Origin of the sequence: Streptomyces sp. NPDC090798 (genome assembly GCF_044768965.1) — a bacterium.
Taxonomy (GTDB): domain Bacteria; phylum Actinomycetota; class Actinomycetes; order Streptomycetales; family Streptomycetaceae; genus Streptomyces.
This window is the reverse complement of the sequence record NZ_JBIVXA010000022.1, coordinates 1-57,671: the sequence shown is the minus strand read 5'-3', so window position 1 is coordinate 57,671 and position 57,671 is coordinate 1. Positions and strand designations below refer to the sequence as shown.

General features: G+C 71.0%; 47 protein-coding genes and 1 riboswitch (1 of these 48 running past the window's edge). Of the genes, 28 read left to right on the top strand and 19 right to left on the bottom strand.

Translation table 11 applies throughout. The annotated features are described in order from the left end of the window. Positions 1-265: the final stretch of a hypothetical protein gene (locus ACIQTP_RS35905; RefSeq protein ID WP_403407867.1), read on the top strand. It extends 689 nt beyond the left edge of the window; only the last 265 of its 954 coding nucleotides appear in the window; the start codon falls outside the window, past its left edge; its stop codon occupies positions 263-265. 17 nt (positions 266-282) lie between these two features. After that, positions 283-369: riboswitch (ZMP/ZTP riboswitch) on the top strand. Positions 370-392: 23 nt separating this feature from the next. Continuing rightward, positions 393-1,244 (top strand): bifunctional 5,10-methylenetetrahydrofolate dehydrogenase/5,10-methenyltetrahydrofolate cyclohydrolase, encoded by an 852-nt coding sequence (locus ACIQTP_RS35900; RefSeq protein WP_403407864.1) that lies wholly within the window; start codon positions 393-395, stop codon positions 1,242-1,244. Positions 1,245-1,280: 36 nt separating this feature from the next. Here the strand turns inward: ACIQTP_RS35900 and ACIQTP_RS35895 are convergent, their stop codons facing one another. Further along, positions 1,281-2,267: a CU044_5270 family protein gene (locus ACIQTP_RS35895; protein ID WP_403407862.1), complete on the bottom strand. Its 987-nt coding sequence runs from the start codon at positions 2,265-2,267 to the stop codon at positions 1,281-1,283. Then, positions 2,260-2,823: an RNA polymerase sigma factor gene (locus ACIQTP_RS35890; RefSeq protein WP_402032991.1), complete on the bottom strand. Its 564-nt coding sequence runs from the start codon at positions 2,821-2,823 to the stop codon at positions 2,260-2,262. Before ACIQTP_RS35890 ends, ACIQTP_RS35895 begins: the two co-directional genes overlap by 8 nt. Before the next feature lie 105 nt (positions 2,824-2,928). Here ACIQTP_RS35890 and ctaD point away from each other — a divergent pair, with 105 nt between their 5' ends. Beyond that, positions 2,929-4,614 carry a cytochrome c oxidase subunit I gene (gene ctaD, locus ACIQTP_RS35885; RefSeq protein ID WP_403407860.1) on the top strand — a complete coding sequence of 562 codons (1,686 nt, stop codon included), beginning with the start codon at positions 2,929-2,931 and terminating at the stop codon, positions 4,612-4,614. Further along, positions 4,611-4,958 carry a hypothetical protein gene (locus ACIQTP_RS35880; protein ID WP_403407858.1) on the top strand — a complete coding sequence of 116 codons (348 nt, stop codon included), beginning with the start codon at positions 4,611-4,613 and terminating at the stop codon, positions 4,956-4,958. Before ctaD ends, ACIQTP_RS35880 begins: the two co-directional genes overlap by 4 nt. A gap of 234 nt (positions 4,959-5,192) precedes the next feature. Here ACIQTP_RS35880 and ACIQTP_RS35875 read toward each other — a convergent pair whose 3' ends face one another. Continuing rightward, positions 5,193-5,864, bottom strand: a complete 672-nt coding sequence (locus ACIQTP_RS35875) for a TetR/AcrR family transcriptional regulator (protein WP_403407856.1) — start codon at positions 5,862-5,864, stop codon at positions 5,193-5,195. A gap of 173 nt (positions 5,865-6,037) precedes the next feature. On the opposite strand from ACIQTP_RS35875, the gene ACIQTP_RS35870 reads away from it, so the two are divergent. Next, positions 6,038-7,306, top strand: coding sequence for a YncE family protein (locus tag ACIQTP_RS35870; RefSeq protein WP_403407854.1), 1,269 nt, complete (start codon positions 6,038-6,040; stop codon positions 7,304-7,306). Here ACIQTP_RS35870 and ACIQTP_RS35865 read toward each other — a convergent pair. Beyond that, positions 7,299-9,167: a cellulase family glycosylhydrolase gene (locus ACIQTP_RS35865; protein WP_403407852.1), complete on the bottom strand. Its 1,869-nt coding sequence runs from the start codon at positions 9,165-9,167 to the stop codon at positions 7,299-7,301. The two genes, ACIQTP_RS35870 and ACIQTP_RS35865, sit on opposite strands and share 8 nt — an antisense overlap. Positions 9,168-9,272: 105 nt before the next feature. Continuing rightward, complete coding sequence (locus ACIQTP_RS35860) at positions 9,273-11,258, bottom strand: GTP-binding protein (RefSeq protein ID WP_403407850.1); 1,986 nt, start codon at positions 11,256-11,258, stop codon at positions 9,273-9,275. 247 nt (positions 11,259-11,505) lie between these two features. Here ACIQTP_RS35860 and ACIQTP_RS35855 point away from each other — a divergent pair, with 247 nt between their 5' ends. Genes ACIQTP_RS35855 through ACIQTP_RS35825 form a run of 7 tightly spaced genes read left to right on the top strand, consistent with a single transcriptional unit; the run spans position 11,506 to position 19,155 of the window. After that, positions 11,506-11,976 (top strand): (2Fe-2S)-binding protein, encoded by a 471-nt coding sequence (locus ACIQTP_RS35855; RefSeq protein ID WP_403407848.1) that lies wholly within the window; start codon positions 11,506-11,508, stop codon positions 11,974-11,976. Continuing rightward, positions 11,973-14,375 carry a xanthine dehydrogenase family protein molybdopterin-binding subunit gene (locus ACIQTP_RS35850; protein WP_403407846.1) on the top strand — a complete coding sequence of 801 codons (2,403 nt, stop codon included), beginning with the start codon at positions 11,973-11,975 and terminating at the stop codon, positions 14,373-14,375. Before ACIQTP_RS35855 ends, ACIQTP_RS35850 begins: the two co-directional genes overlap by 4 nt. Beyond that, positions 14,372-15,223, top strand: a complete 852-nt coding sequence (locus ACIQTP_RS35845; protein ID WP_403407844.1) for an FAD binding domain-containing protein — start codon at positions 14,372-14,374, stop codon at positions 15,221-15,223. The genes ACIQTP_RS35850 and ACIQTP_RS35845 overlap by 4 nt, the downstream gene beginning before the upstream one ends. A gap of 5 nt (positions 15,224-15,228) precedes the next feature. Next, a complete protein-coding gene (locus ACIQTP_RS35840) occupies positions 15,229-16,113 on the top strand; it encodes an AAA family ATPase (protein WP_403407842.1) in 885 nt (294 codons plus the stop codon). A gap of 50 nt (positions 16,114-16,163) precedes the next feature. Next, positions 16,164-17,297 (top strand): VWA domain-containing protein, encoded by a 1,134-nt coding sequence (locus ACIQTP_RS35835; RefSeq protein ID WP_403408054.1) that lies wholly within the window; start codon positions 16,164-16,166, stop codon positions 17,295-17,297. A 33-nt stretch (positions 17,298-17,330) separates the two neighbouring features. After that, complete coding sequence (locus tag ACIQTP_RS35830; RefSeq protein WP_403407840.1) at positions 17,331-18,491, top strand: XdhC family protein; 1,161 nt, start codon at positions 17,331-17,333, stop codon at positions 18,489-18,491. Further along, positions 18,475-19,155, top strand: a complete 681-nt coding sequence (locus ACIQTP_RS35825) for an SRPBCC family protein (protein ID WP_403407838.1) — start codon at positions 18,475-18,477, stop codon at positions 19,153-19,155. Before ACIQTP_RS35830 ends, ACIQTP_RS35825 begins: the two co-directional genes overlap by 17 nt. Before the next feature lie 5 nt (positions 19,156-19,160). On the opposite strand, the gene ACIQTP_RS35820 is transcribed toward ACIQTP_RS35825, so the two are convergent. The 4 genes from ACIQTP_RS35820 to ACIQTP_RS35805 form a co-directional block, all read right to left on the bottom strand. Next, on the bottom strand, positions 19,161-19,661 hold the full coding sequence (locus tag ACIQTP_RS35820; RefSeq protein ID WP_403407836.1) for a metallophosphoesterase family protein: 501 nt from the start codon (positions 19,659-19,661) through the stop codon (positions 19,161-19,163). A gap of 27 nt (positions 19,662-19,688) precedes the next feature. Further along, positions 19,689-20,855 carry an acyltransferase family protein gene (locus ACIQTP_RS35815; RefSeq protein WP_403407834.1) on the bottom strand — a complete coding sequence of 389 codons (1,167 nt, stop codon included), beginning with the start codon at positions 20,853-20,855 and terminating at the stop codon, positions 19,689-19,691. Positions 20,856-20,959: 104 nt separating this feature from the next. Then, on the bottom strand, positions 20,960-22,480 hold the full coding sequence (locus ACIQTP_RS35810) for a HEAT repeat domain-containing protein (RefSeq protein WP_403407832.1): 1,521 nt from the start codon (positions 22,478-22,480) through the stop codon (positions 20,960-20,962). Between the two features lie 67 nt (positions 22,481-22,547). Beyond that, a complete protein-coding gene (locus ACIQTP_RS35805; RefSeq protein ID WP_403407830.1) occupies positions 22,548-24,983 on the bottom strand; it encodes a SpoIIE family protein phosphatase in 2,436 nt (811 codons plus the stop codon). Positions 24,984-25,163: 180 nt separating this feature from the next. Here ACIQTP_RS35805 and ACIQTP_RS35800 point away from each other — a divergent pair, with 180 nt between their 5' ends. Next, positions 25,164-27,323: a SpoIIE family protein phosphatase gene (locus ACIQTP_RS35800; RefSeq protein WP_403407828.1), complete on the top strand. Its 2,160-nt coding sequence runs from the start codon at positions 25,164-25,166 to the stop codon at positions 27,321-27,323. Between the two features lie 149 nt (positions 27,324-27,472). Here ACIQTP_RS35800 and ACIQTP_RS35795 read toward each other — a convergent pair whose 3' ends face one another. Further along, positions 27,473-28,897: a S1 family peptidase gene (locus ACIQTP_RS35795; protein ID WP_403407826.1), complete on the bottom strand. Its 1,425-nt coding sequence runs from the start codon at positions 28,895-28,897 to the stop codon at positions 27,473-27,475. 730 nt (positions 28,898-29,627) lie between these two features. Between ACIQTP_RS35795 and ACIQTP_RS35790 the strand changes: the two genes are divergently transcribed. The 4 genes from ACIQTP_RS35790 to ACIQTP_RS35775 all read left to right on the top strand — a co-directional run bounded on the left by ACIQTP_RS35790 (position 29,628) and on the right by ACIQTP_RS35775 (position 35,794). Then, positions 29,628-29,843 carry a hypothetical protein gene (locus ACIQTP_RS35790; RefSeq protein WP_054236564.1) on the top strand — a complete coding sequence of 72 codons (216 nt, stop codon included), beginning with the start codon at positions 29,628-29,630 and terminating at the stop codon, positions 29,841-29,843. A 92-nt stretch (positions 29,844-29,935) separates the two neighbouring features. Beyond that, positions 29,936-30,748: an HlyD family efflux transporter periplasmic adaptor subunit gene (locus ACIQTP_RS35785; protein WP_403407824.1), complete on the top strand. Its 813-nt coding sequence runs from the start codon at positions 29,936-29,938 to the stop codon at positions 30,746-30,748. Beyond that, positions 30,745-32,967: an NHLP family bacteriocin export ABC transporter peptidase/permease/ATPase subunit gene (locus ACIQTP_RS35780; protein ID WP_402033034.1), complete on the top strand. Its 2,223-nt coding sequence runs from the start codon at positions 30,745-30,747 to the stop codon at positions 32,965-32,967. The genes ACIQTP_RS35785 and ACIQTP_RS35780 overlap by 4 nt, the downstream gene beginning before the upstream one ends. Position 32,968: 1 nt before the next feature. Next, entirely contained in the window at positions 32,969-35,794 is a 2,826-nt protein-coding gene (locus ACIQTP_RS35775; RefSeq protein WP_403407822.1) for an NHLP bacteriocin export ABC transporter permease/ATPase subunit, read from the top strand. Between the two features lie 22 nt (positions 35,795-35,816). On the opposite strand, the gene ACIQTP_RS35770 is transcribed toward ACIQTP_RS35775, so the two are convergent. Both ACIQTP_RS35770 and ACIQTP_RS35765 read right to left on the bottom strand, forming a co-directional pair. Then, positions 35,817-36,353 (bottom strand): SRPBCC family protein, encoded by a 537-nt coding sequence (locus ACIQTP_RS35770; protein ID WP_403407820.1) that lies wholly within the window; start codon positions 36,351-36,353, stop codon positions 35,817-35,819. 5 nt (positions 36,354-36,358) lie between these two features. After that, complete coding sequence (locus ACIQTP_RS35765; protein ID WP_403407818.1) at positions 36,359-36,712, bottom strand: ArsR/SmtB family transcription factor; 354 nt, start codon at positions 36,710-36,712, stop codon at positions 36,359-36,361. 209 nt (positions 36,713-36,921) lie between these two features. Between ACIQTP_RS35765 and ACIQTP_RS35760 the strand changes: the two genes are divergently transcribed. After that, positions 36,922-38,421, top strand: a complete 1,500-nt coding sequence (locus tag ACIQTP_RS35760) for an MFS transporter (protein WP_403407816.1) — start codon at positions 36,922-36,924, stop codon at positions 38,419-38,421. Between the two features lie 11 nt (positions 38,422-38,432). Here ACIQTP_RS35760 and ACIQTP_RS35755 read toward each other — a convergent pair whose 3' ends face one another. Continuing rightward, entirely contained in the window at positions 38,433-40,028 is a 1,596-nt protein-coding gene (locus ACIQTP_RS35755) for a bifunctional phosphatase PAP2/diacylglycerol kinase family protein (protein WP_403407814.1), read from the bottom strand. A 572-nt stretch (positions 40,029-40,600) separates the two neighbouring features. Here ACIQTP_RS35755 and ACIQTP_RS35750 point away from each other — a divergent pair. Next, the gene (locus ACIQTP_RS35750; RefSeq protein WP_235613812.1) at positions 40,601-40,693 is read left to right on the top strand and encodes a DUF3761 domain-containing protein; all 93 of its coding nucleotides are present in this window, start codon (positions 40,601-40,603) and stop codon (positions 40,691-40,693) included. Between the two features lie 97 nt (positions 40,694-40,790). Here ACIQTP_RS35750 and ACIQTP_RS35745 read toward each other — a convergent pair whose 3' ends face one another. The 3 genes from ACIQTP_RS35745 to ACIQTP_RS35735 all read right to left on the bottom strand — a co-directional run bounded on the left by ACIQTP_RS35745 (position 40,791) and on the right by ACIQTP_RS35735 (position 47,016). Beyond that, positions 40,791-44,057, bottom strand: a complete 3,267-nt coding sequence (locus tag ACIQTP_RS35745; RefSeq protein ID WP_403407812.1) for a TIM-barrel domain-containing protein — start codon at positions 44,055-44,057, stop codon at positions 40,791-40,793. Positions 44,058-44,990: 933 nt separating this feature from the next. After that, positions 44,991-45,254 (bottom strand): hypothetical protein, encoded by a 264-nt coding sequence (locus ACIQTP_RS35740; RefSeq protein WP_403407810.1) that lies wholly within the window; start codon positions 45,252-45,254, stop codon positions 44,991-44,993. Between the two features lie 379 nt (positions 45,255-45,633). Further along, a complete protein-coding gene (locus ACIQTP_RS35735) occupies positions 45,634-47,016 on the bottom strand; it encodes an MFS transporter (RefSeq protein WP_403408052.1) in 1,383 nt (460 codons plus the stop codon). A 245-nt stretch (positions 47,017-47,261) separates the two neighbouring features. Here ACIQTP_RS35735 and ACIQTP_RS35730 point away from each other — a divergent pair, with 245 nt between their 5' ends. After that, on the top strand, positions 47,262-47,591 hold the full coding sequence (locus tag ACIQTP_RS35730) for a hypothetical protein (RefSeq protein WP_403407808.1): 330 nt from the start codon (positions 47,262-47,264) through the stop codon (positions 47,589-47,591). Between the two features lie 251 nt (positions 47,592-47,842). Next, complete coding sequence (locus tag ACIQTP_RS35725) at positions 47,843-47,989, top strand: hypothetical protein (protein ID WP_403407806.1); 147 nt, start codon at positions 47,843-47,845, stop codon at positions 47,987-47,989. Between the two features lie 126 nt (positions 47,990-48,115). Here ACIQTP_RS35725 and ACIQTP_RS35720 read toward each other — a convergent pair whose 3' ends face one another. Together ACIQTP_RS35720 and ACIQTP_RS35715 are read right to left on the bottom strand one after the other, a co-directional pair. Then, positions 48,116-48,358 (bottom strand): hypothetical protein, encoded by a 243-nt coding sequence (locus ACIQTP_RS35720; RefSeq protein WP_403407804.1) that lies wholly within the window; start codon positions 48,356-48,358, stop codon positions 48,116-48,118. A 167-nt stretch (positions 48,359-48,525) separates the two neighbouring features. Beyond that, a complete protein-coding gene (locus ACIQTP_RS35715; RefSeq protein WP_403407802.1) occupies positions 48,526-49,035 on the bottom strand; it encodes a subtilase-type protease inhibitor in 510 nt (169 codons plus the stop codon). 309 nt (positions 49,036-49,344) lie between these two features. Between ACIQTP_RS35715 and ACIQTP_RS35710 the strand changes: the two genes are divergently transcribed. The 5 genes from ACIQTP_RS35710 to ACIQTP_RS35690 all read left to right on the top strand — a co-directional run bounded on the left by ACIQTP_RS35710 (position 49,345) and on the right by ACIQTP_RS35690 (position 53,837). Further along, positions 49,345-49,896, top strand: coding sequence for a hypothetical protein (locus ACIQTP_RS35710; RefSeq protein ID WP_403407800.1), 552 nt, complete (start codon positions 49,345-49,347; stop codon positions 49,894-49,896). A 49-nt stretch (positions 49,897-49,945) separates the two neighbouring features. Further along, positions 49,946-50,773: an LLM class F420-dependent oxidoreductase gene (locus ACIQTP_RS35705; RefSeq protein ID WP_403407798.1), complete on the top strand. Its 828-nt coding sequence runs from the start codon at positions 49,946-49,948 to the stop codon at positions 50,771-50,773. 65 nt (positions 50,774-50,838) lie between these two features. Then, the gene (locus ACIQTP_RS35700) at positions 50,839-51,285 is read left to right on the top strand and encodes a TIGR03668 family PPOX class F420-dependent oxidoreductase (RefSeq protein WP_403407796.1); all 447 of its coding nucleotides are present in this window, start codon (positions 50,839-50,841) and stop codon (positions 51,283-51,285) included. Between the two features lie 258 nt (positions 51,286-51,543). Continuing rightward, positions 51,544-53,127, top strand: a complete 1,584-nt coding sequence (locus ACIQTP_RS35695; RefSeq protein WP_402033113.1) for a purine-cytosine permease family protein — start codon at positions 51,544-51,546, stop codon at positions 53,125-53,127. Between the two features lie 41 nt (positions 53,128-53,168). After that, entirely contained in the window at positions 53,169-53,837 is a 669-nt protein-coding gene (locus ACIQTP_RS35690) for a cyclase family protein (RefSeq protein ID WP_403407794.1), read from the top strand. 239 nt (positions 53,838-54,076) lie between these two features. Here ACIQTP_RS35690 and ACIQTP_RS35685 read toward each other — a convergent pair whose 3' ends face one another. After that, positions 54,077-55,255 carry a helix-turn-helix domain-containing protein gene (locus tag ACIQTP_RS35685; RefSeq protein WP_403407792.1) on the bottom strand — a complete coding sequence of 393 codons (1,179 nt, stop codon included), beginning with the start codon at positions 55,253-55,255 and terminating at the stop codon, positions 54,077-54,079. Positions 55,256-55,368: 113 nt separating this feature from the next. Here ACIQTP_RS35685 and ACIQTP_RS35680 point away from each other — a divergent pair, with 113 nt between their 5' ends. Beyond that, entirely contained in the window at positions 55,369-56,538 is a 1,170-nt protein-coding gene (locus tag ACIQTP_RS35680; protein WP_403407790.1) for a lactate 2-monooxygenase, read from the top strand. Continuing rightward, positions 56,535-57,581: a 2-hydroxyacid dehydrogenase gene (locus ACIQTP_RS35675; protein WP_403407788.1), complete on the top strand. Its 1,047-nt coding sequence runs from the start codon at positions 56,535-56,537 to the stop codon at positions 57,579-57,581. The genes ACIQTP_RS35680 and ACIQTP_RS35675 overlap by 4 nt, the downstream gene beginning before the upstream one ends. The last annotated feature ends 90 nt before the right edge of the window (positions 57,582-57,671 follow it).

Sequence of the window (57,671 nt, the reverse complement as noted above, 5' to 3'; positions counted from 1 at the left end):
CCACGCACGGGCGCGGGAGCGCTGGAGCAGGGCGGCCGAGCTCGGCGCCCGGTCCGGAACCGTCCCCGGCACCCTCTCGCAGCAGCTGCTCCTGGCGGTGCTGGCACGCGACGCGGGCGACGAGGCCGGGGCCGTCGCGCTGGTCCGCGAGGTCGCCCGCTGGGCCGGGGCCATCGGCGCCGTGACCACCGAGGCTCAGGCCAGGGGGTTCCTGGCCGGGGTCGACCCGACGGCGCCGCCCGCTGCCGCCGAGTCGGACAGCTGATCGTACGAGCTACCCTGGTCGCGGGCCGTGACTGGCGCTGAGGTGGAGTACCACCGGGGAGCGGCCTGACGAACGGGTCTTTGCCGCGCGCCTGGGCGATTGTGTCAGCGACGCTCAGGAGTAGCTCATGTCCCAGGCCCAGCTCATGGACGGCGCGGGTCTCGCGCGCCGCGTCGTCGAGGAGACCGCGAAGCGCGCGGCCGAACTCACCCGGCGCACGGGGGTGGCGCCGTGTCTCGCGACGGTGCTGGTCGGCGAGGATCCCGCCTCGGTCACCTACGTCCGGATGAAGCAGAACCGCAGCCGCAAGGCCGGCATCGAGTCCCGGCACGTCGCCCTGCCCGTCGACACCACCACGGCCGAACTGGTCGACACGCTGAAGGCGCTGTCGGACGACCCGACCGTGCACGGCATCCTGCTCCAGCACCCCGTCGGGCCGCACATCGACGAGCGGGCAGCGTTCGAGGCCATCGCGCCGGAAAAGGACGTCGACGGGGTGACGCTCAGCTCGTACTCGGCGATGAGCTTCGGGCTGCCGGGCTTCGTGTCCTGCACCCCGGGCGGCATCATGCGGCTCCTCGACGAGTACGACGTCGACCCGGCGGGCCGGCGTGCCGTCGTGGTGGGGCGCAGCGCGATCCTCGGCAAGCCGGTCGGGATGCTGCTGCTCGGTCGCGACGCGACGGTGACCTACTGCCACTCGCGGACGACCGGTCTCTCCTCGGTCGTACGCGAGGCGGACATCGTGGTGGCCGCCGTGGGCCGGCCCCGGCTGATCCGCGGTGAGGACATCAAGCCGGGAGCCGTCGTGATCGACGCGGGCTACAACCCCGGGAACGTCGGCGATGTCGACTTCGACACCGCCCGCGAGCGGGCCCGGCTGATCACGCCGGTGCCGGGCGGTGTCGGCCCGATGACGATCGCGGTCCTGCTGGAGCAGACCGTGACCGGGGCCGAGCGCCAACTCGGCCTCCGGTAAAGCGATTCGGCTTCGCTGACAGAGCTTCGGGTCCGCTCAGCGCATCCACGCGCTGTACGACATCACGTCCCCGGCCTTGACGCCGTACTCGGGATCGTCCTTGGTGACGGTGTCCTCGATCCCGAGTACGGCGCCGCTCCTCGGGTCGAGGACCAGCATCCGGCGCGCGGAGTACGTGGTGTCGTCGTACACGTACGCCTGTCCCTGCCTGCCCAGCCGGTCGGTGACCACTCCGGCCGGGCGCAGCCCCTTCGCGCCGGCGAGGACGCGGACGAGCGCGGCGTCCTCGCGGGCGCCGAGCGTCCAGTTGCCCAGCAACTCGGCGACGGCGTCCAGAAGTTGGGATGTGCCCATCGCCTCAGTGCGGTCGATCTCCTCGAGATAGGCGCGCAGCCGCTCGGCGTCGTGCGGCGGCCGGGCCATCGGCGGGGCGTCGCTCCAGCTCGGCGGGTAGGTCTGCCGACTGAGGACATGCCCGTCCTCGACCGTGCGGGGGACGGGGTCGGCGTCGGTCACGACCGGCCTGCCCGGATGGCGGGGGTCGGTCGCCACCACGAGTTCCGTGTGGCTGCCGTCGGCCTTCCAGCGGACCACGCGTTCCTCGGGGAGGGTGATCGGCGGCCGGGCCCCCGGCCCGGAGGTCAGGCTCATGCTCCAGGTCTGTACGTGGGTGCCCTGGACGAGCCGCTGCGACCCGGCGGACGCGGCCACTCGGTCGGCGAGCCGGTCCAGGGGTAGGGGGGTGGAGCCCGCCTCGACGATCAGCGGGCGGGGCGCGGCCACGGCCGGGGTGGTGGTCGATCCCGACAGCGTGAGCGTCAGGACGACGACACCGACGGCGGCCGCGGTGCCGACGCTCCAGACCCAGCGGCGCAGCGGGCGGGGGTGCGTGCCGCGCCGTTCGCCGTGCAGGAGTTGGTTGAGGCGACGCTCCGCGTGCTGGTCGAGGGGGCGGTCGTGGAAGCGGGGGTCGGTGGACGGCACCGGGTTGGCGCGGCGCAGGATGTCGAGTTCGTCAGCCATGGCCGTGCTCCTTCGGGGTGTCGCGGCGGGGCGGGGCAGTGCCCCCGGCCACGGTGACGTGCATACGGTCGATCTCGGCTCTGAGCCGGCGGCGGGCGCGGTGCAGGCGCATGGCCGCGGCGCGACTGCCGCAGCCGAGGGCGACGGCGACCTCGTCGACGCCGAGTTCCTCCCAGGCGGTGAGACGCAGTACCTCCTGGTCGGCCGGGGAGAGCCGGGCCAGCGCCTCGTGCACCCAGTCGCCCGGCGACGCGGAGTCGGGGCTGTCGACGACCTGTCTGCCGTGCGCGCTCTCGTCGTTGCCGATCCGGTCGAGGAGCCTGCGGCGGCGCCCGTAGCCGCGTACGGCGTTGGCCAGGCAGTGGCGTGCCACCCCGTACAGCCAGGGAAGCGGGGACGGCGGGAGGTCGGACCGGCGCCGCCAGGCGACGGTGAAGACCTCCGCCACCACCTCCTCGACATCACTGCTCCGGCCGTCCAGTCGCCTCGCCACGTAGCGGCTGACCGCCCAGTAGTGCTCGCGATAGGCAGCGGCGAAGGTCTCGTCGTTGCTCATGATCCGTAGGTGTCCGGCAGGTGCGCGATCGTCACAGCCGCGGGTGTGACGCTCGTCGCTTCACTCCAGTGTGACGGTGGGCCCGGCGCCGGACACAGGCGGGGCATGGAAAGCACCACAGTGACGACGCCGCCCGCAGCCCTTCCCGCGCGTGGGAGGCGTCCTGGACTCGCCGCGGTGAAGTGGCTGACCACCACGGATCACAAGACGATCGGCACGCTGTATCTGGTCACGGCGTTCGGCTTCTTCTGCGTCGGCGGGGTGATGGCGCTGCTGATGCGCGCCGAACTCGCCCGGCCGGGGCTTCAGATCATGTCGAACGAGCAGTTCAACCAGGCGTTCACGATGCACGGCACGATCATGCTGCTGATGTTCGCGACGCCGCTGTTCGCCGGTTTCGCGAACTGGATCATGCCGCTGCAGATCGGCGCGCCCGACGTGGCGTTCCCGCGGCTCAACATGCTGGCGTACTGGCTCTATCTCCTCGGCTCGCTGATCGCCGTGGGCGGGTTCCTGACGCCTCAGGGAGCGGCCGACTTCGGCTGGTTCGCGTACGCGCCGCTGTCGGACGCGGTCCGCTCGCCCGGTGCCGGCGCCGACATGTGGATCATGGGTCTGGCGCTCTCCGGCTTCGGCACGATCCTCGGCTCGGTCAACTTCATCACGACCATCGTCTGCATGCGCGCCCCCGGCATGACGATGTTCCGCATGCCGATCTTCGTGTGGAACGTGCTGCTCACGGGTGTTCTGGTGCTGCTGGCCTTCCCCGTACTGGCCGCCGCGCTGTTCGCGCTGGAGGCGGACCGCAAGTTCGGTGCCCACGTCTTCGACGCGGCGAACGGCGGTGCCCTGCTCTGGCAGCACCTCTTCTGGTTCTTCGGCCATCCGGAGGTGTACATCATCGCCCTGCCGTTCTTCGGAATCATCTCCGAGGTCATCCCGGTGTTCTCCCGCAAGCCGATGTTCGGCTACATGGGCCTGATCGCCGCGACGATCTCGATCGCCGGTCTGTCCGTGACCGTGTGGGCGCACCACATGTACGTCACCGGTGGCGTACTGCTCCCGTTCTTCTCCTTCATGACGTTCCTCATCGCGGTGCCGACGGGCGTGAAGTTCTTCAACTGGATAGGAACGATGTGGAAGGGGTCGCTGAGTTTCGAGACCCCTATGCTGTGGGCGACCGGCTTTCTGATCACCTTCGTCTTCGGCGGTCTGACCGGTGTGATGCTCGCCTCGCCGCCGATGGACTTTCCGGTCTCGGACTCGTACTTCGTGGTGGCGCACTTCCACTACGTGATCTTCGGTACGGTCGTGTTCGCGATGTTCTCCGGATTCCATTTCTGGTGGCCGAAGTTCACCGGCAAGATGCTCGACGAGCGCCTCGGAAAGATCACCTTCTGGACGCTGTTCGTGGGCTTCCACGGCACGTTCCTGGTGCAGCACTGGCTGGGTGCGAACGGAATGCAGCGCCGTATCCCCGACTATCTGGCGGTGGAGGGCCTGACCACCCTCAACACCGTCTCGACCATCTTCTCCTTCCTTCTCGGCAGTTCCCTCCTGCCGTTCTTCTACAACATCTGGAAGACCGCCAAGTACGGCGAGAAGGTCGAGGTCGACGACCCATGGGGCTACGGCCGCTCACTGGAGTGGGCCACGTCCTGCCCGCCGCCGCGCCACAACTTCCTCACGCTGCCGCGGATCCGTTCCGAATCGCCGGCCTTCGACCTGCACCACCCGGAGATCACGGCCACTGCCGCACATCTGGAGACGCCCCAGAAGGAACTGCGATGACGACCATGGACGACCGTCCGCCGTCCCCGCGGGCACTCATCAACGAACTGGAGGGCCATCTGCTCATCGAGGCCGCCAAGGCCGAGGGACGGACGGAAGCGGCTCGTTTCACCCATTCCCTGGCCTGGCTGACGGACACTCAACGCGAAGAGGTGGAAGAACGCTTCGCAGCCGCCTACCTGACGCTCACCCGCCGCTCCTGGCGACGGACGGCACGGCGCGGCCGGGAACTGCGCGCCGAGTACGAGGCGAGGTACCGCGCACTGCGTCGGCGCCTTTGCGCCGTGTTCCTTCTCGGTGCCGCTTTCGCTCTGGTGACCGTCGTCTCGGTCAGCCGACGGTGACCTCGCGAGCGAGGTCGGCACGCAGAAGGTCCTCGTTGCGACCGGACAGCATGTCTTCCTGGTCGTTGAACAGCTGCCACCGGATGCCGAACACATCGCCGAAATCGCGCCCGAACCCGTGGGGACGGGGAGCGGCGCGCGGGTCCCGAACCCGGCGGTGATCTCCGGGGATTCACCACCGGGTTCGAGGACACCTCGACCGGTGGCCCGCACGGCGCCCACGGTGGGGTCACGTCATGGGGTTTTGGGCCCGTGCGGGTTCCACCCCGCCGGCCGCAGGATCCCCAGCAGTTGACGGACCAGTTCCTCGACCACCTCGTCGAGCGTGGCGTCCACCCAGCCCGCGCGCCAGTCGTGCAGAAGGCCGTTGACGCTGCCGATGAAGGCGGTGGCGGCGATCCGGTAGTCGCGCGGCACCGCCTCGCCGCGGTCGGCCGCCGCGGTCGCCTCGGCACAGATGAAGTCGACCCAGCGCGCCCGGCGGGCGAGCCGCTGCTCCTCCAGGCGCGGGCTGACGCCGATGATCTCGACGAAGGTGATGCGGATGCGGCGCGGATCCGCCGTCACGTTCGCGGCGTAGGCGCGGAAGATCGCGGTGGCGCGCTCGGCGAGCGGCAGGTCCCCGGCGTCGGCGAGAGCGGCCAGAGCCGCCTCCTCGGCCCAGTCGTTGACCTGGAGATGGAGGGCGGCCAGCACGTCCTCGAGGGTGTGGAACTCCTCGTAGAACTGACGCGTCGACAGTCCCGCCGCCTCGCTCAGCGCCGCGATGGTCGTGGATCTGAACCCCGGGCTGTCACCGAAGAGTTGGAGCGCGGCGGTAAGGAAGCGTGAGCGTCGCTCGGCCTGCCGTTCCGCGGCGGTCCTGCCTCCGTAACGGCCGGTCGGCTGTTTGATCCTGCCCGCCACGCGTTCCTCCCTCGCCGGAGGGACGAACCGGTTCGTCCCTCCGATGATTTTGTCGTGCACGGACCCTTGTGGAGAGTGCCGCCCCTTCCTTACTTTCCAGTAAGTCCACTCTGAACGCAGTGGTGTTCAGACTTTCGGTACCCGCACCCCCCGCCTACGACAAGGGGCCCACCATGTCTGCCCTCAGACCCAGACACCTCTGTACGCTCGCCGCCGCCGTCGCCCTCACCTTCACCCTCGGCGGTGCGGCGCCCGCGGCCTCCGCGCGGACCGCCGCCCAGACCGTCGCGGCCGACCTGCGCGAAGTGATGTTCGTGGGCAACAACTGGGACGGCACCGCGGACGTCATCAAGTCCACCGGTGACTTCGCGAAGGTCGGCCGGATCAACGTCGTCCCGGACAAGGACGCGCGGATGGCGGAGATCAACGCCGATCCGATCAAGTGGATCTACTTCCAGGCCATCCGCAACGGCGTCGGGGAGGGCCACGACCAGTTCGTCGACGACATGTACTCCACGCCCGACGGCAGGTCAGTGGTCGTTTCCCGCCCGAGCTTCGCCGACGTCGTCTCGATCGACCTGGCGACGGGGAACATCAACTGGCGCTTCCCCGTGGCTGGTTACCGATCCGACCACATGGCCGTCTCCCCCGACGGCACCCGCGTCGCGGTCTCCGCGTCGACCGCGAACACCGTGCACGTGCTCGACATCAACACGGGTAAGCAGCTGGGCTCCTTCGCCACCGGCGACAAGCCGCACGAGAACATCTTCACGCGGGACGGCAAGTACATCTGGAACATGGCCATCGGCGATGTGAACACCTCGCTCGACGACCCGTGGCTGGACTGGACGAAGGGCGACCGGCACATCACCGTCGTCGACGCGACCACCTACAAGCAGGTCAAGGTGATCGACATGCGGCAGCGGCTGGACGCGATCGGTCTCACGGACTTCTCCGACGCGGTCCGGCCCGCCGTCTTCAGCCCCGACGAGTCCAAGCTGTACTTCCAGGTGTCGTTCTTCAACGGCTTCCTGGAGTACGACGTGGCCTCCGACCGGATCACCCGGGTGAAGACCCTGCCGATGAACCCCGCGACCAGCACCGACCGCACCACCTGGGTCAACGACTCGCGCCACCACGGCATTTCGATGAACCCGTCCGGCACCAAACTGTGCGTCGCCGGAACGATGGACGACTACGCGACCGTCGTCGACCGGGCCACCCTCCAGGAGGGCCCGCTCGTCACCGCCTCGAAGCCGTACTGGGCGACCGTCAGCGGTGACGGCAAGGACTGCATCGTCTCCGAGAGCGGCGCCGACCAGGTCACCGCCATCGACTTCGCCACGGGGCAGAAGACGGTGTCGGTGCCGGTCGGCGACCACCCCCAGCGTGTTCGCCTCGGCCATGTGGAGGCGAACTGGACGGGTCCTGCGACTAGTTGACCGCCGACGCGGCCCATGAGCTCAGTTCGGAACGGGCCGCGCTCAGCAGATCGGCGGACGGTGCCGTCGCCCCGTTCGTGACCAGCGCGTAGTGCAGGGTTCCCGAGTCCGGTGCGGTGAGCAGCAGTCGGCGACTGCCGGCGCCGCCCGGCTCGGGGGCCACGGCGATCGGGGTGGTCGTGGTGTAGGCGGGCGGGGAGATCGTCGCCCCGAGATCGGAGACCACCGTCGTGGAGACGGTCGGGAAGGACGCCGGGAGATGGAGTTCGGTGGGAGCGCTGCCGCCGCCCGAGCGCCACAGGAGCAGCCCGTACTGGCCCGATCCCACCAGCTGGGAGACGTGCGGCAGGGACGACGGAACCGGGTTCCAGGTCAGGGTGGTGGAGCCGTCCCGGGAGCGGTCCTCGTAGGTGAAGGCGACCGTGCTGCCCGAGGTCGCGCTCGGATAGAGCCGGTCGAGCAGGCGGGCGTCCTGACGGAGCACAGCCGTGCCGGAGTCGTCGAGGCCCACGGCCGAGAGGTCCTCGTCGTTCCAGGCGTCGCCGGAGGTGAGGACCTTGCTCGCGTTGCCGTTCATCAGCTCGTGATGGCGGCCGCTGTAGATGTCCCACTGCCACTGGGTGCCGGAGAGCACCGGCCCGGAGGACGCCGGTTTCGTCCACCAAGTGGCGCCCGGCAGGCGGGAGTCGAGGGCCTGATACATGGCCTTGTCGACGGTCGGGGCCTTGCCGGAGACCGTTCCCGACAACGGATGGCCGAACTCGCTGACGATCGCCGTCGTCCCCGCGCTCGAGGCGCGGTCGCGGACCGTCCCGAAGTCGGTGGCGTACTGGCCGTCCGCGGCATTGCCCCACATGAGGATGCCCGAGATGGCCTTCTGGTCGTAGAAGTGGGTGTTGAAGACATAGCGCGGGCCGAGGGTGCCCGCGTCGAGCAGGCCGCCCTCCTGCTTCTGGGAGTCGATGTTGGAGTTCCAGAAGAGGTTGGCCTCGACGAAGGCGGGCTTGTCCTGCCAGCCGGCCGCGTCCATCCGGGAGCGGAACTTCACATAGAACGGCCAGAGCAGGTCCCGCTCCCAGGTACGGCTGGTCTGCCCGGAGTCGTAGGTGCCCGCGTACGGCTCGTTGAACGGGTCGAAGCCGACGAGGCCGGCGAACTGGGCCGTGGTGAGGTGCTGTCTGACATAGGTCATGGTGGCCTGGGCCGTGGTGAGGAAGGCGTCCTGGACGCCGTACGCGTTGTGCCAGAAGTCGTACTGCGCCTGCTTCACGGCACCGTTCTGGGTGATGTTCTGGCCCCAGAAGATGCAGATCCCGCAGGACTCGCCCGGGTAGTTCCCGGCGTCCACGGCCCACTTGGGGGCTCCGTCGCCGGTGTACCAGCTGCCCGAATTGAAGAGGTAGCGGGAGTAGAGATCCTGATGGAAGTCGGGATACACGCGGATTCCGGCGTCGAGGAAGGCGCGTATCTGGTCGGTGACGGCGGCGAGATAGGCGGAGTCGACCTGGCCGCGTACGGGTTCGGCATGGGCCCAGGAGAGCAGGAAGCGCACGGAGTTGCCGCCGCCGAGGGCCCGCAGGGCCGTCGCGGACTTCTTGGCGTCGGCGACCGAGGCGAAGGGCAGACCGCTGTTCTCTTCGAGTTTCGTCTCGCCGGAGACGTTGTAGCCGCGCAGGACGACCTCACGGCCGAGTCCGTCGAGGAAGCGGCCCTTGTCGACCGTGAGGGTGGCCGCCGACGGCGCGTCGAACCACAGGGAGTCGGGGAGTCCGTCCGCGGCGGCGGGCTGGGCGCCCGCCGCCGAGAGGAAGCCGGTGAGGAGTACGAGGACGCCGAGCAGACGCGCACGTAACTTCGACATGTCCACAACAGTCACCGTTACGCAAGACGGCGTCAATACTTCTGACTCCGGAGTAAGTTTCAGCTTCTGGAGATCTTTTTGGGAGGCGTGTCGCCGTGTGCGGGCTCAGGCGCCGACCCTCCGCGTCACGTTCAGCAGGTACTCCTTGCGGTCCAGCGGGTTGAGGTCGGTGCGCGGGCGGTCGGGGACCGTGCCGCGCAGGACCGGTGCGTAGTGGTCGAAGACGCATTCCAGCTCGCCCTCGCCGCGGGTCAGCCCCGGGAGCTGCCGCTCCAGCCCATGGACCCGGGCGACCGGGATCCGGCCCTCCAGCACGTACGAAGCGCCCCGCAGCTCGGTGCTCCCCACGACGGCTCCCTGTTTCGCCAGCACCGGCAGCACCGCGCCGAGCGTGTCCGCCGGGGCCTCCAGCCTGAAGCGGTGCATCGGCTCGTACACCTGGGTGCCCGCCGCCCGCAGCGCGTCCATCACCACCAGTGGGGTCAGGCCCCGGAAGTCGGCGCCCGTGCTGGACATGCTCTTGTCGAAGCCCTGGTGGGCGTGGCTCTGCCGGGGTGAATAGCCGGAGTGGGTCATGGCGACCGTGCAGTCCGTCACCTGCCAGCCGTGGATTCCCTGCGCGAGCGTCTCCTTCACGGTGTCCTCGACCGCCTTGAAGAACGCGTACGGCATCGCTCCGAGCTCGACCTCCAGCCGGAACTCCACCCCGGAGCCGACCGGGGCCGGATCGATACGCAGGCCGACGGTCGCGAGAAAGGGATTGGGGTCCTTCTTGTTGAACTCGACCGCCGCGCCGCTGCCGAGGGGCCGCTCGATGCACAGGGGTGTCGTCTCGCGGAACAGGACGTCGATGCCGAACTCATCGGCCAGAGTCGCCTGGATGACCTCTTTCTGCACCTCTCCGTAGAGCGACACGGAGATCTCCTTGCGCGTCTCGTCCTGGCGCAGATCGATCAGAGGGTCCTGCTCGGCCAATTGGGTGAGGGCGCCGTGCAGCGCGCCCTTGTCGGCCGGACGGCAGGGTTCGACGACGGTTTCGAGGGTCGGGGGCGCGAAGTGGTGCTCGCCGGCCGACGACTTCCGCGGTACGCCGATGGTGTCGCCGATACGGATGTCCGCGAGGCCCCAGAGCTTGCCGATCCGCCCCGCGGCCACGGACCGCTCGCGCGCCGCCGCACCCCGGTCGAAGACACTGATCGCGGTGACCCTGCCCTCCTGGCCATCACCCAGAGGCAGCCGGTCGCGCGTCCGCAGCGTCCCGGAGAACATCCGGGCGTACGCGATCTTCTCCCCGGCTGGCCCACGCTCGACCTTGAAGACGCTGCCCGACACCGGGCCGTCGACATCGGCCTCGGCGCGCGGCAGCAACTCCTTGATCCCCGTGATCAGTTCGTCGACCCCGGCGCCCGTCACGGCCGAGCCGAAGAACACGGGATGGACCAGGGCCTGTCCGGTCTGCCGCACCAGAGCGGCGCGGATCAGGTCGTACGACACCCGGCCCTCGACGTACGCGGCGAGCAGCGCGTCGTCGTGCCCGGAGAGCAGGTCGAGCAGCGGCGCGCCCTGCCGTGCCTCGTCGAACAGCCCGAAGCGGGCGTCCCGCGTGCCCTGCGCCCGGACCTCGCCCATGGGGACGATCGCCGGTGTGAGCCGCGCCGCGACGGCGTCGAGCACGCGCTCGCAGCTCGCCCCGCCGCGGTCGATCTTGTTGACGAAGACGAGCGTGGGAATGCGCAGCCGCCGGAGCGTCCGCATCAGCACACGGGTCTGCGCCTGCACGCCCTCCACGGCGGAGATCACCAGCACGGCGCCGTCGAGCACGCTCAGCACGCGCTCCACCTCGGCGATGAAGTCCGGGTGTCCCGGCGTGTCGATCAGATTGACGGTCACGTCGCCGACCGTGAACGAGACCACGGCGGACTTGATCGTGATACCGCGCTGCCGCTCCAGCGCGAGGGAATCGGTCTGGGTGTTCCCGTCGTCGACACTGCCGATCTCGTCGATGACTCCGACCGAGTGCAGCAGCCGCTCGGTCAGGCTTGTCTTACCGGCGTCTACGTGCGCCAGGATTCCCAGGTTGAGCATATGCACCGGGTGTCATGTCCTTTGAAGTGGGAGTGATTCCTTCCTGGGTGGACATGAACGGTGTGCGCATTGCTGCTCCCTGATCTTGGTGGACGCGTCCCCGCCAGTGCAGCAGGCGGCCTCGGCCCTCAGCAACGGATTAACGCTCAACAAATCCCCGCCGCAGCACTCGCCGCCCTCCCCGCCCGGCCCTAGAGTGACGCACACCACGTAAAATGGCTGAAACCCCTCACCTGGCTCCCCGGGAGGGCACATGACCCGCATTTCGGTGAAGGTGGACGGCACCACGTACGAGGACGAGGTCGAACCCCGCCTTCTCCTGGTCCACTATCTGCGCGACCACCTTGGCCTGACCGGCACCCCGATCGGCTGCGACACGTCGAACTGCGGGGCCTGCACGGTCGACCTGGACGGGGAGAGCGTCAAGAGCTGCTCGGTCCTCGCCGTCCAGGCGGACGGGAGCGAAGTGACCACCATCCAGGGGCTGGCGCACGACGGTGAGTGGCACGCGCTCCAGAAGGCGTTCCACGAACGGCACGCGCTCCAGTGCGGCTACTGCACCCCCGGGATGATCATGGCGGCCCGCGATCTGCTGCGCGAGAACCCGGCCCCGGGCCCGCAGGAGGTACGGGAGGCCCTGGAGGGCAACCTCTGCCGGTGCACCGGTTACCAGAACATCGTCCGCGCGGTCCTCGCCGCCTCCGGACAGGAGGTCTCGCCGTGACGGACCAGATCGTCGAACGCGAGGTCGGCCGCTCCCGGCCGCGCAAGGAGGACGCCCGTCTGGTCACCGGGCAGACCAACTGGACCGACAACATCAACGTCAACGGACTGCTCCATCTGGCCATCCTGCGCAGCCCCATGGCACACGCCCGGATCGACCGGATCGACGCCGCACCCGCCCGGGAGCGCCCCGGCGTGATCGCCGCGTTCACCGGCCGGGACCTCGCCGAGGGCCTCGGCTCCCTTCCCTGCGCCTGGCCGGTCACCGAGGACATCGTGCTGCCCGACCACCCGCCGATCGCGGTCGACGAGGTCCGGTACGCGGGAGACCCGGTGGCCGTCGTCGTGGCCCGCGACCGGTACGCGGCGGCCGACGCCCTGGAGGCCGTCGAGGTCGACTACACACCCCTCCCACCGGTGCTCGACCTGGAGGCCGCCCTCGCCGAGGACGCCCCGCTGGTCCACTCGGACAAGGGCACCAACCGCTGCTACGTCTGGCCGCTGGCCACCGGCGAGAACTACGCAGCCGTGCGGGAGCGCGCGGACGTCGTCCTCAAGCGCCGCTACCTCCAGCAGCGCCTGATCCCCAACGCGATGGAGCCGCGCGCCGTCGTGGTCACCCCGCTCGCCGCCTCCGGCGAGTACACCGTCTACTCGGCCACGCAGATCCCGCACATCCTGCGGATCATGCTCGCCGTCGTCACCGGCATCCCCGAGCAGAAGCTGCGCGTGATCGCACCCGATGTCGGCGGCGGCTTCGGCTCCAAGCTCCAGGTGTACGGCGAGGAGGCCCTCGCCCTCGCCGTCGCCCGGCGGCTCGGACGGCCCGTGAAGTGGACCGAGTCGCGCTCCGAGGGCTATCTCGCGACCCACCACGGCCGCGGCATGATCCAGGACGTCGAGATCGCCGCCACGAGCGAGGGCAGGCTGCTCGGCCTCAAGGTCGACCTCCTCGCCGACATGGGCGCCTATCTGATGCTCGTCACCCCGGGCATCCCGATCCTGGGCGCCTTCATGTACCCGGCGATCTACAAGATGGACGCGTACGACTTCACGTGCACCGGCGTCTTCACGACCAGGACGCCGACCGATGCCTACCGCGGCGCGGGGCGCCCCGAGGCGACGTACGCCATCGAACGGATCATGGACGAGCTGGCTGTCGAACTCGGCCTGGATCCGGTCGAGTTGAGGCGGCGCAACTGGATCGCGCACGAGGAGTTCCCGTACACGTCCATCGCCGGTCTGACCTACGACAGCGGCAACTACGAGGCCGCCACGGACAAGGCGCTCGCCCTCTTCGGGTACGACAAGCTGCGCGCCGAGCAGGCGGACCGCAACCAGCGCGGCGACTTGGTACGCCTGGGCATCGGCGTGTCCACGTACACCGAGATGTGCGGGCTCGCGCCCAGCCGGGTGCTGCGTGACCTGCGGTACGCGGCCGGGGGCTGGGAGGCGGCGAGCATCCGCATGCTGCCCACCGGCAAGGTCGAGGTGGTCACCGGCACCAGCCCGCACGGGCAGGGCCATGTGACCTGCTGGAGCCAGATCGCCGCCGATGTGCTCGGGGTGCCCTTCGAGGACATCGAGGTGGTGCACGGAGACACCAGGGCGGCGCCCCAGGGCATGGACACCTACGGCTCGCGCTCGCTCGTCGTGGGCGGGGCCGCGGTGCACCACGCGGCGCAGAAGGTGGTGGAGAAGGCCCGGAAGGTGGCCGCGCATCTGCTGGAGGCGAGCGAGCACGACCTGGAGTTCACACACGGCGTGTTCTGCGTGAAGGGCTCCCCCGAGGCGCGCAGGACCATCCAGGAGGTCGCGTTCGAGACGTTCTCCTCGCACGACCTGCCCGACGGCATGGAGCCCACCATCAACGCCGAGCACCTGCTCGACCCGGACAACTTCTCCTACCCGCACGGCACCCACCTGTGCGCGGTCGAGGTCGACACCGAGACCGGACGCACCACCATCCGCTCGTACGTGTGCGTCGACGACGTCGGCAGCGTCATCAACCCGATGATCGTCGAGGGGCAGGTGCACGGCGGGGTCGCGCAGGGCATCGCGCAGGCGCTGTACGAGGAGGCCGTGTACGACGACGAGGGCAACCTCGTCTCGGGCACGATGGCCGACTACCTCGTGCCCACGGCGGCCGACCTGCCCGAGTTCGTGACGGACCGGACGGAGACACCGGCGACATCGAATCCCCTGGGTTCCAAGGGAGTCGGGGAGTCGGGGACCATCGCCTCCACGCCCGCCGTCGTCAACGCGATCGTGGACGCGCTGCGCCCGCTCGGAGTGACCGAGGTGAGGATGCCCTGCACGCCACAACGGGTCTGGGAAGCCCTGCGGTCCGCTCGGGCGGCCGACGGGTCCGCCCGCTCCGGAGGGGAGGCGTCGGCATGATTCCCCCCGCATTCGACTACACGCGGCCCGCTAGCGTCGACGAGGCCGTGCGCACCCTCGCGGACGCGGGCGAGGACGCGAAGGTGCTGGCCGGCGGGCAGAGCCTGCTGCCCCTGCTCCGGCTGCGGCTCGCCTTCCCCGAACTGGTCGTCGACGTCGGCCGGATCCCGGAGCTGCGCGGGATCCGCGAGGACGCCGGCACTCTGGTCATCGGCGCGATGACCTCGCACCACGACGTCATCCGCGACCCGCTGGTGCGCCGGCACGCCGGACTGCTGGCGGCGGCCACCGCCACGGTCGCCGATCCCGCCGTACGCCATCGCGGCACCCTCGGCGGTTCGCTCGCGCACGCCGATCCGGCCGGTGACCTGCCCGCCGTGGTCCTCGCGCTCGACGCGACCCTGATCGCGGTGGGACCGGACGGGCGGCGCGCGATCCCGGCCCGCGAGTTCTTCCTCGACTATCTGCAGACCGCGCTGCGCCCGGACGAACTGCTGGTGCAGGTGGAGATCCCGTCGACCGAGGACTGGGGCTTCCACTACGAGAAGTTCCAGCGGGCCGCGCAGGCCTGGGCGGTGGTCGGCGTGGCGGCGCTCGTCCGGCGGGACGACGGACACCTCGCCGAGTCCCGGATCGGGCTGACCAACATGGGCTCCACGCCCCTGCGGGCCACGTCGACCGAGGCGGCGCTCACCGGCGCCGACGCCGAACCGGGCGCGGTGGCACGGGCCGCCGAGGCGGCGGCGGAGGGCACGCACCCCTCGTCCGATCCCTCGGGCTCACCCGAGTACCGCGCGCACCTGGCCCGGGTGCTCACGCGACGCGCGGTGCTGGCCGCCCTGGAGTAGCGCCCATGCACGAGGTGAGCGGTCCGGCGGAGGTGCGGGCCCGCCTGGAGAAGACGGGGTATCTCGTCGACGACGGGCTGGCCGTGGCCTGCTTCCTGGCGCTGCGGCTGCACCGGCCGCTGTTCTGTGAGGGTGACGCGGGCGTGGGCAAGACCGCGCTCGCGTCCGCCCTGGCCGAAGCCATGGACGCCCCGCTGATCCGGCTCCAGTGCTACGAGGGCATCGACGCCTCCCAGGCCCTGTACGACTGGGACTTCCCGCGTCAGTTGCTGCACCTGCGGGCGGCCGAGGCGGCGGGCGTGACGGATGCCGACCGGCTCGAAGGGGAGCTGTACGACCGGCGGTTCCTGGTCACGCGTCCGCTGCTGCGGGCGCTGGAGACCCAGCCGTCGGTACTGCTGGTCGACGAGATCGACCGCGCGGACGACGAGTTCGAGGCGTTCCTGCTGGAGTTGCTGTCCGAGTACACGATCACCATTCCGGAACTGGGCACCCTGCGGGCGCAGTTGCCGCCCGTCGTGGTGCTCACCTCGAACCGGACGCGGGAAGTGCACGACGCGCTGAAGCGCAGGTGCCTCTACCACTGGTTCGACCATCCCGGGTTCACCCGGGAACTCGCCATCGTTCGGAGGCGGTTGCCGCAGGTCACGGAGCGGCTGGCCGAGCAGGTGACGGCACTCGCGCAGGCCCTGCGCGCCGAGGACCTGGTCAAGCCGCCCGGGGTCGCGGAGACCATCGACTGGGCGGAGGCCCTGGACGCGCTGGGGGCGAGCGAGGTGGACGCGGAGCTGGCGGTGGCGACCCTGGGGTCGGTGCTGAAGTACCGGGAGGACGCCGAACGGGCGCGGGGCCTGGATCTGTCGGCGATCCTCGCGGCGCGGGAGACGTGAACAGCGTGAACGGCAGGGACAGCAGGGACGGCAGGAGCCGCGGGGACGAGGTGGGACAACGGCGCGCCCTCGACGCGTCCGCCGTGGTCGTCGGGTTCGCCCGGGCGTTGCGCGCCGCGGGCGTCGACGCCGCGCCCGACCGCGTGCAGGCCTTCCTGGGCGCGCTCGGCGTGCTCGATCCCGGTGCGCGCTCGGACGTGTACTGGGCGGGCCGTCTCACCCTGTGCGGGAGCCAGGACGACCTGGAGCGCTACGAGCGGGTCTTCGCGGCGTACTTCGGCGGCCGGCCCGGCGGTGCCCCGGCCCGGTCCGCTCCCCCACCGCGGGCCCGGACGGTGCCGCGCGGCGCCGGTACGGTCCCCCGCCCGCCGGCGCGGACCGAGGACGCCGTACCCGTGGCCGTGCTGGCCGACTCCACCGACGTACTGCGCCACCGGGACTTCGCCGAACTGACCGCCGCCGAGCGCGACCAACTGCGGCGGCTGCGGGCCGCGTTCACCCTGCGCGGCGAGGCCCGGCGCACCGCGCGGCGGCATCCGGCCCGGCGGGGCACCGTTGATCCACGGCGCACCGTACGGGAGTTGCTGCGCGGCGGCGGGGAGCCGGCGCGGCTGCGGCACCGGGCGCGAGCGGACCGGCCGCGCCGGGTGGTGCTGCTCGTGGACGTGAGCGGCTCGATGGGGCCGTACGCGGACGCGCTGCTGCGTTTCGCGCACGCGGCCCTCCACGGCCCCCGCACGCGGGGCACCCGCACGGAGGTCTTCACGATCGGTACTCGGCTGACCCGGGTGACCCGTGAACTGGCGCACCGCGATCCCGACACGGCCATGGCCGCGCTCGCGGTGGCGGTTCCGGACTGGCGTGGCGGCACCCGGCTGGGTGAGATGCTGCGCGGCTTCCTGGACCGGTGGGGGCGGCGGGGCATGGCGCGCGGCGCGGTGGTCGTCCTGCTGTCCGACGGGTGGGAGCGTGGCGATCCGTCCCTGCTCGCGGAGCAGATGCGCCGCCTGCACCGGCTCGCGCACCGGGTGATCTGGGCGAACCCGCGCAAGGCCCGCCCCGGATACGCGCCCCTGGCCGGCGGGATGGCCGCGGCGCTGCCGAGCGTGGACGCGTTCGTCGAGGGACACAGTCCGGCCGCGCTGGAGCGGCTGGCGGCGGTGGTGAGAGGAGCGGACTCTTGAGTGGGACGCACCCTGTGGTGAGCGGAGCGAGTGATGCGTGAGATCCTCCCGGCGCTGGAGCGGTGGTACGCGGCGGGCTCCCCCTTCGGGCTCGCCACGGTGGTCGCGGTCAGCCGCAGCGCGCCCCGGGACCCGGGCGCCGCCATGGCCGTGGGGCCCGGCGACGAGGTCGTGGGCAGTGTGTCCGGCGGCTGTGTCGAGGGGGCGGTCTTCGAGTTGGCCCAGGAGGTGGTGGCGTCCGGCGAGACCCGCCTGGAGACCTTCGGGTACAGCGACGAGGACGCGTTCGCCGTGGGGCTCACCTGCGGCGGCGAGATCACCCTGCTCATCCGCCGGGTGACGCCCGCCGAGGACCCCTCCTTCGCCGCGGTGGCCGACTCGGTGGCCGCCGGCCGGCCCGTGACGGTGGCGACGGTGATCGAGGGGCCGGCGCCGCTCGGGGCCACGCTCGCGGTGTGGCCGGACGAGGTGGCCGGTTCGCTGGGCTCCACCGGTCTGGACGTGGCCGTCACCGCCGACGCCCGCGGTGAACTGGCCCAGGGCGCCACGATCCGGCGGCACTACGGAGCGCACGGCGAGCGCCGCGAGGACGCCGTGACCGTCTTCCTCCATTCCTTCGCCCCGCCCCCGCGCATGCTGGTCTTCGGCGCGATCGACTACGCGGCGGCGGTGGCCCGCATCGGGGACTTCCTCGGCTACCGGGTCACGGTGTGCGACGCCCGCCCGGTCTTCGCCACCGCGAAACGGTTCCCGGCGGGAGTGGAGGTCGTCGTGGACTGGCCGCACCGCTATCTGCGGGGTACGACGACCGACGCGCGCACGGTGATCTGCGTCCTGACCCACGACCCGAAGTTCGACGTGCCCCTGCTGGAGGAGGCGCTGCGCCGCCCGGCCGCGTACATCGGGGCGATGGGCAGCCGTCGCACCCACGACGACCGCAGGAAGCGGCTCATCGACGCCGGTCTGTCGGAGGGCGAGCTGTCCCGGCTGCGCTCGCCGGTCGGGCTCGACCTCGGAGCCCGTACGCCGGAGGAGGTGGCCGTGTCCGTCGCCGCGGAGATCGTCGCACTGCGGTGGGGCGGCAGCGGGGCTCCGCTGACGGCGACGGGCGGGGCGATCCATCCCGTACCGGTCGATATGCCTGCCGGACCCGTCGATGTGCCTGGAGGAGAGCAGCATGGAATTGCATCATGAGTTCACCGTCCCCGTTGCCGTCGACGACGCCTGGCGGGCGCTCCTCGACGTCGAACGGATCGCCCCGTGCATGCCGGGCGCGACGGTGGACGACTACGACGGCAAGACCGTGACCGGTTCGGTGAAGGTCAAGGTGGGGCCCATCACGGTGACGTACCGGGGCACCGCCGTCTTCGAGGAACAGGACGAGTCCGCGCACCGGATGGTACTGATCGCGAGCGGCAAGGAGACCCGCGGCCAGGGCACCGCACGGGCCACGGTCACGGGCACGCTCGCCGAACGCGACGGCGGCACGGCGGTGTCGGTGCGGACCGATCTGACCGTCACGGGGCGTCCGGCGCAGTTCGGTCGCGGCGTCATGGCGGAGGTGGGCGACAAGCTGGTCGGACAGTTCGCGGAGTGTCTGGCGCGGCGCCTCGAAGAACCGGCCGAACGGACCGAGCCACCCGAGCCGGTCGAACCACTCCAACCGGTCCAACATGCCCAACCAGGCCAGCCGGACCCGGTCCAACCGGTCCAGCCGGTCCAACCGGTCCAACCAGTCGAACCGATCGACCTGTTGCGGACCGCCGGACCTCCGGTCGCCAAGCGCGTGGCGGTCGCGGTGGCCACCGCCGTCCTGGCACTGGTCTTCGTGCGCATACGACGCCACCGGCACGCCTGAGTGCCTCAGCCGGGGTCGACGCGGTGCAGGGTCACCTCGGTCAGCTGTCCTTCGGTCACGGTCGCGGTCATGTACGTGTGGTGCGGCTGGCGGCGGCGGTCGGTCGGGGAGCCCGGGTTGAGCAGGCGCAGGCCCGTCTCGGTGGTGGTGTCCCAGGGGATGTGGCTGTGTCCGAAGACCAGGACGTCGAGGTCGGGGTAGCGCTCGGCGCAGCGCCGCTCGCGGCCCTGGGCGGTACCGGTCTCGTGCACGACACCGAGACGCAGACCGTCCAGGTCGACGCGGGCGACCTCGGGGAGGCGGGCGCGCAGGGCCGGGCCGTCGTTGTTGCCGTACACCCCGACGAGCCTGTGCGCCCGCTCCTCCAGCAGATCGAGGGTGGCGGTGTCCACCCAGTCGCCGGCGTGGACGACGACGTCGGCGTGCGGGAGTTCGGCCATCAGCTGCGGCGGCAGTGCCTTGGCGCGCTTGGGCAGGTGGGTGTCGGACATCAGAAGCAGACGCACGGCACTCACCCTAGGAGCGCGGTCGTGTCACCGCGAGGAGTCCGGTCGTGTCACGGCGCGCCCGGCCGAGAACATGGACTTCCATGATCGGTTCCGCTTGAACGGCAGCTCGAACAGCTTGGCGAACAGCCACGCTCCCAGGACCGAGGCGGGCAGCGCCAGTGTCAGCGTGAACCAGAACGCTGGCAGACCCGGCGATACGAAACGTGGGGCCACCTTCCGGCAGACGATCATGACGATCGGCAGGTGAACCAGGTAGAGGCTGTAGGAGAAGTCGCCGAGGCCGCGCATGGGGCGCGTGGCCAGGAGCCGCATGAGGACGGCGGGCCTGCCGGTGGCAACCGCCACGATGATCATCGTCATGGCGGGCGCGACGGCGAGATCGACCCAGAAATAGTGGTCCACCGTCCACGCCGACCCCTTGATGACGACAAGGGCCACAACCGGCAAGGCGGCCAGGGCGGCGAGCCAATGCCACGGCAGGCGCCGGACCTTCTCCGTCGCGACCACGATTCCCGCCCCCACCAGACCCGCGACGAACACGGGGGCGAGGTTCGGGGTCAGCCAGTTCACGCCTTCCACCGGGGACGCGTTCGGCGCCAGCAGGCCGCGTACGACGACCAGGAGTGTCACGCCCGCGACCAGGACGACCGCGCCCAGCCGCCGTCGGACGAGGAGGAGGAGCGGAAAGACGAGATAGAGCTCCGCCTCCACGCCGATCGACCAGAAGGCCCCGTTCGGTGTGGGAGCCGTGAATATGTCCTGGACCAGGAAGCCGTACACCAGGATCGATGAGCCGGTCGGCGGTCCGAAGTGCGAGGCGGGCACCACGAACCGGGCGACCGCCAGGCTCAACGCGAGTGCCGCCCAGTAGGGAGGCAGGATGCGCCACGCGCGCCGCCGCAGGAACCGGGAAACGCCGCCCAGCTGCCAACCGTTGCGCGCCGGCGAGATGGCCAGGGAGAAACCGGACAGCACCAGGAAGAAGACCACGGCGAGACGCCCGTACATCAGCCAGCCCAGCCAGGCGGGACCCGAGTTCTCGGGAAAGCCCGGCATGGTCAGAAGCCAGCAGTGGAAGAACACGACGTACAGCGCGGCCAGACCGCGGAGCCCGTCAAGGCCCAGCACCTGGTGGCGGCCACGCGTTTCGGGCCGCTCCAGCGGTGGAGAGACGGTGAGTGGGGTTCCCATACTCTCTCTCACGTGTCGTCCCCGGCCGATGTTCAACTACCGTCCGATCATCGGCCCGTACGCCTCGGAGTCGATGAACTGGAACAGCCGACCGGGCCGGACGTTCACATCAGCGTATCCACGGAGGAGCCGGCCGGGTCCCCGAGCGTCCGCGCCAGCCGCCGTATCTCCGCCACGTCCAACGCGGGGTTCGCGGCGGCCGGATGAGCCAGCTCCTCGTCGTCGAGGAGTTCCGTCAGCCGGGGCCGCGGGAGGTTCGGGTGGCGCGCCGCCGCGGCCCGTACGGCGGGGTCCGGGTCCCTGGTGAGGCGTTCCACGACGGCCGGCGCTGTCTCGGGGTCGCGCACGGCCAGGGCTCTGACCTCGGGGTCCTCGTGGTCGGCGAAGGCGGCCAGTCGGGTGGCCGGGAAGTTCGGCCGGGTGGCGAGGTGTGAGCGGTCGCGACCGGTGTACTCGAGGAAACTGCGCAGCAGCAGGGCCGCGGGGGCGTCGGGATGGTTCTGGGCGAGCGTGACGCGTACACCGAGGTCCTCGTCGTCGGCCAGGCGTGCCACGAGGTCCGGCGGGAGCGAGTGGACTCCGGCCGCCTTCCTGCGCAGCATCGGATGGGCCGAGAGGGCGTCCCGGCGGACGTCCTCGGGGGCTCGTGGCACCCATGGTGCGGGCCAGTGAGAGAAACCGCAGTCCATGGGCACCTCGTAGTCGATCGCGGCCCGCTCCTCCTCGCTCAGCGCTGGGTGCAGGGACAGCGCGAGCCGCACCTCGGGGTCGGGGTCCACGGCGAGCACACGGCGTTCGGCGGGGCCGAGGTCCGCGCGGTACGCGATGCCCTCCCGCACCTCCGGATCCGGATCGGCGGCCAGCAGGACCACCACATCGGCGGGGAGGCTGGGGTTGCGGGCGATCATCGCCCGCTCGTCGTCACTGGCCGGAGCGGTCAGGACAAGGTCCACGACGGCTCTGGTGAGGGGCAGGTTGCACAGCATGCCCGTGCGTGCGTGACAGGGCTTGGCGGGCAGCGCGCTCTCCAGCCAGGCCGCATCCTCGTTGTGGGTGTGCAACAGCGCCCTGTCCCGCACGCCCTCGTCGGGGTCCGCCAGCAGCGCGGCCCGCGCGTCGGCGGACAGCCACTCCCACGCGCCGACCCCCCAGCGGCGGACCTTCGCGTCCGGGTGTGTGTGCATCGTCCGCAGCAGCTCGGTGGAGATCTGCTGGTAGAAGACACCGGCGAGTTCGTCGTTCCCGTACGTCCTGATCATGTGGACGAGGGCCTCGTCGGCCAGTGGCTCGGGCCGGAGCTGGAAGGGCATCCGGGGCCCATCGGCGAGGTGCGCGCGGACGAACCACTCCGGATCGTCGATCAGTCGTACCCGCTGGGCCGGATCGACGTGGGGATTGCGGGCGAAGAAGCTGCGGGTGTACGTGTCGGGGTGCTCGATCACCGCGTCCACGACGGCGTCGGGCAGCACCCGGTCCCGGCACAGCACCATCCGTACCGCCGCCGGACCGTCGGCGAGCAGCCGCAGCAGGACGTCCTGCGGGGTGGAGGGGTTGAGCGCCAGCCCGGCCAGCCGCCGTGCGGCCAGGTCGGCTTCCTCCCATATCCGCTCAGGTGTCTTCACCATGCTCGATGCCCCCGTGTGCAGACCGGCCCCCGCCCCCAGGGGCACCTGGTGCCCGACCCTATCCCCTTCAGTCCAGCGGGATTTCGCTCCACACCTGCTTGCCGCCGCTGACCGGCACGGTGCCCCAGGTCGCCGACATGGCCTCGACGAGGAGGACGCCGCGGCCGCCGGTGGCCTCCCAGCCGATGCTGGTGGGCTTGACGGGCGTACGGGGTGAGGTGTCGGCGACGGAGATCCGCAGGCGGTGGTTGATGAGGGTGATGTCGAGCCTGACCTGGCCGTCGGTGTGTACGAGGGCGTTGGTGACGAGTTCGGAGACGACGAGGAGCGCGCCGTCCATGCTGTCGTCGGGCACTCCCCAGGAGCGCAGGGTGCGCCGGGTGAAGCGGCGGGCGTGCCGGACCGCCTCCGGGACGCGCCACACCGTCCAGCTCTCCCGCAGCGGGCGGGTCGCCAGACCGTCGTAGCGCATCAGGAGGAGGGCCACGTCGTCGCTGCGGTTGGCGCCCGTGAGCAGTCCGTCGGCCACCACGCCGAGGTGGGCGGGGTCGGACGCGGTCAGTTCGCCGGCCAGCCGGTTCAGTCCGTCCTCGATGTCGACCTCGGCGGACTCGACGAGACCGTCCGTGGTCAGGGCGAGGACCGTGCCGAGCTGGAGTCGCAGCGGGCTCATCGGGAAGTCGGCCTGGGTGACGACGCCCAGTGGTGGTCCGCCCTCGGACATGGTGACCTCCGTTGTGCCGTCCGGGTGGCGCAGCACGGGCGGGTGGTGCCCGGCGCGTACGCACCAGGCGGTGCCCTCCTCCAGGTCCACGTCGACGTAGCAGCACGTGACGAAGAGGTCGGTCTCCAGGTCCATGAGGAGTCGGTTGGCGTGCTGCACGACGACGTCCGGGGGGTGGCCCTCGATGGCGTACGCGCGCAGGGCCGTGCGCATCTGGCCCATCAGGGTGGCCGCCTGGGCGTTGTGGCCCTGGACGTCGCCGATGACGAGGGCGACGTGGTTGTCGGGCAGCGGGATCACGTCGTACCAGTCGCCGCCGACCTCCAGGCCCGCCGTGGTGGGCAGATAGCGGGCGACGGCGACCGCGCCGGGGAGCCGGGGCAGGCGCCGCGGCAGCAGGGAGCGCTGGAGCATGCCGACCAGCTCGTGTTCGGCGTCGAAGGCGCGGGCGCGTGTCAGGGCCTGGCCCGCGAGGCCCGCGGACGCGGTGAGCAGCGCGCGCTCGTCGGTGCCGAACTCGTGCGGGTCGTCCCAGCCGATCAGACAGGCGCCCGCCATCCGGCCGCCGGCGGGCAGCGGCAGGATGGCGAGACCGCCGGGACCGACGTCGGCGAGCGCCGGTTCCAGGGGTGCTCCGGCGGCCCAGACGACGGGGCGTCCCTCGATGAGGGCCGCCTCCAGCGTGGGCATGGCGCGTACGGGCGCGTCGGGCCACTCCGAACGCCACTCGGAGCGCCACAGCTCTGGCCAGGCGTCCGGTTCGGGCGGGTCCAGGAGGGTGACGACGAGACGGTCGCCCTCCAGTTCGGCGAGGGCGATCCGGTCGGCCCGCAGGGGGCGCCGCAGCGCCGCCACCACGGCCCGGCCGACGTCACGGACGGTGCCCGCGGTGGCGAGGGCCGCGGCGAGCCGCTGGACGCGGGCCACGTCGCTGACACCGGAGCGCAGCTTGGAGGCGTCGGCCACCGTGCCCACGAGGTGCGCGGGACGCCCCTCTCCGCCGGGCACGAAACGGGCGCGCAGCCGTAGCCACTTCGGCTCTCCGGAGGGCTGGAGGATGCGGAACTCCAGCTCGCGGTCGCCGATGGACATGTGGTCCGCCTCCACCACGGACATCAGCGTGGGCAGGTCCTCGGGGACGGTCAACGACAGCAGGCTCTCGACCTTGCCGTCGAACTCGGCCGGGTCGAGGCCGAACAGTTCCAGCGTCTCGCCGTCGACCTCGAGGCGTCCGGTGTCCATGGCGAGGTCGAACGAGCTGGTGGGCCGGGCGGCGGTGTCGCGAGGCGAGCCGGGCGCGGGGCAGAAGGCGGCCTCGGCGATCAGACCGAGGCACTCCCGGTCCTCCTCGTCGAAGCCGCCCGCGCGCTCGCCGGCCGCCACGAGGCAGCCGCCGTCCGGCAGGGGCAGGACGGCCAGCCAGAAGTCCTGGGACGGCAGCCTGCGGGCGTCGGCGCAGCGGGCGATCTCCGGCGGACCGAGCCACAGCGGTCGGCCCGAGCGGTACGCCTCCACCGCCGGGGAGCCGCCGGTCAGGACATAGCTGTCGCGCAGGCCGTAGAACGTCCTGGGGACGCCTGCCGACTCCGACAGGTACAGCTTGTCGCCGCGCTCGGTGGGCGAGTACACCGCGACGACGGCCGCGCCCGCGAAGACGAGTGCCAGTTCGAGGACACGGCGCAGTCGCTCGCGCGGGTCCAGGTCAGGGGTGGGCGTCTTGAGGGCAAGTTCGGCACGCAGCGTCCTCTTTCCGCGTTCCGCCGCGCCCTCACTGACCACGTCCGCAATTACAGCGCTTCCGGGGCGCTCGCGCAGCCCCTGTGACCGTTCCGGGGTCGTCGGGCCTGCGGCGGAGCCCGGACGCGGCACCCTGTGCCGCGGGTGGCGCTCGCCGTGCGGGAAGGGCCGTCGCGAGGGAGCCTTGATCCCTGAAGTCCCGTAGCGCGGCCCTGCGAGGAGGTGGTCGGCGTGTCCGACTGGCAGGGGTCCGAGCAGGCGCCGGCGGGTCGGCCGATGCCGGTCGGACGGCCGCTGCTGTCGCTGACGCTGGCCTCGCTGCTGGAGGAGGTCCACGCCCACTCCGGGGCGGTGTACCTGCTGACGCCGGATGAGCCCGTGCTGGAGATGGCGGTCATGGCGGGCATGCCCAGGTCGTTCGCGGCACCGTGGGAGCGGGTGGGGCTCAACGCGCCGATCCCGGTCGCCGTGGCGGTGCGGGAGCGGCGGCTGGTCTGGGTCGGCGGCGAGGAGGAGATGGCCCGCCGCTTCCCGCGGATCGCCATGGTCCTGCCGTACCCCTTCGCGCTGGCCGCCCTCCCGGTGGCGACCGCGGGCACCGTGTACGGCGCCGTCTTCGTGACCTGGCCAGGCTCGCATCCGCTGGACCTCTCCGACCGGGAACGCGACCATCTCACCGCGTCCTGCGCCCGGCTCGCGCTGCGTCTGGAGCGGGCGGCGGCGGAGCGGCGTCCGGTCCACCCCGAGCCGGATCTGCTGGCGTCGTCCGCGGCGCCGGCCACCGGCGTGCTCGGCACGGTGGAGGCGGCGCGGATGGTGGCGCGGTTGCCGTACGGGCTGTGCGCGCTGGATCTGAACGGCCGGATCAGCTTCGCCAACTCCGCGACGGCCGACATGCTCGGCGTCCCGGCCAGCGGGCTGCCGGGCACCCAGCTGTGGGCGTCGGTGCCCTGGCTCAACGACCCCGTCTACGAGGATCGTTACCGGGCCGCGCTGATCAGCCAGCACGTGACGTCGTTCGTGGCGCTGCGGCCCCCCGGCGACTGGCTGTCGTTCCGGCTCTATCCGAGTAGGACCGGGCTGAGCGTGCGCATCTCCCGGGCCCGGTCGGTGGCCGAGATGGGGCGCGTCGAATCACGGCACGGGCAGGACGACACCACCCGGCGTCTGGTGACCATCTCCCAGGTGCTGAGCCTGGCCGGCGCGCTCACCCAGGCGGCCGGCGTCGAAGACGTGGTGCAGCTGGTGGCGGACGAGATCGCGCCGGCCGTCGGCAGCAAGGCCCTGGTCATCCTCGGCTCGCGCTCCGGCCGCCTGCACGTGCTCGGCCACCGGGGGTACGCGGACGCGCACATCGTGGAGCGCTGGCACGGGGTGCCGCTGAGCGCGCAGACCCCGGGCACCCAGGCACTGAAGACCGGGCTGCCGGCGTTCTTCGACTCCCGCCAGCAGCTGGAGCGCCTCTACCCGGACCGCAGCGCGACACCCGACGGCATGGCGGCGTGGGCGTATCTGCCGCTGATCGCGTCCGGGCGTCCGGTGGGCACCTGCGTCCTCGGGTACGCGGAGGCGCACACCTTCCCGGCGGACGAGCGTGCCGTGCTGACCAGCCTCTGCGGTCTGATCGCGCAGGCTCTGGAGCGGGCCCTGCTCTACGACACCAAGCTCCAGCTGGCGCACGGTCTGCAGGCCGCGCTGTTGCCGCACTCGTTGCCTTCGCTGCCCTCGATCGAGGCGGCCGCACGCTATCTCCCGGCCAATCAGGGGATGGAGATCGGCGGGGACTTCTACGACCTGATGCCCTCGCACGGTCTGGCCGCGGCGGTCATCGGTGACGTGCAGGGGCACAACGTGACGGCGGCGGGCCTGATGGGGCAGATCCGCACGGCCGTACGGGCGTACACGACCGTCGGCCAGCCGCCGGAGGGGGTCATGCGCAGCACCAACCGGCTGCTGATCGACCTGGGGGCCGAGCTGTTCGCGAGCTGTCTCTACATGCGTCTCGACCCGGCGCGCGAGGTGGCCGTCATGTCGCGCGCGGGTCATCCGCCCCCGCTGCTGTTGCGGCCGGACGGGCGGGTGCGGGTGCTCGACCTGGCCGGTGGGCCACTGCTGGGTATCGACGCGTCCGCCACGTATCCGACGACCGAGGTGCCGCTCGTCCCCGGTTCGGTCCTCGCCCTTTACACCGACGGTCTGATCGAGTCGCCCGGCGTGGACATCGAGGACGCCCTGGCCGACCTCGGCCGGAAACTCACCGAGGGCGGTGACCTGCCGTTGAACGCGCTGGCCGACAGTCTCGTCGAGCAGAGCGGGGCGGTGACGCAGGAGCGGCCCGACGACGTGGCGCTGCTTCTGCTGCGGGCGCGTCCGCACGACTGAGCGGTACAGGAACGCGGTGGGGTCCGGCCCTCTCGTGAACGGCGGCGGAACGCGGTGAGGTCCGGCCCTCCCGCCGGAGGGCCGGACCCTTTCCACTGCCGACCGGGCCGTGCCGGCACGGCCGGGTCAGTGGTTCGTGGTCACCCGTGTCACGGGGTGCTGGTCACCAGGCCGGAGCCGGCGTCCATACCGGTGCTGGACTGGTCGCTACCCGTCCCGGACTGGTCGCCCGCGGCCGGGTCGGTGGCCGCCGGGTCCGTGGCTGCCGGGTCGGTCGCCGCCGGGTCCGTCGCGGCCGGGTCCGTCGCGGCCGGGTCCGTCGCCGCCGGGTCCGTCGCCGCCGGGTCGGTCGCCGCCGGGTCGGTCGCGGCGGGGTCCGTGGCCGCCGGGTCGGTCGCCGCGGCGCTCGCGTCGCCGGCACCCGCGGCGCCACCCGCGCCGAGCGTCGCGCCGGTCGCCTGGAGGGCGGCGGTCACGGGCTGGAAGAAGGTCTCGCCGCCGACGGTGCAGTCACCGCTGCCGCCGGAGGTCAGGCCGATCGCGCTGCCGTCCTGGGTGAACAGGGAGCCGCCGCTGTCGCCCGCCTCGGCGCAGACGTCGGTCTGTATGAGACCGGTGACGGTGTCGACGCCGTTGGGGTCGGTCTCACTCTGGAAGTTGACCGTGGCGTCGAGACCGGTGACCGAGCCGTCGTGCAGACCGGTGGTGCTTCCCATCCGGAGAACCTGCTGACCGACCGTGGCGTCCGCCGCCTGGGTGATCTGGACGGTCTTCCCGTTGCCGACGTTCACCTCGCTCGCCGTCTGGGTGTTGGGGTCGTCGTACTTCACGAGGGAGAAGTCACCGGCACCGGGGAAGGTGGCCTGGTCGACGGTCGCGATCGGCTGGCCGTTCTGCGAGTCCGACCACTGCTTGGCCGCGACACCGCAGTGCCCGGCGGTCAGGAAGGCGGGGGCGCCGTCGCTCGCTGTGACGTTGAAGCCGAGGGAACAGCGGACGCCACCGGCGTCCGTCTGGGCGAAGATGGCGTCACCGCCCGACACGAACGTCTTGAACGAACCGGCGGACTTCTTGACCGTGGCCACGCCGGAGCCGAGCGAGTCGACGGTCGACGTCAGCTTGGCCCACTTCGCACCCGTGACGGTGCTGTCGGCGGTGACCTGGACCTGGTTCGTCTTGGGGTCGATCGCCCAGGCGGTGCCGGGGATGGTCGCGTCGGACTTCAGTGTCTTGGCAGCCGTCTTGAGCGTGGACAGGCTGTTGTTGACGCTGCGGGGAACAGCGCCGGCCTTCTCGACCGTGTTGACGACCTTGCTGTTGTTGCCGACGACATTGATGATGACCTGCTGCTTCGCGGCGTCCCAGTACGCGCCGCCGAAGGCGTCACCGACCTGGGAGGCGACGAGCGAGGCCAGGTCCGAGGCGTCCGCGGACTTCAGCGTCTTGGGAGTGGCGCCCTTCGCGTCGGTCTGCGAGGCGTTGGCGTGGGGCAGCAGCAGGGCCGCCGCTCCGAGCGCCGCGACGCTTCCGACAGCGATGGCGGCCTTGCGCTTGGGAATCCTTTTGTGACTCAACTCTTTGACCTCCTGGGGACGGGGTCGAGGCCACCGTCCGGCGGCTGACTAGGGGGCGCCTGGATGCCTGTTGATACGCGTGAGCCGCGCGGGCTGTTCAACTGTGTTTAAGAAAGAGAAGAGTTGGCTCGACCAAAGGCATGAAATACGAGCCAATCGGGCCTTACACCGAGTGAGCGAAGAGCGGTGCCACGCAAGTACCGTCCGGGCACCGCCGGGCCGAGCACGTGGTGCGGGCCGAACGGAGTCGACACGGTCCGCTACCGGCCAGTAACGGTCCGTCTTCCGACAGGAACGGAATCCCGGCTTCAGGGAATCTGCACATCGAATACGCAGGCGCGTCACGGCGGACAGCAGATCTGCACACTCGCGCGCCCCCCTCCGCGTCATTGCGGCGGGACTGTCCCTTTCGGGCGCGGGGCGACAAGCGCGGGGACGGAACAATGCCGTGCAGCATGTGAAGAACTGGCCTCCGAGACGTGCGCACGCCTGCACGGTTGGACCCCGGCCGTGCTCAAGTTCGCAGGTGAGAGCCCCGGTTGATTGGATGCGTGCGCCGCGAGCGTGCTTTGATCCGTTGCACCGCGGAGGTCGCAGCCAGGCATCCGGGAACGGGCGCCGCACAGCGCCCGGAATCGGGTGCCGCACCCCCGCGGTGGCGGCCGTCATCTGTCCCCAGAGGGGGGCCGCTCTCCCCCTTATGAATATCCATACGAAGGGAAGTTCCCTCATGAACTCCACCCCCCAGGTTGCCACCGCCGAGATCTCGGACGCCGACCTCGACAACGTCTCCGGCGGTCTGTCGCTGAACGCCGTTGGCACCGTGACCGGCCTGGTCGACGGTGTTGCCCCGGTCTCCGGCCTGGTCAACACGGTTGTCGGCACCGTCGAGGGTGTCACCGGCCTCAACACCGCCCCGGTCACGGGCCTGGTCGCCGGTCTCTGATCGCGTTTCAGTGCCGTTGAGTCCCGGAACCACTCCCCGGTTCCGGGACTTCTCGGATGCCGTAAACCTCTCGAACAGGTGAGGGAAGTCCCGTGCAGTTCCGCCAACAGGCCCTCGCCAAGCTGCAGTCGCCCGAAGAGCTCGACCTTCCGGTGCGCTTCGCCCGCCCCCAGGGCTGGCTCGCCCTGTCCGTGACGGTGGTCGTCATGGCGGCGGCGTCCGTCTGGGCCGTGACGGGCACGGTGGCGTCCACCGTGAGCGCGCCCGCCGTCCTCACCCACGGCGAGGGCAGTTACATCCTGCAGAGCCCCGTCGCGGGGCAGGTCACCGAGGTCGTCGCCCAAGAGGGCGAACGGCTGCCCGCGAACGCGCCCGTACTCAAGGTCCGTACGGCACAGGGCGGTACGACCGCCGTCGTCCGCACGGTCGCCGCCGGCCGCGTCACCGCGCTCGCCGCCACCATCGGGGCGATCATCTCGACCGGTGCGAACGTCGCCGCCGTGGAGAAGGTCGCCCACGCCGACGATCCGCTCTACGCGACGGTGTACGTCCCCGCCGAGAGCGCCGCCACCATCCCCGCGAACGCCGCGGTCGATCTCACCGTCCAGTCGGTGCCGACCCAGCAGTACGGGGTGCTGCGCGGCCATGTGAAGGCGGTCGGCCGGAGCGTGCAGACCCCCCAGCAGATCTCCTCCTTCCTCGGTGACAGCCAACTCGGCGAACAGTTCACCAAGAAGGGCAGGCCGGTGGCCGTCCTGGTCCGCCTCGACCGCTCCGCCGCGACGAAGAGTGGCCTGAAGTGGTCCTCGGCCGACGGGCCGCCGTTCGCGCTCGCCTCCATGACCCTGGCCACGGGTTCGATCCGCCTGGCCGATCAGCGTCCCGTCGATTGGCTTCTGCCGTGACCACCGCACCAGACACCCGGAGCAGACGCCGCCCCGCACCGCCCAAGCGCACGGTCCCCAAGGCGAAGGGGAAGACGGTCCGCACCCCCACCGTCCTCCAGATGGAGGCCGTGGAGTGCGGCGCCGCCTCCCTCGCCATGGTGCTCGGCCACTACGGCCGGCACATCCCCCTCGAAGAGCTGCGCATCGCGTGCGGTGTCTCCCGGGACGGCTCCCGCGCCAGCAACCTGCTGAAGGCGGCGCGCAGTTACGGCCTCACGGCCAAGGGCATGCAGATGGACACGGCCGCGCTCGCCGAGGTGAAGGCGCCCGCGATCCTGTTCTGGGAGTTCAATCACTACGTCGTCTACGACGGCATGGGCCGCCGCTTCGGACGGCGCGGCGTGCACATCAACGACCCCGGCAAGGGCCGCCGTTTCGTGCCGATGGAGGACTTCGACACCAGCTTCACGGGTGTGGTGCTGGTCATGGAGCCGGGGCCCGACTTCCGCAGGGGCGGCCGCAAGCCTGGCGTCCTGGGTGCCATGCCGGCCCGGCTGCGCGGCACCTCGGGCACGATGCCCGCGGCCGTGCTGGCGAGCCTGCTGCTGGTCGCGGTCGGGGCGGCGGTGCCCGCGCTGAGCCGGACCTACATCGACACGTATCTGATCGGCGGCCGGACCTCGCTGCTGGGCGTGCTGTTCGCGTCGATGGGCGCCTGCGTGGCGCTGACCGTCGTGCTGACCTGGCTGCAGCAGGCGAACCTGCTGCACGGCCGGATCATCTCCTCCACCCTCTCCAGCGCACGCTTCCTGCGCCATCTGCTGCGGCTGCCCGTCACCTTCTTCTCCCAGCGCAGCCCGGCCGACCTGGTCCAGCGGCTCCAGTCGAACGACGCGGTGGCCGAGACCCTGGCCCGCGACCTCGCGGCGGCCGGCGTGGACGCGATCGTGGTCGTCCTGTACGCGGTGCTCCTCTACACCTACGACCCACAGCTCACGGCCGTGGGCATCGGGGTCGCGCTGCTCAACGTGGTCGCGATGCGCGTGGTGATCCGGCTGCGCGCGACCCGTACGGCGAAGCTGCGCGCCGACAGCGCGCGCCTCACCAACACCGCCTACACGGGCCTCCAGTTGATCGAGACGATGAAGGCGACCGGCGGGGAGGACGGTTACTTCCGCAAGTGGGCGGGCCAGCACGCGACCACCCTGGAGGAGGAGCAGCGCCTCGGGGTGCCGAGCGCCTGGCTGGGCGTGGTCGCACCGACCCTCGCGACGCTCAACTCCGCGCTGATTCTCTGGATCGGCGGTCTGCGGGCGGTCGAGGGGCACATCTCCGTCGGTCTGCTCGTCGCCTTCCAGGCCCTGGTCACCCGCTTCACCGCGCCCCTCACCCGGCTGAACGGCGTCGCGGGCCGCATCCAGGACTTCGCCGCCGACGTGGCCCGGCTCAAGGACGTCGAGAACTTCCAGACCGACCCGCTCTACGCCCGCTCCGGCGGCGGCGAGTCCACCCGCCGGCTCCAGGGCCATGTCGAGCTGGAGAACATCACGTTCGGCTACAGCCCGCTCGACAAACCCCTGCTCACCGGCTTCTCGCTGACGGTCGGCCCCGGCCAGCAGGTGGCCCTGGTCGGCGGCTCGGGCAGCGGCAAGTCCACGGTCTCCAGGCTTATTTCGGGCCTGTACGCCCCGTGGGAGGGTGCGATCCGCATCGACGGACAGCGACTGGAGGACATCCCGCGCGGTGCGCTCGCCGCCTCCGTCTCCTTCGTCGACCAGGACGTGTTCCTCTTCGAGGGGACGGTCCGCGACAACGTGGCCCTGTGGGATCCGTCCATCCCCGACGAGGCCGTGGTCGCGGCGCTGGAGGACGCGGCGCTGTACGACGTCGTCACGCGCCGCCCCGGTGGCATCCACAGCCGGGTCGAACAGGACGGCCGCAACTTCTCCGGTGGCCAGCGTCAGCGCCTGGAGATCGCACGGGCGTTGGTGCGCCGGCCCAGCATCCTGGTCCTCGACGAGGTGACCAGCGCGCTGGACGCCGAGACCGAGCAGACCGTCATCGACAACCTGCGCAAGCGCGGCTGCGCCTGTGTGGTGATCGCGCACCGGCTCAGCACCGTGCGCGACAGCGACGAGATCGTCGTGCTGCAGCACGGCACGATCGTGGAACGCGGGCGGCACGACGCCCTGGTGGCAGCCGGCGGTCCGTACGCCGAGCTGGTCAAGGAGCGATGAGATGACCACGGTTCACGAGGGCGCGCGCGAGGAAGACCTCGTCCTCGGCGCGCTCGGCGGTATGGGTACGCCGGTCGACTGCTCCGGCCTCGGCCGACTCGATCTGGAAGGACCGCAGGTCCTCTGGCTGGTGGCGGCGGGCGCCATGGACCTGTTCGCGGTCGACGCCGTCCAGCAGGGCCACTGGCACCACCTCGGCCGCCTCGAAGCGGGCTCCCTGCTGCTCGGCCCCGTCGCGGGACCCCAACACACCCTCGTGGGGCGGCCGTTGCGGGACTGCGTGGTGCGCCGGATCGTGCTGCGCGAGCTGTACCAGCCTGTGGACACCCAGACCTGGTCCTACGACGCGTACGGCAACCCCCAGTACGTACCGCCGACGTCGAGCCCGCTGGAGTACGCCCTCGCCCTCGGCGTCGGCCGCAGCCTCTCCATACTCTTCCAGGCGCCGATGGCCACGGAGAACGCCGCCGCGCTCACCGACGACGACGTCTTCTGGATGCAGGTGCCGCCCGGGAGTGTCCAGTACGGCTCCCTGTACGGCGCCGAGGCGGCGGCCGATCTGCTGATGGACTCCGGTGTCTGGCAGGGCATGGTCAGCCAGCAGCACCGGCTGCTGTCCACCCTCGACCGCTGGATCGAGCAGTTGGAGGCCAGCCACGAGGACCGTACGGCGGCGGGCATCAAGGCGGGCGAGGCCGTCCGTGCCCAGGCCGACCGGACTCTGCTGGCGTCGATCGGCAAGTCGTCCAAGCGCCCGACGGCGGCCGACGCGGACGCCACGTACGCGGCCTGCAAGCTGGTCGCCCGCGCGTCCGGGATCACCCTCGCCGAGCCCGCGCAGAGCGGCACGGAGAGCGACCGGCTCGACCCGGTGGAGCGGATCGCGCTCGCCTCGCGCGTCCGTACCCGTGCCGTACGCCTCGACGGGCGCTGGTGGCGCGACAACATCGGCCCGCTGGTGGGCCACCGTGCCGTGTCGGGCTCCCCGGTCGCGCTGCTGTGGCGGCGCGGCGGATACGTGGCCGTACAGCCGTCGTCGGGCCGGGAGACCCCGGTCGAGAAGGCCAACGCGCCGGAGTTCGAGCCGCGGGCCGTGATGTTCTACCGTCCGCTGCCCGAGCGGAAGCTGAGCCCGCTGCGGCTGCTGCGCTTCTGCCTGCGGGGCACGGGTGGCGATCTGCGCAACCTCGCGATCAGCGGTCTCGTCACCGTCGCGATCGGCGCGCTGGTGCCGATCGCCACCGGCAAGGTGCTCGGCGAGTACGTACCCAAGGCCCAGCACAGCCTGATCGTGCAGGTCTGTCTGGCCATCATGGTCACCAGCATCGTGTCGGCGGCGTTCATGCTGCTGCAGAACCTCACGCTGCTGCGGATGGAGGGGCGGATCGAGGCCACGCTCCAACCGGCCGTGTGGGACCGGCTGCTGAGGCTGCCCACGAAGTTCTTCACGTCCCGCTCGACGGGTGAGCTGGCCAGCGCCGCCATGGGCATCAGCGCGATCCGCCGCCTGCTCGCGGGCGTCGGACCGACGCTCGCGCAGGCGGGCACGGTCGGCGCGATGAACCTGGGGCTGCTCCTTTGGTACAGCGTGCCGATGGCGCTCGCCGCGATCGGCATGCTCGTCGTCATCGCGGCCGCGTTCCTCGGGCTCGGCCTGTGGCAGGTGCGCTGGCAGCGCCGGCTGGTCGTGCTCAGCAACAAGCTGAACAACCAGGCGTTCCAGACCCTGCGCGGCCTGCCCAAGCTGCGGGTCGCGGCGGCCGAGAACTACGCGTACGCCGCCTGGGCGGGCGAGTTCGCGCGCAGCCGTGAGCTCCAGCAGAAGGTCGGCCGCATCAAGAACCTCACCACGGTGATGGGCGCGGTCTACCTGCCGCTGTGCTCGCTGCTGATGTTCATGCTGCTCGCGGGTCCGGCGCGCGGCTCGCTGTCGGCCGCCGACTTCCTGACCTTCAGCACGTCGATGACGATGCTGCTGACCTCGGTCACCCAGGTGACCGGCGCGTTCGTGTCCGCGGCTGCCGCACTGCCGATGTTCGAGGAGATCAAGCCGGTGCTCGACGCCACGCCCGAGGTGCGGGTCGCGAGCACCCGCCCCGGGGTGCTGTCCGGCGCGATCGAGGCCCGGCGGCTGTCCTTCCGGTACGCCGACGACGGCCCGCTGGTCCTGGACGACGTGTCGTTCGACATCAAGCCCGGCGAGTTCGTGGCGATCGTCGGCCCCAGCGGCTGCGGAAAGTCCACGCTGCTGCGGCTGCTGATCGGCTTCGACAAGCCGGTCTCGGGCAGTGTGCTCTATGACGGGCAGGACCTGGGGGCACTCGACCAGTCCGCCGTACGCCGTCAGTGCGGTGTGGTGCTCCAGCACGCGCAGCCGTTCACCGGCTCGGTCCTGGACTGCATCTGCGGCACCGAGCCGTACACGCCCGAGGAGGCGATGGCGGCGGCCGAGATGGCCGGCCTGGCCGAGGACATCAAGCGGATGCCGATGGGGCTGCACACCATCGTCTCCGGCAGCGGCGCGGTCTCGGGCGGCCAGCGCCAGCGCCTGATGATCGCCCAGGCGCTGATCCGCCGGCCCCGCATCCTCTTCTTCGACGAGGCGACCAGCGCACTCGACAACGAGACCCAGCGCACGGTCATCGAGAGCACCCGGGCGCTCAACGCCACCCGGATCGTGATCGCGCACCGGCTGTCCACGGTGATGGACGCCGACCGAGTCATCGTGATGGAGGACGGCCGGGTCGCCCAGCAGGGCCCGCCCGCGCACCTCCTCGCGGACACCGGCGGGCGGCTGCACGAACTGGTGCGACGGCAGCTGGCCTGAAGGCCGCCCACTGGGGGCGTCGTCAGTCCATTCCCGGCACCGGGGCACCGGAGGGAACCCCGGCCTCGACATAGCGGGCGTAGATCTCCTTCCATGGTGCGGTGGCCCCGGCGTGCGGGCCCTCGACGCGCTCGCCGCGGGCCTTCGCGTCCAGGGCGGCGAGGCACACCTCCCAGCCCGCGCCGTTGCGGGCGGCGGTGTTCTCGGCCGCGAGGACGTGGGTGAGGGTGAAGTGGGTGCGCTTCTCGTCCAGGGCGTCGAGGTCGAAGCGGAGCTCGTCTGCGCCCCACTCGAAGGAGAGGTGCCGGGGCGGGTCGACGGCGAGGACCCGGCCCGTGGACTCGGGCATGTTCGGGTCGCCGCTGAACCTGATCGTGCCTCCGGCGCGCAGCTCGATCTCCGCCCGGGACGGGAACCACTCGACCAGTTCGTCCGGGTCGGTCACGAACCGCCAGACGCGGTCGACGGGGTGGTCGTAGGTGCGGCTGAAGCGGACGGCGGGGCGGCCGTCGTCGAGAGTGAGGTAGATGCCGGTGAGCGCGGTGGGTTCGGCGGACATGTGGCTCAGTCCTTAGGAGTGGGGTCTTCCGGGGTGTCCGACGGCTCCCCCGCCGTCCCGTCCAGGCGGCGGCCGAGGGCGTCCAGGCTCGCGTTCCACAGCTTCCGGTACGGGGTCAGCCAGGAGTCGAGTGCGGCGATCGGGGCCGGGTCGAGGGCGTAGACACGGCGTTGCGCGTCCTGTCGTACGCGCACCAGGCCCGCGTCCCGGAGCACCCGCAGATGCTTCGACGTGCTCGGCTGACTCAGACCGCACGCCTCCACGATCTCTCCGACCGGCCGCGGGCGCTCCAGGAGCAGCGCGACGATCGCACGACGGTGGGGGTCGGCGAGAGCGGTCCAGAGGGTGGCGTCGGACATGGCTCCAATATGCCGTGACGGTTATATTCCCGTCAAGGCATGCATGCCGCGAAGCCGGCCCGCATCAGCCATCACCGTGACGCCCACCTCACCCGCCACACCCAGCGAAACGTTGCCGTTTCGCTGACAGTGCTCTAATCTCGAGGTGTACGAAACAGTTTCGTTTATGTTCCCGTAACCCTGAGCGACTTCCCTGGAGTGGTTCTCCCATGTCCCAGACCCTGACCGAAGATGCCCGCAAGGGCACCGCGGACGGTTCGTCCACTCCATCGCCGAAGCGGTGGTGGATCCTCGCGATCATCGGCATCGCGCAGCTGATGGTGGTTCTCGACGCCACCATCGTGAACATCGCCCTCCCCTCCGCCCAGGCGGACCTCGGCTTCTCCGACGGCAACCGGCAGTGGATCGTCACGGCGTACTCGCTGGCCTTCGCCTCCCTGCTGCTGCTCGGCGGACGCATCGCCGACCTCTTCGGACGCAAGCCCGCCTTCCTCATCGGTATCGCCGGATTCGCCGGAGCCTCGGTGCTCGGCGGCGCCTCCACCAGCTTCGGGATGCTGGTCACCGCGCGCGCCCTGCAGGGTGTCTTCGGCGCGCTGCTCGCGCCCGCCGCGCTCTCGCTGCTGAACACGACGTTCACCGACGCCAAGGAACGCGCCAAGGCGTTCAGCGTCTACGGAGCGATCGCCGGCGCCGGTGGTGCGGTGGGCCTCCTGCTCGGCGGTGTGCTGACCGACGCGCTCGACTGGCGCTGGACGCTGTTCGTCAACCTCGTCTTCGCGGTCGTCGCCTTCGCCGGTGGCTGGGTACTGCTGAGCAATCACCGTGACGCGGCGAACTCCAAGCTCGACCTGCCGGGCACGCTGCTGGTCTCCTCCGGTCTCTTCGCCCTTGTCTACGGCTTCTCCAACGCCGAGACGCACGACTGGAGTTCACCCCAGACCTGGGGCTTCCTCATCGCCGGTGGCCTCCTGCTGAGCGCGTTCGGCTGGTGGCAGACGCGCGCCGAGCACCCGCTGCTGCCGATGCGTGTGCTGCTCGACCGCAACCGTGCCGCGTCCTTCGTCACCGTTCTGATCACCGGCGCGGGCATGTTCGGCGTCTTCCTCTTCCTCACCTACTACCTGCAGCTGAACCTGGGCTTCAGCCCCACCAAGACAGGTGTGGCGTTCCTGCCGATGATGGCGGCCCTGATGGTCATGGCCCAGGTCTCCACCACCATCCTGGTGCCGCGGATCGGTCCGAAGGTCGTCATCCCGGCGGGCTTCGCGATCGCGGTGGGCGGCATGGCCTGGCTGACCGGCATCGCAGTCGCCTCCGACTTCTCGACCGCCGTTCTGCCGCAGCTGCTGCTGATCGGCGCGGGCCTCGGCATCGTGATGCCGCCCGCCATGTCGCTGGCCACCAGCGGGATCGCGGCGGAGGACGCGGGTGTCGCCTCCGCGACGGTCAACACCATGCAGCAGGTGGGCGGTTCGATCGGTACGGCGCTGCTGAACACGCTGGCCGCGAGCGCCGCGACGAGCTATCTCGCCGGCAAGCACGCGACCAGCAAGCTGGTCCGGGCGCAAGCCACGATCGAGAGCTACACCACCGCCTTCTGGTGGTCGGCGGGCTTCTTCGCCGCGGGCGCGGTGATCGCCTTCCTGCTCTACCGCCGCGGAACCCTGGACGCGGACCCGGACGCCGTGCGGGCCGTCCACATGTAAGTCCCGTGTGATCACCCCCAGGCCGAGGGGCCGCCGTCTGCAGGGAGACGGCGGCCCCTCCCACGTCTGCGGCGGCGGGCGGCCACGGCGGCCGGCCGGCCCTGCTGGACCAGCTCGTTCCGTGCTACGGAGGGCCGGTACACGACGAGCGCCCGCCGCTCCTTCTCCAGCCTCAACCCGGGTGGCGCGGGCGTGACTTCACCGTCGTACGCGAGAGTGTCCGTACCTCCGAGCTCCGCCAGCTCGACCCATGGAACCGCCTCCGCTCCATAGACCCGGGACCGGCCGAGCGTGCCGGCGAGCGCGGAGACGATCACCCGGGTGCGGGCGAGCCGGTGTTCGCCGTCGATCAGGCGCAGATCGATCAGCCCGTCGTCCAGGCGGGGCCGGTAGGCGGGAGCGAAGCCCTGGGGTTCGTAGCGACTGTTGCCCGCGAAGAGCAGCCACAGACGCCGGTGATGTCCGTTGACGCTCATTTCCACGGGGGTCGCGGTGCGCAGCACCCGGACGAGGGCGACGGCCGCCGCCGGCCACGTGCCCCAGCGCTGCTCCAAGTGCTCCCGCATCCGCACGAGTTCGGGGTACAGGCCGATGCTGAAGGTGTTGAGGAACCGCACCTCGTGAGCCGCCTCCGACCGCGCCACGCCGAAGTCCACGGCCACCGCCTCTCCCCGCGCGACCGCGGCGGCGGTGTCCTCGACATCCCGTACGCCGACGTCCTGGGCGAAGTGGTTGAGGGTGCCGCCCGGGAACACCGCGAGTGCGAGCCCCCGCCCGGCCGCCGCGCGGGCCGCCGCGTTGACGCTGCCGTCGCCCCCGCACACACCGAGCACACCGCCCGCCGCCCCGGCCCGCTCGACCGCCCTGTCCACCGCCCGCTCCAGCAGCGTGGCGAAGTCGTCGTCCGGGCCACGCTCGACCAGCTCGGCCCGCGGCAACAGGTCGCGCAGCCGCTGGGCGGGCGGCAACGGTGTGCCGGGCGCACCCGTCCCGGCTGGGGTGTTGACGAAGACGACGAGTCCTTCGCCATCGGGCAGCGCGGGGGCGTACACCGAGGGCCGTTCGCGCGCCGGGAGCGCGGGGCGCGGCGGCCACCAGCGGCAGGTGAGCGCGGCGGCCGCGACACCGATCGCCATACCGGCCAGCACGTCTCCGGGGTAGTGCACCCCGACGTACACCCGCGAGAAGGCGACGGCGGCCGCGAACGGCGCGACCAGGGCGCCGCATCCGGCCGACTCCAGGGCCACTCCGGTGGCGAACGCCGCGGCCGAGGCGGAGTGGCCGGAGGGGAAGGAGGTGGTGTGGGGCTGGCGCTTCAGATGCCGGATCGACGGCACGTGCTCCAGCAGCGGACGGGGCCGCCGGGTGCTCCACTTCACGACGGTGTTGACGCTCAGCGAGGCGAGCGCGAGCGAGCCCACGCCCCGCAGGGCCGCGCGGCGGGGCGCCCGGCCCCCGACGAGCGCGAGGCCGGCCGCCGTGCCGAGCCACAGCCGTCCGTGATCGGCGGAGCGGCTGAGCCGTCGCAGCGCCGGATCCGCGCCGGGCACCCGTGCCGCGGCCACCCGCGTGAACAGCCATCGATCCCATTCGCCGAGAACACTCATGCCCCACGGCTACGGCATCCGGGGCGCCTCGGCATCCCCAGTCAATACACCGTCCCCAATATTCACTCGTTCAAGTGAATGGGATCGTCTCCGTGGCGACCTGAGGACGTTTCCGGCCAGGCCGGGGTGGCTAGTGCCGGCTCCGGGCCGTGCTCGTGCGGGTCGAGGACGCCGTGGGTGGCGGCGAGCCACACGGAACGGATCGTCTCGTCCGGCAGGCGATGAGTGCAGCAGTCGCAGCACGTCCTGGCCCAGTCGGGCGGCCTTGGAGCGGTCGAACTGGTCGACCGCTGAGTCCGCCAGCATGAGCCACACCGTGACGGGGCCGGGGTCGACGGTACGGGACGGGAAGTGCTCCCTGGTCGTGTACACCTTCTTCCCCCTTGACCCACTTGTAGCCTATCGGTCCGCCCCTGGTTGCGACGTCCCTCACCTCCCAGCGGATCCTCTTGAGATTCAGCAGCTTCCCCTTGGCCTTTCTCTGCGCCTGCTCGTTCTGCCATTTGACGAGCTGTTGCAAGTGGTCCGGATCGTGTTCGAGCCACTGGGTGACGGCCTTGTCGACGGGTGAGATGGCGAAGTGCAAGGACGCCAGCTACTCGTACTCGGCGCACTTTCAGGGGACGTGTTCGCATCACCGTGGGGTGAAGTACTGGTACCGGTGATCTGGTGACGGCATGACGTCGGCCCGCCTCAGAGAAGTTGAGGCGGGCCGTTCGCTGTCCGGGTTTTGGCGTAGCGGGCTGGTCGACGGCCCGTCGCCTAGGACTGCGCGCTGTCACGGGCCCTGCGGATACCGGGGCCCGTCGGCGGTCGGGTGGTGGTCGACTGCACGTAAACGGTGGTCGGCGCGCGCAGGCTCTGCGGGGGCAGCGTGATGGTGAGGGTGCGGGTCGTGCTGTCGAAGTGGTAGTCATCGGGGGACAGTTGGGACCCCCCTATTCGGACGGTGCTCGGGGTGGTGACGCCGAGGAGGGAGACGGTCCATTGCCGGGTTTTGAGCCGGCCGTGGAAGGTCCCAGTGGTGGGGTTGATCGTCACCGTGTGCTTGGCGCCGTTCTCCCGGTACCGGATCTTCGTGATGGCGCTGTGGCCGGGCCCGGTGGTTCCGTCGTCCTCGTAGAGGGCGTAGGAGCCGGAGGCGCCCGCGGCGACGGTGAGCGTGACCTTGGTCAGCGGGGCCTTGTCGTTGCTGGTGACGTTGCTCGTGCGGGTCGGGACGACGGCGCCGGCTCTGACGAACACCGGCATGGTGTCGAGGCCGGTGGTGATGTTCTGGGTGGTACCGCCCGCGTAGGTCTGCCCGGTGAAGTAGTCGGTCCACTGGTTGCCGGGCGGGAACCATACCGAGGTCGTCGCCGTGGTGCCGGGGGTGGTGACGGGGGCGACGAGCATGTCGGGGCCGTAGAAGTACTCGCTGCCGGCCGTGGCGTACGCCTGGGGCTCGTCGGGGTATTCCAGGTACGTCGGGCGGGTGACGGGGACGCCGGTCGTGTTGGCCTGCTGCGCGAGCGAATAGGTGTAGGGCACCAGATTCTCACGCAGGTTGAGGAACTTGTCCGCGGATGCGCGAGCCGCGGCGCTGTACTGCCAGGGCAGGCGGTCGCTGTGGTTGCTGTGCAGACGGTCGATGGGCTGGAAGGTGCCGAGCTGCACCCAGCGGGCGTACATGTCGTCGGGGAGTTTGTGCGTGGTGTGGGTCGTGCCGTCGGAGGTGTAGGTCTCCGAACCGGTCAGGTTCGTGGTGTCGTTGTGGCCGCCGATGTCGTGACTGATCGCCGACATGCCGGTGGCGGCCGCTTCGCCCGGGGTGTAGCCGACCTCCGCCTTCAGGGTGCCCCAGGTGGAGGCGGTGTCGCCGGTGAAGTGGACGGTGGTGCGCTTGTCGGCCCACGGTCCGGTGGGCAGCCCCTGCTGGCCGCTGTAGCCGCCCGCCTGGAGGGAGCCGTAGGCGCGGGAGACGACGAATCCGCGGCCGATGGTCTTGTCGGCGTCTGTGGCGTACTGCTGGTTGATCCACGCGTCGGGAGTGACGCCGGGCAGCGAGGACTGGGAGTTGTCGCAGCACCAGTCGAGCCACCAGAAGTCGTTGCCCTGCTGGTCCATGGTCTGATGCAGGTCCATGTACGCCTTCAGCTGGTCGGGGTCGCCCCAGTCGAAGGTGTAGCAGTCCCCGGACCCGCTGCTCGCGGCAGGGGCACAACCACCCTTGAGCAGCTTGCCCTTGGCGGTCGCCTGGGCCTGGGCGAACTGCGGGTCGCTGCTGAGAATGCTCGGGTGGATGTTGAGCGTGTCGTGCAGGCCCTGGGCGGCAGCCCAGTCGAAGAAACCCTTCGGATCGGGGAACTTGGCCTTGTCGATCTCCCAACCGCTCCAGGTGTTGGGTGACTTGAAGTCGGTGTCGGTCACCAGGACGTCCAGGGGCACGCCCTCGGAGCGGAAGGCGGGCAGGATCGTGTTCTCGTAGTCGGCGGCGGTGCGGTCGATGTACTCCGAGTACCACACGCCGTACGCCCACTGCGGGAGCAGTTGGGGCGGCCCGGTGAGGGTGGTCAGGTCGGACAGGGCCTGCTTGTAGTGGTGGCCGTAGCCGAAGAGGTAGCCGTCCTGGTAGGGCGCGCCGTCATGGGAAGGGCGCTGGGTGACGTGGCGGGCGCCGGTGTCGTACAGAGCCGAGGCAGTGTCGTCGAGCAGGTACCAGCCGTCCTTGTACAGCAGACCGGGCGTGGTGGGCGGCGCGCCGTTGTCGCCGTTGACGCCGTCGAGGCTGCGGCGGTAGCCGCCGAGTGCCAGGTGCGGTTGCGGGGCCGGCGAGCCGGCCGCCGTGACGGAGATCGTGTCGAGGTTGACATGACAGCTCGCGGCGTCCGGACAGCCGACGGAGATGTCGTTGGCTCCGGCCTTGAGGGTGACGGGGACCGTTGCGGTTTTCCAGGTGTCCCAGTTGTCGGTGACGGGCAGCGACAGGGTCTGCGTGGTGCTCCCGGAGGACACCGTCGCCGTACGAGTCTGGTGAAGGCCGTCACCGCCGGTGGCGTTGGCGTAGCGCACCTGCAACGCATAGGTGCCGTCCGCCGGTACGCCGACCACGTGGGCCGACACGCCTGCCCCTTGGTTCAGTTCCCCGACGAAGCCACTGCCGGAGTAGCCGGCATGGTCGGTGGCCGTGATCGCCGAGCCCGAGATGCGGTCGGCCTCGGCCTCGCAGTTCACGCCGAACCCGCAGGCCGTGATCGCGGACGCGGATGTCGGCGGAAGACTGCCGCCCTGGTTCACCAGGGCAACGCTGTCGATGTTGACGTTCCCGGAGTCCGCGGCGGTCCTGGCCAGCGTGATGATGTGGTGGCCGGCGCCGAGTTGCACCGCGCTGCTCGCCAGGCCCCAGGTATTCCAGTTCGCGGTGACCGGCAGGCTCACCGACCGGTTCGCGCCGCCGTCCACCGACAACGTCAGGGTGCGCGTCGTGGTCTGGCCGTCGCCCCCGAGGGAGTTGGCGTAGCGGGCGTCGAACTGGTAGGTCCCCGACGTGGCGACGTCGACGTCGGCCGACAAGGAGTCGCCCGTCCCCTCGAAGCCGGCCACGAAACCGGAGCCGGTGTAACCGGTGTGGTCCGAGGCGACGCCGACCCCGCTGTGGGGCAGTTGCTCCGCCTCGCACAGGGCGCCGAGGGCACATGTGAGGCGCTTCCACGGCGTGGCGCTGACCGGTGACCCACCGGCCGACAACTGCACGGAGAGATTCTGGGCGTCGAAGGGTCCGGAACCCTCCTGGTATCGGAGGGTGAGCGCGCTCGTGCTGATGGTCAGCCAGCCGCCGGACGTGCTTGAGGTGTACGAGGTCGGCGCGAACGCGGTGCGGCCGATCGCGTTGGAGGTCGCGCTGTCGGTGAACTTCCCGTCCTGCGCGTACTCCGTACGTATCAGGGTCGGGGACAGGACCTGGAAACGCGCGTTGCCGGACGTCACCGACGCAGTACGGTGGGCCGTCGGTGCGTCCGCCGACGCCTCTTCGATACCGGTCACCGTCATGGCCGCCAGGCTGCTTGCGAGGGCGAGGACCGTGACACGTCTTCGCAGGAACCGCGCCGTGCGTAACGCTGATCTTCTTCTCATGGACAACTCCGTCCTGAAGCGGGCCTGTGGCCCGTCGTGAAGGTGCATCGACCACCGTTCGCGCCTGGTGGAAAATGCCGCCGATCGACATCGTTGTCAAGACCCGCCGTTCAGGCCGTTGGGCCATGGCCTCCTCTTCTCCCCTTGCCCGCGTCGTTGCTGCGGGTCGGCGTGGTGGCGGGTGAGGGCCTTGCCGGCGCCGCTCGAAGTCGTCGGCGTTCTCGGTGGTGTGGTCGGTGGTCACGGGCTTGTTGTACTGGGCTGTGATCCCGCGGGCTGCGCACTCCTGCGCAACGGCGTCCGCCGCAGGTTCCTCACTGCGCATCCGGTACTCGGCCCAGACGTCGCAGGCGCGGGAAGGCAGGAAGTGGCGGCGCAGGTCGGCGGGGCTGACAGGCTTCCCACCACGGCCGCGCATGCCCTTCTTTGCGAGATAGGCGGACAGTTGCTCAGCCGTCGGTTCGTCGCCGTGCTCGGTCTGGTGATCCGTCCACGCCAGGTAGTAGCGGTCGGCCGTGGTGAGGGCGACGCGCTCCCCTGCCGCTCCCTCCAGGCCTGGCGGCGGCTCGTCGATGGGAGCATCCGTCCGGGGGCCGCGCTGCTCCTTCGCGGCCTGTGCCGCGGCGCCGGCGGGCGCCGATTGCGGAGTTTCTGCTTCTGGGAGGGGTTCGCAGACTTCCTGTCCGCCGGTCTCGGCGGCAGTCGCCTCGGCGGGCAGTTCCGCACTGTCGAACGCGCGCCCCTGGATACTGCTCTGGGCTTCGGTGAGCAGGCACAGGAGTCTGGTCAGTGGGTCGCCGCCGGTGTCGAGGGCGGGTGCGCCGGGGCCGAAGCGGTGTGTGATCCGGCTCAGCTGGTCGTGCGGGATGTCTGGACGTCCGGCGAGGTCACCTGGACGACGCGGACAAGGACGGCTGCAACACCCGCGCCGAAGTCCTCCTGGGCGAAGCCGTCTCCGCGCCCGAGGTCGGCTCGGGCTGCGCGCTGACCGGCGGCAGCTGGTACTGCCCGTACGACGGCCAGTACCTCGACAACGCCCGCCAGCTCGTCGTCGACCTCCTGGTCCGGCTCACCGGGGCCTGGCCTGGGACTCCGGTGCCTCCGCCTGGGCACCCAGGGAGCGCGCGGCATACGCCGACGACCTGGACGAACCGCGCGCGCTCATCGCGGTATCCGCCGCCTCCAACCGGTCCAAGGCCGACAAGGACCCGACCCAGTGGCTGCCCCCGTACGCCGGCTACTGGTGCACCTACGTCACCCGCTGAATCGCCGACATGACCCGTTGCCGGCTGACCGTCGGCCCGGCCGAGCAGACCGCCCTGGCTGAGCGTCTCGCCATCTGTCCCGACCAGCCGATCACCATCACCCCGCCCGCTGAACGCACAACGGCAGGCCCGCCACGACGGGGAAATCGGTGGCCCGGATTCCGCATCCAGTCTTCTGGCCGGCGAGTCGCAGACTGTCCTGGCCTGCCGGACGGCCCCAAGACGTCCTAGGTCATTTTCGGTAGCGTCGGCACGCACAGCCACGCGAGGCCTGCGGCGGCCAGGTAGGCGAGCGCGCCGATGGCCATGCTGATGCGCAGCCCGGTGTTGTAGTCGGTGGCTGTGGCGAGCAGGCTGCCGCCGAGCGCGACGCCGGTGGCGCTGCCGATCTGGCGGGTGGTGTTGAACAGGGCGGAGGCGGCGCCTGAGTAGGCCGAGGGCGCGGCACCCATCGCGGTGGCGGTTGAACCGGTGAGGGCGAAGGAGGTACCGAATCCCGCGGCCATCATCGGGGCGACCAGCAGCGGGTAGGCGGGGTCGGCTCCCGCCGCGGCCCAGCCGGCCAGCCCCAGGGCAGCCAGGAGCATGCCGGAGATCACCAGTGGACGATCGCCGGTGCGGCGGGTCAGGCGCCCGGACAGGACGGAGGCGAACATGGTCATCGCCACCGCCGGGAACAGCGCCAGCCCGGTGCCGAGGGCGCTGAAGCCGCGCTGGTGCTGGAATTCCAGACTGGCGGTGAACACCATGCCGTAGAAGCCGAAGTTGAACAGCAGGCCGATGACGGCTCCGCCGCTCAACGCACGAGAGCACAGCAGGCTCGGCGGAAGGACGGGAGAGCGGGCCAGCCGCTCGCGCACCGCGAACGCCGCGGCGGCCAGCACGGGCAGGCCCACCCCGGCGAGGACAGCCGGATCGGACCAGCCCCGCCGCCCGGCCTCGTTGAGCGCCGCGGTCAGCAGCGCCACCGCCGCGACCACCGCGCACTGCGCTGGCCAGTCCAGTGCCCGGGCGGCGCGCCGGGGCGAGCGTGCCACATGCCGCAGCGTCAGCACCAGGCAGGCCGCACCGATGGGCAGGTTGATGAGGAACACCCAGCGCCAACCCATCGTGGAGACGAGCAGCCCACCCAGCAGCGGACCAGCGGCGGCCGCGATGCCCGCCATCGAACCCCACAGTCCGAAGGCGCGCGAGCGTGCGGCCGGCGCCGAGTAGGCCTGCTGGAGCAGGGCCAGGGAACCGGGCACGATCAGAGCCGCGCCGAGCCCTTCCGCCAACCGGGCCGCAACCAGGGACGGAGCGCTCGGCGCGAGCGCGCACGCGGCCGAGGACAGAGTGAACACCGCCACGCCCGTGCAGAAGACCCGACGGTTGCCCAGCCGGTCACCGAGCGCGCCACCGGTCAGCAGGAACCCGGCGAAGACCATGGTGTACCCGTCGGTGATCCACTGGATGCCGGTGAGCGAGGCCGACAGTTCGCGGCCGATCACCGGCACGGCGACGTTGATGGCCGTCACATCCAGGATCACCATGAAATACCCGGCGCACACCGCCAGCAGCGGTGCCCAGGACCGTCGCTCGGACTCCGGGGCCGGATCGGGAGAGGGCATCGACTCACCACCGTCGGCCGACTCCGCGAACGCCACGGCCCCAACTCCATCCCATCCGCCGAGACACGACACCAAAAGCTACGATAAGGGACAGATGTGGGCCTGCGAGATCGCCCGGTGGCAGCTCGTGGACCTACCTTGGCTGGACTCCCGGACCCGACCGCAGCGGACCGCGCTCGCCGAGCGACTCGCCGCCTGCCCCGGCAGGCCCGGATACACGGGGTCTTCGGGCGCGGATGCACGCGGTGGCGCGCACGCCCGGTGCGGTCTCTCCCGCGGTCACGCAGGCCAATCTGAAGTCCACGATCTGCCGCAAGGGCAGGTACACCTCCGGCACCCGGCTGTCCACGTTCGTCACCGGTAGGGAGAAGACTCTGAACGCAGCCTCCCACGGCTACAAGGACCGCATGGGCGATGCCGAGTACGACCACTTGATCAGCCTTCAGCTCGGCGGCGACCCCAACGACTACCGCAGTCTGCGGGTAGAGCCGGCCGACTCAGATCCGCCCGTTGCGGCCGGCGAGCAGCCCGCCAGGAACACCGCGGCGAACAGCATGGACGACGCGGCACGGTAGCTAGAACGCAGGGCGCCCCCCACGAGCAGGCAGCGGCTGGGCAGATACTGCCCAGTCGGCGCATCAGCGCACCGGCCCGGGCCCGCGCGAAGATGCACGGCACGATGCGGAGGCGCCACCGCGCAGCCCATCGCCTGCGTAGTCCCCGGCCCCTGGGGAGCCGCGGCCAGCGGAGAGCGGGAAGGGACCGGCACGGTCTCCCGCGTGTGCCGCCTCGGGTGCAGCGGACACCGGAGGGCCGGCTCTGGGGTATGCCGGCCTTCGTCGTGATCTTCATGGTGGCCGCTTCGGTCTCGCCCTGGGCCACCATCCCGGTGAAGCAGCACTGGAAGTTGATCGTGCGGCTGTTCTTGGCGATGGTTCCCACGACGCGGACGTTGAACTGGGCTCGCGGTTGACGACCCAGGTCTGGAGCGCGCCTGCTCAGCCGCTTTCCGCCGTCGGCCGGCCTCCCGGCACCACCGGAATCGCCGCACCGGCAGGGCCGCCCGGCCGTTCCTCCTCCGAGCCGTCCGGAAAGCGGATCAGAACCCCGACCCCGGTCGTGCCCCGGGCGCTCCCACCGGCGAGTCCGGGATCCCGGCGTCGATCCCGGCCACCGCGGTGTCGGGCGGGGCCGCGCCGGCGCAGGCGAACCTCGTGCAGTGCGGGCTGTCCTCGTCCGGGGCGGGCGGCGGCGGCAGCCGGTCGCAGCCGTGGTTCACCAGGCGTACGACGCCGTCGGCGGCCGTCGAATGCGGCAGCCGGCCCGGGACGGGCAGCGCCACGCACGAGTCGGCCGTGACGGGGCAGAAAGATGTCGGGGGCCGGTCGGCGGCCCCACTCCGCCTGACCGACCCCCGATGCGGGATCGCGTCGTACTCCGTGCCGGGGCGCGCACTCCCCACCTACTGACCCCGCTCGACGCTCACGAAGGCCGCGCGATCCCGGTCTCTCAGAACGTGAAGAAGCTCGTCCCGTAGGAGTTCTTCACGCACTCGTTGGCGAAGGTCCGTTCGTACGCGACGCGCTTGCCGCGCCAGACACCCTCGACGGTGACGACCACCGGATCGAACTGCCGCGTACACAGTGCGCCGTCTCTGAGGGTCAGGGCGTCGAGGTCACCGTTCACCGCGCGGAGTTCGGCGCAGGCGTCGTAGGCGGCGGGGTGGGTGCCGGAGGGGGTCGGAGCGCAGTTCAGTGTGACCGCGCGCTCCGGGGTGACGGTTGCGGCGGTCTCTCCGTGGCCCATGGTGAGTACCAGGGCCGAGGGGGCGTAGAGCCCTGAGGGGGCGAGAGCCGGCGTGGCGTGGGCCGGCGTGGCGTGGGCCTGGCTCGTGGCCGGCCGGGTCTCAGCCGTCTGGGTCGCGTGGGCGGGGTTGGCGAGGGCGGACCCCCCGAGGGGGCCGCAGACGGCAGCGGCCGTGAGGGTGAGAGTCGCTGCCCAACGCGCGGTGTTCGGCATTGTGTGCATCCTTCCGCTCGATTGAATGCAGTACCGGCTCGGTTGGGTGCCGGTGCGGCGAGCGCGAGTCTGCCGAGTCCGGACCGGAAACACACATCGACCCCATGCGTTTCAGTAACCTTGAGTATTGAATCAGTGGCGCGAAGTTACGAAATTCGAACGTTCAAGCCCCGGAACTGAGGGGTTGTTGATCGCCCAGGACACCCTCCTGGCCGGATTCCCCCGGCTCCGCAATAGGCCTGAAACATTCCGGTTCAGCCCCCGGCGGACCCTCTTGCTTCTTCCCCGCAATGGAGTAATCGTCATTACATGATTACTTCAGAGCAGCACGAGAAGCTGCGCGGCTGGTTCGCCGGCCGCCTGCCCGACGATCTCTTCGAGAGCCTGGTGGAGGTGGCGGTCGACCGGGAGGAGATCACCGTCGTCGGCCGCATCCCCGAGCCCGGGCTCGCCGCAGGCGCCTCGGACGCCGAGAAGGAAGCGGCCGCCCAGGCCCGTATCCAGGAATTCCGCGAGCGCACCCGCGACGACCGGGTCGCGGTGGCACGAGAGGCCGAGCACCGGTTCGGCAAGAAGGTCTCCTGGGGTGTGGAGTGCGGGGGCGAGCGCGCCCTGTTCACCCACATCGCAGCGCCCGTCATGACCCGGTTGCGCCAGCCCGAGCGCCAGGTCCTCGACACCCTCATCGCCGCCGGGGTCGCGCGCAGCCGCAGCGACGCCCTCGCCTGGTGCGTCCGCCTCGTCCAGCGCCACGCCGACGACTGGCTGACGGAACTGCGCGACTCGCTGGAGCATGTGCAGCGGGTCCGGGCCCAGGGTCCGGACGCCACGCCGCGGGACGCCACACCTGACGAGGAGTGACCGGCCACGTCACACTGGCTGCAACAGCCGACAAGAGAGGTGGTCGCGGATGAAGTTCGGAGTGTCGACGTTCATCACCGACGAGGGCATCGGCCCCAGGGCCCTGGGACCCGCTCTGGAAGAGCGCGGGTTCGACACGCTGCTGCTGGCCGAGCACTCGCACATCCCGGTGAACCGGGAAACGCCGTATCCGGGCGGCGGCGACCTGCCCCGCGTCTACTACCGCACGCTCGATCCGTTCGTGGCGCTCGCCGCCGCTGCCTCCGTGACCCGGGACCTGCTCCTGGGCACGGGGATCGCTCTGGTGGTCCAGCGTGATCCCATCACCACCGCGAAGGAGATCGCCTCCCTCGACCTGATCTCCGGCGGCCGTACCGTGTTCGGCGTCGGTGCCGGATGGAACCGGGAGGAGATGCGCAACCACGGAACGGATCCGGCCTCCCGCGGCCGGCTGATGGACGAGCGTATTCGCGCCATGATCGAGCTGTGGACCAAGGACGAGGCCGAGTTCCACGGCGACTTCGTCGACTTCGCACCGGTCTACGCCTGGCCCAAGCCGGTCCAGCGGCCGCACCCGCCCATCTGGGTCGGGGGCAACAGCGAGCGCACCTTCGCCCGCGTCGCCGAGTACGGGGCGGCGTGGCTGCCCAGCGCCGTACCGCCCAAGGAACTGGGCGCGCGCATCGAACAGATGCGCAAGACGGCCGGTGACCGGCCGGCCGTCGTGGTCTACGCGGGCGGAAGCGACCGGGAGTCCCTCGACACCTACGCGGAACTCGGCGTCGACCGCGTGCTGCTGTACCTGCCGACCCAGCCGGAGGACGAGACACTGCGCACACTCGACGAACTGGCCGAGGCCGTGTCCGCCCACCGCTGACGCTTTCCGGCCGCCGGGGATTGCGGGCTCACCGTGTTCCCGCCGCCGGGGAATCGGAGCTCACCGTGCCGGACATGGACGAGGAGGAGGCGCGCCGCCGGTTCATGGCGGCACGGGTGGCGCGCCTGGCGACGGTGGACGCCGAGGGACGCCCGCACCTCGTGCCCCTCGTCTTCGCGGCGCGCGGCGGCGAGCTCGTCACCGCCGTCGACCACAAACCCAAGAGGTCGCGGCGGCTGCGGCGGCTGCGCAACATCGCCGCCCACCCCGCCGTGTGCCTGCTCGTCGATGTCTACGACGAGGACTGGGACCGGCTGTGGTGGGTACGGGCGGACGGCGACGCCCGCGTTCTGCCGCCCGGTACACAGGACGAGTACACGGCGGCGATCGCCCTGCTGCGCGAGAAGTACGCGCAGTACCGGCAGCGGCCGCCGGACGGCCCGGTGATCGCCGTCACCGTCCACCGCTGGCACGGCTGGCGCTCCGCGCCTGAGCCCGGTCCGGAGCACTGAGCCACCGCCGGGCAGCTCCCGCGATGGACAGACACTCCACTGGACACTCCTCTGGACGAATGCTCCACTCCGGGCACGGAAGATGGATGTTTTACCTTCTGGCGCAGGTCACCGACCCGGCCATAACGTCGGCAGACCTCCTCAGGACAGCGTCCGCTTCCGCCGCACACCCCGCGGCGACAACGGGGCCGCCCTCCCCTCGCGCCACCCGGCGCTCCACCGCCCGCGTCCGGGCACAGGCACTTCGCTGGAGCACCCTTGTCCGAGAACTCCCCCGCCACGCCGTCGCCGTCTCTCACCGAGGTGGAGACCTACGGCGTCGAGCGCATCCCCGACGCGGACCGCACCGCGTCGCCGCTCGACCTGTTCAGAGTCGCCTTCGGCGGTGCGAACACCTTCTCCACCTGCGTCCTCGGGGCCTTCCCCATCCTCTTCGGCCTCTCCTTCTGGCAGGGGCTGGCGGCCACCCTCCTGGGAGTCGTCGTCGGGGCCTTGATCCTGTGCCCGATGGCGATGTTCGGCCCGGCCAACGGCACCAACAACGCGGTCGCCTCCTCCGCGCACCTCGGTGTGCACGGCCGGGTCGTCGGCTCGTTCCTGTCCCTCCTCACAGCTGTCGCGTTCTTCTCGATCTCGGTGTGGAGCTCCGGCGACGCCCTGGTCGGCGGCGCGCACCGGCTGTTCGGACTGGAGCAGAACAATCTGTCGTACGTGGTCGCGTACGCGCTCTTCGGCTGTCTGGTGCTCGCCGTGTGCGTCTACGGGTTCCGGTTCATGCTGTTCGTCAACAAGATCGCGGTGACCTCGGCGACCCTGCTCTTCCTGCTCGGCGCGATCGCCTTCGCCGGGGACTTCGACCCCTCGTACGCAGGTGCCTTCACGGCCTCGGCCGACTCGGCGACGCAGGCGCTGTTCTGGCCCTCCTTCATCGGCTCGGCGCTGATCGTGCTGTCGAACCCGGTGTCCTTCGGCGCGTTCCTCGGCGACTGGTCGCGTTACATTCCGGCGAACGCGCCGCGCCGCAAGGTCGTCGGCGCCGCCTTCCTGTCCCAGATCGCCACCCTGCTGCCGTTCGTCTTCGGGCTCGCGACCGCGAGCATCATCGCGACCAAGGCGCCGAAGTACGTCGACCCGGCGGCCCCCGACTTCGTGGGGGGCCTGCTGGCCATCTCGCCGAGCTGGTTCTTCCTGCCGGTGTGTCTGCTCGCCCTGATCGGCGGCATGTCGACCGGCACGACGTCCTTGTACGGCACCGGGCTCGACTTCTCGTCGGTGTTCCCGAAGCTGTCGCGGGTCCAGGCGACGATCCTGGTCGGAGTCCTGTCGATCGCGTTCATCTTCATCGGCCGCTTCGGCTTCAACCTGGTGCAGTCCATCTCGACGTTCGCCACGATGATCATCACCTGTACCACGCCCTGGATGGTCGTGATGATGCTCGGGTTCTACACCCGGCGCGGCTGGTACGACCCGGACGCGCTCCAGGTCTTCAACCGCCGTCAGCGCGGCGGCCGTTACTGGTTCACGCACGGCTGGAACTGGCGCGGCATGACGGCCTGGTGGGTGGGCGCCGTGGTCGGTGTGCTGTTCACCGACATCCCCGGCCAGTTCGTCGGACCGCTGGGCGACCTCGCGAACGGCATCGACATCAGCCTGCCGCTGTCGCTGGCCGTCGCCGCCGTGCTGTACCTGGCGATGCTGCGACTGTTCCCCGAGCCCCGGGCGGTGTACGGGCCCGAGGGCCCGCGGCTGGCCCGTACCGTCGACGTTCCGGTGCCGCCGATCACCGGTCCCGGTACGGAGAGCGAGGGCACGCCCGCGGCCCTCGCCGTCGAAGGCAGTTGACGGGCCGATGGAGAACTGGTCGACGAGCTGATGGAGAACCGATGGTGAGCTGGCTCGACCTGTCCGTGCCCGTGGTCACCGGCATGCCCGTCTATCCCGGTGACCCGGAAGTGGAGGTCTCCAGGGCGTTGCGGGTCGCCGAGCACGGAGTGAACGTCCTTCGGCTGCACATGGGGTCGCAGTCCGGTACGCATGTCGACGCGCCGTACCACGTGGACGAGGCGTGGCCCACGTTGGACGATCTGCCGCTGGAGCGGTTCGCGGGGCCCGCGGTCGTCGCCGACGTCCGTGGACTGCCGGCGCGGGCGCCGATCACTCCCGATCTGCTCACCCCTGCCCTGGGTCTGCTGCGGCCCGGTTCGGTTCTGCTGCTGGCCACCGGGTGGTCGCGGTACTGGGGAACCGAGGACTACGCGGCCCATCCCTGGCTCACGCCCGAGGCGGCGGAGGCCGTGGTCGCGGCGGGTGTCCTCACCGTCGGGATCGACGCGCTGAGCGTCGATCCGACGGGTCCTGTGGATCTTCCCTCCCACCGGGTGCTGTGCGGAGCGGGGGGTGTGATCGCCGAGAACCTGACCGGGCTCGGAGGCGTCGCGGACGCGCAGGCCGCGGGGTGCGCGGTCGAGGTGTTCCTGTTTCCGATGCGGCTCGCCGGGGCCGACGGGGGCCCGGTCCGGGCGACGGCCCGCATCACACCCCGCGCGCACTGATCCCTACCTGGCGGTGTCTTTCGTCGGGTGCGGGACCCGGGGGGTGTTTCGTCGGGTGCGGGCGAGTGGGGGCTGGTCGCGCAGTTCCCCGCGCCCCTGGAAGCTTCGGCCTCGAGGGTGCACCCGGCCCGCATCACTCAGCCCGTCCGGCGTTTGAGGACGAGCCCTTCGGGCGATTCGGGGGTCCGGGGGCGCAGCCCCCGGGTATGGGACCGGTAGGGGCGGCGGGGGCGAGGAGGCTACGGCCTGATCGTGCGGGCGATGTCCAGGGTGAGGCGTTGCCAGGGGTCGCGCGGGTCACGGGACGTCAGGACGTGGATGCGCCGCAGGCGATAGCGCAGGGACTGCGCGTGCAGGTGGAGCGCCCGCGCCGCGGCGTTCGCCGAACCGGCGTCGATGTACGCGGTCAGCGCCTCCATGAGATGCCGCTGCCCCGGGTCGGTGAGCGGCCCGAGAACGAGGCGGGCGACATGGTCCGGCGCGGCGGCCGGATGCCCGCCGAGCAGGGCGAGGACATGGGCGTCGGCGTCCGTGAGGACACGCCCCGGCCGGTGCGCGTGGGCGGGCGCCGTGTCGAGGGCGTCGGCGGCGAGCCGATGCGCCACGGCGACCCGGTCCAGGCTCTCCCCGGTGATGGCACAGCCCCGCCAGGACCGCGCGCCCAGCACAGCCCCCGCCCTGGCGGCAGCCGCACCCGGCACCAGCAGAACGGCACGGGAACCACGTACCGTCGCGGACGAAGCCACCTCGTCCCCGGGAACGGCCAACGCCTCGAGCAGCCCCGTCGCCGCGTCCAGCGCCATGTCAGGACGCTCCGCGCCCACCGGCTCGGCCACCAACAGACAGTAGGGGTCCGGAAGTTGGACCCCCAGCCGCGCCGACCGGTCGCTCAGCGCACCCACCGAGGCGTGCCGCCCCGCGATCAGGTCGTCGAGCAGCAGCCGCAGTGCCCGGTCACGGTCCGCCGCGAGGTCCTCGTCGGTGGCGGCGTACGCCGTGGTCATCTCCTCGGAGAGGGTGTCGAGCGCGGTCAGCAGCATCCGGGTGAGGGCGAAGGCGTCCACGGCGGCGAGCCGGGGCGCGCGGGCCGCGATCTCGTCGGTGAGGACGGTCGCCGCCACCCGGTAGGCCCGCAAGACCGCCTGCACGGGGCGCCCGTCCGCCGCGCGGGCCGCCGCGATGCCTCGCAGGCGCCGCAGGTCCGACGGTTCGAGGACGCCGTCGGTGACCCACAGGTGGAGGAGCCGCTCCAGGCCCCAGGCCGCGATGGCCCGTACCTCCGGCAGCCGGCTGTCGTCGAGCGCGGCGTACACCGGGACCTGTTCGTGGACCGCCGAGACGATCGCCGCCACGACGCGCGGATCGGCGACCATCTCCTGCCGGACGTGTTCTCTGACGGCAACGGGCTGACTTGTCACAGGGTGATGATCCCAGCCGCGCGATGTGCGCACCACGGTGGACGGTTCTTGTCACCTTCGCCAGGATCGACGGCGTACAGCGCGGTCTCAGGGACGAGAGGCGGGACGTACGGATGGCTAAGCATTGGGCCGACTTCCAGTACGAGATCTATCTGAACGGAATGACGGGCGCCGTACCGCGGCTGCCCACCGATCTGACCCGGCTGGAGGAGCTCACCGAGCAGCGGCTCGGGCCCGGTCCGGTCGGCTATGTGGCGGGCAGCGCCGGCAACGGCAGCACCGCGCGGGCCAACCGGGCCGCCCTCGACCGGCGCCGGATCGTGCCGCGCATGCTGCGTGACGTACACGAACGCGATCTGTCCGTCGAGGTGTTGGGGCGCGCCCTGCCCGCGCCGCTGGCGCTCGCGCCCGTGGGCGTGCTGTCGATCATGCATCCGGACGCGGAGTCCGCCGCCGCGCGGGCCGCCGCGGCGCAGGGCGTCCCGTACATCCTGTCCTCGGCGTCCAGCACGCCCATGGAGCAGGTCGCGGAGGCGATGGGCGGGGCGGAGCGCTGGTTCCAGCTGTACTGGGCGAAGGACCGCGAGGTCACCCGGTCCTTCCTGGACCGGGCGAAGGCGGCCGGGTTCACCGCGCTGTTCGTCACCCTCGACACCCCGTTGCTGGCCTGGCGTCCGCGCGACCTCGACCAGGCGTATCTGCCGTTCCTGCACGGTGTGGGCACGGCGAACTACTTCTCCGACCCGGCGTTCCAGGCTGGTCTGGCCAAGCCGGTGCACGAGGACCCGAACGCGGCCGTGCTGCACTTCGTCGGCATGTTCGCGGACCCGGGCAAGACCTGGCCCGATCTTGAGTTCCTGCGGGAGAACTGGGACGGCCCGATCGTCCTCAAGGGCATCCTGCACCCGGACGACGCCCGGCGCGCCGCCGACGCCGGGATGGACGGCGTGGTCGTCTCCAATCACGGCGGCCGGCAGGTGGCGGGGTCGGTGGCGGCGGCCGACGCGCTGCCGCGGGTGGTCGAGGCGGTCGGCGAGCGGCTGACCGTCCTCTTCGACAGCGGCATCCGCACCGGCGACGACATCTTCAAGGCGCTCGCGCTCGGCGCGCGGGCCGTGCTCGTCGGACGCCCGTACGCCTATGGGCTCGGCCTGGACGGACAGGCGGGCGTCGAACACGTCGTCCGCTGTCTGCTCGCCGAGTTCGACCTCACCCTCGCCCTGTCCGGGCACGCCCGCCCCGCCACCCTCGGCCCCGACGACCTGATCGAGGAATCCGCATGAGCACGACCCACACGACCGACACGACCGACACGTCCGACACGACTGGCACGACTGGCACGACTGGCAGCGCCGTGGCGAAGAACGTTCTGGCCGTGGTCTCGCCCCACGTCGGGGGCCGCACCGCAGGCGCCGCGCTCGCCACCGTCTTCCCCGGCGAGGCCGACGTCACCGTCGTGGAGACGACCGACGAGGACCCGGCCGCGCTGCGCAAGGCCCACGTCATCATCACGGGCCTCGGCCCCGTGACCGCCGAACACCTCGCCGCCGCACCTGACTTGGAACTGCTCCAGTGCGCGAGCCACGGTTTCGACTACGTCGATCTGGATGCCGCCCGCGCCAAGGGTGTGCCGGTGTGCAACATCGGCTCCAGCGGCGCCGAGAAGCAGAACGTGGCAGAGCAGACCTTCGCCCTCATGCTGGCCCTCGCCAAGCAGCTGGTCCCGGCGCACACCGCGCTCGTCGACGCCGACTGGGCGCTGCCGAGGCTGCAGCGGTCCATCACCGAACTGTCCGGCAAGACCCTCGGCATCATCGGGCTCGGCCACATCGGCGAGGAGGTCGCCCGGCGCGCGGTCGCGTTCGACATGAGCATCGTGTACGCCGGTCCGCAGTCCGTCGGCGCGGAGGCCGAGGCGCGGCTCGGCGGCGCCCGCCATGTCGAACTCGAGGAACTGCTGCGCACCTCGGACTACGTCACGCTGCACGCCCCGCTCACCGAGGAGACCCGGCATCTGCTGAACGCCGAACGGCTCGCGCTCCTCAAGCCGACCGCGTTCGTGGTCAACACCTCGCGGGGCGCCCTGATCGACCAGGACGCCCTCGCGGACGCGCTCGAGGCGGGCGCCCTGGCCGGGGCGGGCATCGACGTCTTCGACCCCGAACCGCCCACCGCGGCCCTGCGGTTGCTCAAGTCCCCGAACGTGGTGCTGTCGCCGCATGTCGCGGGCGTCACGCGCGAGACGCTCGTACGGATCGCGCTGGCGGCGGTCCAGAACGCCGCCGACTTCGTGGCCGGCAAGCCGCCCCGGGACGTGGTGTCCTAGTAGTGCTTCGTTAGGTTGTGGGCTGTCTGCGGCTGCTCCGAGGGCTGGGCAGGGGGCGTCCGCAGGTGGTGCAGGTACCGGTCCAGCACC

Coding starts and splice junctions, on each gene's coding strand:
- ACIQTP_RS35900 (WP_403407864.1), top strand. CDS start 393: ATGTCCCAGGCCCAGCTCATGGACGGCGCGGGTCTCGCGCGCCGCGTC.
- ACIQTP_RS35895 (WP_403407862.1), bottom strand. CDS start 2,267: ATGGCTGACGAACTCGACATCCTGCGCCGCGCCAACCCGGTGCCGTCC.
- ACIQTP_RS35890 (WP_402032991.1), bottom strand. CDS start 2,823: ATGAGCAACGACGAGACCTTCGCCGCTGCCTATCGCGAGCACTACTGG.
- ctaD (WP_403407860.1), top strand. CDS start 2,929: ATGGAAAGCACCACAGTGACGACGCCGCCCGCAGCCCTTCCCGCGCGT.
- ACIQTP_RS35880 (WP_403407858.1), top strand. CDS start 4,611: ATGACGACCATGGACGACCGTCCGCCGTCCCCGCGGGCACTCATCAAC.
- ACIQTP_RS35870 (WP_403407854.1), top strand. CDS start 6,038: ATGTCTGCCCTCAGACCCAGACACCTCTGTACGCTCGCCGCCGCCGTC.
- ACIQTP_RS35865 (WP_403407852.1), bottom strand. CDS start 9,167: ATGTCGAAGTTACGTGCGCGTCTGCTCGGCGTCCTCGTACTCCTCACC.
- ACIQTP_RS35855 (WP_403407848.1), top strand. CDS start 11,506: ATGACCCGCATTTCGGTGAAGGTGGACGGCACCACGTACGAGGACGAG.
- ACIQTP_RS35845 (WP_403407844.1), top strand. CDS start 14,372: ATGATTCCCCCCGCATTCGACTACACGCGGCCCGCTAGCGTCGACGAG.
- ACIQTP_RS35840 (WP_403407842.1), top strand. CDS start 15,229: ATGCACGAGGTGAGCGGTCCGGCGGAGGTGCGGGCCCGCCTGGAGAAG.
- ACIQTP_RS35830 (WP_403407840.1), top strand. CDS start 17,331: ATGCGTGAGATCCTCCCGGCGCTGGAGCGGTGGTACGCGGCGGGCTCC.
- ACIQTP_RS35825 (WP_403407838.1), top strand. CDS start 18,475: ATGGAATTGCATCATGAGTTCACCGTCCCCGTTGCCGTCGACGACGCC.
- ACIQTP_RS35815 (WP_403407834.1), bottom strand. CDS start 20,855: ATGGGAACCCCACTCACCGTCTCTCCACCGCTGGAGCGGCCCGAAACG.
- ACIQTP_RS35810 (WP_403407832.1), bottom strand. CDS start 22,480: ATGGTGAAGACACCTGAGCGGATATGGGAGGAAGCCGACCTGGCCGCA.
- ACIQTP_RS35790 (WP_054236564.1), top strand. CDS start 29,628: ATGAACTCCACCCCCCAGGTTGCCACCGCCGAGATCTCGGACGCCGAC.
- ACIQTP_RS35775 (WP_403407822.1), top strand. CDS start 32,969: ATGACCACGGTTCACGAGGGCGCGCGCGAGGAAGACCTCGTCCTCGGC.
- ACIQTP_RS35770 (WP_403407820.1), bottom strand. CDS start 36,353: ATGTCCGCCGAACCCACCGCGCTCACCGGCATCTACCTCACTCTCGAC.
- ACIQTP_RS35765 (WP_403407818.1), bottom strand. CDS start 36,712: ATGTCCGACGCCACCCTCTGGACCGCTCTCGCCGACCCCCACCGTCGT.
- ACIQTP_RS35760 (WP_403407816.1), top strand. CDS start 36,922: ATGTCCCAGACCCTGACCGAAGATGCCCGCAAGGGCACCGCGGACGGT.
- ACIQTP_RS35755 (WP_403407814.1), bottom strand. CDS start 40,028: ATGAGTGTTCTCGGCGAATGGGATCGATGGCTGTTCACGCGGGTGGCC.
- ACIQTP_RS35750 (WP_235613812.1), top strand. CDS start 40,601: ATGGCGAAGTGCAAGGACGCCAGCTACTCGTACTCGGCGCACTTTCAG.
- ACIQTP_RS35745 (WP_403407812.1), bottom strand. CDS start 44,057: ATGACGGTGACCGGTATCGAAGAGGCGTCGGCGGACGCACCGACGGCC.
- ACIQTP_RS35735 (WP_403408052.1), bottom strand. CDS start 47,016: ATGCCCTCTCCCGATCCGGCCCCGGAGTCCGAGCGACGGTCCTGGGCA.
- ACIQTP_RS35725 (WP_403407806.1), top strand. CDS start 47,843: ATGCCGGCCTTCGTCGTGATCTTCATGGTGGCCGCTTCGGTCTCGCCC.
- ACIQTP_RS35715 (WP_403407802.1), bottom strand. CDS start 49,035: ATGCCGAACACCGCGCGTTGGGCAGCGACTCTCACCCTCACGGCCGCT.
- ACIQTP_RS35710 (WP_403407800.1), top strand. CDS start 49,345: ATGATTACTTCAGAGCAGCACGAGAAGCTGCGCGGCTGGTTCGCCGGC.
- ACIQTP_RS35705 (WP_403407798.1), top strand. CDS start 49,946: ATGAAGTTCGGAGTGTCGACGTTCATCACCGACGAGGGCATCGGCCCC.
- ACIQTP_RS35690 (WP_403407794.1), top strand. CDS start 53,169: ATGGTGAGCTGGCTCGACCTGTCCGTGCCCGTGGTCACCGGCATGCCC.
- ACIQTP_RS35680 (WP_403407790.1), top strand. CDS start 55,369: ATGGCTAAGCATTGGGCCGACTTCCAGTACGAGATCTATCTGAACGGA.
- ACIQTP_RS35675 (WP_403407788.1), top strand. CDS start 56,535: ATGAGCACGACCCACACGACCGACACGACCGACACGTCCGACACGACT.